General features: G+C 71.8%; 52 protein-coding genes and 1 pseudogene. 38 read left to right on the top strand and 15 right to left on the bottom strand.

The annotated features are described in order from the left end of the window. From dacB to folE, 6 genes are all read left to right on the top strand, one after another. Positions 1-1,289 (top strand): D-alanyl-D-alanine carboxypeptidase/D-alanyl-D-alanine endopeptidase (dacB, locus tag H0488_RS04420; RefSeq protein WP_183098072.1); only part of this gene is annotated, 1,289 nt, incomplete at its 5' end. A 94-nt stretch (positions 1,290-1,383) separates the two neighbouring features. Beyond that, positions 1,384-2,433, top strand: a complete 1,050-nt coding sequence (locus tag H0488_RS04415) for an Rv3626c family coenzyme F420 biosynthesis-associated protein (RefSeq protein WP_246371449.1) — start codon at positions 1,384-1,386, stop codon at positions 2,431-2,433. 4 nt (positions 2,434-2,437) lie between these two features. Continuing rightward, positions 2,438-3,415, top strand: a complete 978-nt coding sequence (tilS, locus tag H0488_RS04410; protein WP_183098071.1) for a tRNA lysidine(34) synthetase TilS — start codon at positions 2,438-2,440, stop codon at positions 3,413-3,415. Between the two features lie 206 nt (positions 3,416-3,621). Then, positions 3,622-4,173 (top strand): hypoxanthine phosphoribosyltransferase, encoded by a 552-nt coding sequence (gene hpt, locus H0488_RS04405; protein WP_183098070.1) that lies wholly within the window; start codon positions 3,622-3,624, stop codon positions 4,171-4,173. A gap of 304 nt (positions 4,174-4,477) precedes the next feature. Beyond that, complete coding sequence (gene ftsH / locus H0488_RS04400; RefSeq protein WP_183098069.1) at positions 4,478-6,559, top strand: ATP-dependent zinc metalloprotease FtsH; 2,082 nt, start codon at positions 4,478-4,480, stop codon at positions 6,557-6,559. Between the two features lie 11 nt (positions 6,560-6,570). Next, on the top strand, positions 6,571-7,188 hold the full coding sequence (folE, locus tag H0488_RS04395; RefSeq protein WP_183098068.1) for a GTP cyclohydrolase I FolE: 618 nt from the start codon (positions 6,571-6,573) through the stop codon (positions 7,186-7,188). Between the two features lie 3 nt (positions 7,189-7,191). Here folE and H0488_RS04390 read toward each other — a convergent pair whose 3' ends face one another. Both H0488_RS04390 and H0488_RS04385 read right to left on the bottom strand, forming a co-directional pair. After that, the gene (locus H0488_RS04390; protein ID WP_183098067.1) at positions 7,192-7,401 is read right to left on the bottom strand and encodes a hypothetical protein; all 210 of its coding nucleotides are present in this window, start codon (positions 7,399-7,401) and stop codon (positions 7,192-7,194) included. Further along, on the bottom strand, positions 7,401-8,021 hold the full coding sequence (locus tag H0488_RS04385; protein WP_183098066.1) for a hypothetical protein: 621 nt from the start codon (positions 8,019-8,021) through the stop codon (positions 7,401-7,403). The genes H0488_RS04390 and H0488_RS04385 overlap by 1 nt, the downstream gene beginning before the upstream one ends. Positions 8,022-8,179: 158 nt before the next feature. Between H0488_RS04385 and folP the strand changes: the two genes are divergently transcribed. From folP to H0488_RS04360, 5 genes are read left to right on the top strand one after another with little or no spacing between them, the layout of a single operon-like run. Then, positions 8,180-9,013, top strand: a complete 834-nt coding sequence (gene folP, locus H0488_RS04380; protein WP_183098065.1) for a dihydropteroate synthase — start codon at positions 8,180-8,182, stop codon at positions 9,011-9,013. Next, positions 9,010-9,408, top strand: coding sequence for a dihydroneopterin aldolase (gene folB, locus H0488_RS04375; protein ID WP_183098064.1), 399 nt, complete (start codon positions 9,010-9,012; stop codon positions 9,406-9,408). Before folP ends, folB begins: the two co-directional genes overlap by 4 nt. After that, on the top strand, positions 9,401-9,973 hold the full coding sequence (folK, locus tag H0488_RS04370) for a 2-amino-4-hydroxy-6-hydroxymethyldihydropteridine diphosphokinase (RefSeq protein ID WP_183098063.1): 573 nt from the start codon (positions 9,401-9,403) through the stop codon (positions 9,971-9,973). The genes folB and folK overlap by 8 nt, the downstream gene beginning before the upstream one ends. After that, positions 9,970-10,485, top strand: a complete 516-nt coding sequence (locus H0488_RS04365) for a DUF3180 domain-containing protein (RefSeq protein ID WP_312856213.1) — start codon at positions 9,970-9,972, stop codon at positions 10,483-10,485. Before folK ends, H0488_RS04365 begins: the two co-directional genes overlap by 4 nt. Before the next feature lie 10 nt (positions 10,486-10,495). Continuing rightward, on the top strand, positions 10,496-11,089 hold the full coding sequence (locus tag H0488_RS04360; protein WP_183098062.1) for a hypothetical protein: 594 nt from the start codon (positions 10,496-10,498) through the stop codon (positions 11,087-11,089). A 22-nt stretch (positions 11,090-11,111) separates the two neighbouring features. Here H0488_RS04360 and H0488_RS04355 read toward each other — a convergent pair whose 3' ends face one another. After that, entirely contained in the window at positions 11,112-12,107 is a 996-nt protein-coding gene (locus H0488_RS04355; protein ID WP_246371448.1) for an ABC transporter ATP-binding protein, read from the bottom strand. A gap of 4 nt (positions 12,108-12,111) precedes the next feature. Between H0488_RS04355 and H0488_RS04350 the strand changes: the two genes are divergently transcribed. From H0488_RS04350 to H0488_RS04335, 4 genes are all read left to right on the top strand, one after another. Continuing rightward, positions 12,112-12,831 carry an ABC transporter permease gene (locus H0488_RS04350; protein ID WP_312856212.1) on the top strand — a complete coding sequence of 240 codons (720 nt, stop codon included), beginning with the start codon at positions 12,112-12,114 and terminating at the stop codon, positions 12,829-12,831. Continuing rightward, positions 12,828-13,583 carry an ABC transporter permease gene (locus H0488_RS04345; RefSeq protein WP_183098060.1) on the top strand — a complete coding sequence of 252 codons (756 nt, stop codon included), beginning with the start codon at positions 12,828-12,830 and terminating at the stop codon, positions 13,581-13,583. The genes H0488_RS04350 and H0488_RS04345 overlap by 4 nt, the downstream gene beginning before the upstream one ends. A 62-nt stretch (positions 13,584-13,645) precedes the next feature. Continuing rightward, positions 13,646-14,557: a glycine betaine ABC transporter substrate-binding protein gene (locus H0488_RS04340; protein ID WP_183098059.1), complete on the top strand. Its 912-nt coding sequence runs from the start codon at positions 13,646-13,648 to the stop codon at positions 14,555-14,557. Positions 14,558-14,695: 138 nt separating this feature from the next. Then, a complete protein-coding gene (locus H0488_RS04335) occupies positions 14,696-16,702 on the top strand; it encodes a DUF5050 domain-containing protein (RefSeq protein WP_183098058.1) in 2,007 nt (668 codons plus the stop codon). On the opposite strand, the gene H0488_RS04330 is transcribed toward H0488_RS04335, so the two are convergent. Further along, positions 16,703-17,815, bottom strand: a complete 1,113-nt coding sequence (locus H0488_RS04330; RefSeq protein WP_183098057.1) for a glycosyltransferase family 2 protein — start codon at positions 17,813-17,815, stop codon at positions 16,703-16,705. Positions 17,816-18,046: 231 nt separating this feature from the next. Between H0488_RS04330 and H0488_RS04325 the strand changes: the two genes are divergently transcribed. From H0488_RS04325 to H0488_RS04290, 8 genes are all read left to right on the top strand, one after another. Further along, positions 18,047-19,120, top strand: coding sequence for a Rossmann-like and DUF2520 domain-containing protein (locus H0488_RS04325; protein WP_183098056.1), 1,074 nt, complete (start codon positions 18,047-18,049; stop codon positions 19,118-19,120). Positions 19,121-19,122: 2 nt separating this feature from the next. After that, complete coding sequence (gene panC / locus H0488_RS04320) at positions 19,123-20,055, top strand: pantoate--beta-alanine ligase (RefSeq protein ID WP_183098055.1); 933 nt, start codon at positions 19,123-19,125, stop codon at positions 20,053-20,055. Continuing rightward, positions 20,055-20,477: an aspartate 1-decarboxylase gene (panD, locus tag H0488_RS04315; RefSeq protein WP_183098054.1), complete on the top strand. Its 423-nt coding sequence runs from the start codon at positions 20,055-20,057 to the stop codon at positions 20,475-20,477. The genes panC and panD overlap by 1 nt, the downstream gene beginning before the upstream one ends. 25 nt (positions 20,478-20,502) lie before the next feature. Next, entirely contained in the window at positions 20,503-22,335 is a 1,833-nt protein-coding gene (locus H0488_RS04310) for an L-aspartate oxidase (protein ID WP_183098053.1), read from the top strand. Continuing rightward, positions 22,332-23,249 (top strand): carboxylating nicotinate-nucleotide diphosphorylase, encoded by a 918-nt coding sequence (gene nadC, locus H0488_RS04305; RefSeq protein WP_183098052.1) that lies wholly within the window; start codon positions 22,332-22,334, stop codon positions 23,247-23,249. The genes H0488_RS04310 and nadC overlap by 4 nt, the downstream gene beginning before the upstream one ends. 3 nt (positions 23,250-23,252) lie before the next feature. Further along, the gene (locus H0488_RS04300) at positions 23,253-24,029 is read left to right on the top strand and encodes a type III pantothenate kinase (RefSeq protein ID WP_183098051.1); all 777 of its coding nucleotides are present in this window, start codon (positions 23,253-23,255) and stop codon (positions 24,027-24,029) included. 81 nt (positions 24,030-24,110) lie between these two features. Continuing rightward, positions 24,111-24,434: a histone-like nucleoid-structuring protein Lsr2 gene (locus H0488_RS04295; RefSeq protein WP_183098050.1), complete on the top strand. Its 324-nt coding sequence runs from the start codon at positions 24,111-24,113 to the stop codon at positions 24,432-24,434. Between the two features lie 153 nt (positions 24,435-24,587). Further along, a complete protein-coding gene (locus tag H0488_RS04290) occupies positions 24,588-27,179 on the top strand; it encodes an ATP-dependent Clp protease ATP-binding subunit (RefSeq protein WP_220794183.1) in 2,592 nt (863 codons plus the stop codon). A gap of 62 nt (positions 27,180-27,241) precedes the next feature. Here H0488_RS04290 and H0488_RS04285 read toward each other — a convergent pair whose 3' ends face one another. Continuing rightward, positions 27,242-28,105, bottom strand: a complete 864-nt coding sequence (locus tag H0488_RS04285) for an HhH-GPD family protein (RefSeq protein WP_183098049.1) — start codon at positions 28,103-28,105, stop codon at positions 27,242-27,244. A 68-nt stretch (positions 28,106-28,173) separates the two neighbouring features. Here H0488_RS04285 and H0488_RS04280 point away from each other — a divergent pair, with 68 nt between their 5' ends. Then, positions 28,174-29,001, top strand: coding sequence for a hypothetical protein (locus H0488_RS04280; RefSeq protein ID WP_183098048.1), 828 nt, complete (start codon positions 28,174-28,176; stop codon positions 28,999-29,001). A gap of 259 nt (positions 29,002-29,260) precedes the next feature. Here the strand turns inward: H0488_RS04280 and disA are convergent, their stop codons facing one another. Further along, entirely contained in the window at positions 29,261-30,334 is a 1,074-nt protein-coding gene (gene disA, locus H0488_RS04275; protein ID WP_183098047.1) for a DNA integrity scanning diadenylate cyclase DisA, read from the bottom strand. Between the two features lie 99 nt (positions 30,335-30,433). Beyond that, a complete protein-coding gene (gene radA / locus H0488_RS04270; protein WP_183098046.1) occupies positions 30,434-31,885 on the bottom strand; it encodes a DNA repair protein RadA in 1,452 nt (483 codons plus the stop codon). Between the two features lie 130 nt (positions 31,886-32,015). Between radA and H0488_RS04265 the strand changes: the two genes are divergently transcribed. Then, the gene (locus tag H0488_RS04265; protein ID WP_312856211.1) at positions 32,016-33,059 is read left to right on the top strand and encodes a LacI family DNA-binding transcriptional regulator; all 1,044 of its coding nucleotides are present in this window, start codon (positions 32,016-32,018) and stop codon (positions 33,057-33,059) included. Between the two features lie 40 nt (positions 33,060-33,099). Here H0488_RS04265 and H0488_RS04260 read toward each other — a convergent pair whose 3' ends face one another. The 3 genes from H0488_RS04260 to H0488_RS04250 all read right to left on the bottom strand — a co-directional run bounded on the left by H0488_RS04260 (position 33,100) and on the right by H0488_RS04250 (position 35,342). Further along, the gene (locus H0488_RS04260) at positions 33,100-33,816 is read right to left on the bottom strand and encodes a class I SAM-dependent methyltransferase (RefSeq protein ID WP_183098044.1); all 717 of its coding nucleotides are present in this window, start codon (positions 33,814-33,816) and stop codon (positions 33,100-33,102) included. 4 nt (positions 33,817-33,820) lie between these two features. Further along, positions 33,821-34,459, bottom strand: coding sequence for a VOC family protein (locus H0488_RS04255; RefSeq protein ID WP_183098043.1), 639 nt, complete (start codon positions 34,457-34,459; stop codon positions 33,821-33,823). A 97-nt stretch (positions 34,460-34,556) separates the two neighbouring features. Further along, positions 34,557-35,342 carry a DUF3109 family protein gene (locus H0488_RS04250; RefSeq protein ID WP_183098042.1) on the bottom strand — a complete coding sequence of 262 codons (786 nt, stop codon included), beginning with the start codon at positions 35,340-35,342 and terminating at the stop codon, positions 34,557-34,559. An 80-nt stretch (positions 35,343-35,422) separates the two neighbouring features. On the opposite strand from H0488_RS04250, the gene H0488_RS04245 reads away from it, so the two are divergent. The 7 genes from H0488_RS04245 (at position 35,423) to proC (ending at position 41,377) form a co-directional block, all read left to right on the top strand. Next, positions 35,423-36,361 carry a Ppx/GppA family phosphatase gene (locus tag H0488_RS04245; RefSeq protein ID WP_183098041.1) on the top strand — a complete coding sequence of 313 codons (939 nt, stop codon included), beginning with the start codon at positions 35,423-35,425 and terminating at the stop codon, positions 36,359-36,361. A 1-nt stretch (position 36,362) separates the two neighbouring features. Further along, positions 36,363-37,235, top strand: a complete 873-nt coding sequence (locus tag H0488_RS04240; RefSeq protein ID WP_183098040.1) for a sugar phosphate isomerase/epimerase family protein — start codon at positions 36,363-36,365, stop codon at positions 37,233-37,235. Continuing rightward, entirely contained in the window at positions 37,232-37,840 is a 609-nt protein-coding gene (locus H0488_RS23895) for a TetR/AcrR family transcriptional regulator (protein ID WP_183098039.1), read from the top strand. Before H0488_RS04240 ends, H0488_RS23895 begins: the two co-directional genes overlap by 4 nt. A gap of 227 nt (positions 37,841-38,067) precedes the next feature. Continuing rightward, a complete protein-coding gene (locus H0488_RS04230) occupies positions 38,068-38,793 on the top strand; it encodes an ABC transporter ATP-binding protein (protein WP_183098038.1) in 726 nt (241 codons plus the stop codon). After that, complete coding sequence (locus H0488_RS04225; RefSeq protein ID WP_183098037.1) at positions 38,790-39,527, top strand: ABC transporter permease; 738 nt, start codon at positions 38,790-38,792, stop codon at positions 39,525-39,527. The genes H0488_RS04230 and H0488_RS04225 overlap by 4 nt, the downstream gene beginning before the upstream one ends. Before the next feature lie 67 nt (positions 39,528-39,594). Then, a complete protein-coding gene (locus tag H0488_RS04220) occupies positions 39,595-40,560 on the top strand; it encodes a proline dehydrogenase family protein (RefSeq protein WP_183098036.1) in 966 nt (321 codons plus the stop codon). Between the two features lie 13 nt (positions 40,561-40,573). Continuing rightward, positions 40,574-41,377, top strand: a complete 804-nt coding sequence (proC, locus tag H0488_RS04215; RefSeq protein WP_183098035.1) for a pyrroline-5-carboxylate reductase — start codon at positions 40,574-40,576, stop codon at positions 41,375-41,377. 4 nt (positions 41,378-41,381) lie between these two features. Here the strand turns inward: proC and H0488_RS25225 are convergent. Then, positions 41,382-41,549, bottom strand: a pseudogene (locus H0488_RS25225) (PIN domain-containing protein); the annotation flags it as partial. Between the two features lie 33 nt (positions 41,550-41,582). Continuing rightward, complete coding sequence (locus H0488_RS04210; RefSeq protein ID WP_183098034.1) at positions 41,583-42,302, bottom strand: HAD family hydrolase; 720 nt, start codon at positions 42,300-42,302, stop codon at positions 41,583-41,585. 69 nt (positions 42,303-42,371) lie between these two features. On the opposite strand from H0488_RS04210, the gene abmR reads away from it, so the two are divergent. Continuing rightward, positions 42,372-42,887, top strand: coding sequence for an ATP-binding transcription factor AbmR (gene abmR / locus H0488_RS04205; protein WP_183098033.1), 516 nt, complete (start codon positions 42,372-42,374; stop codon positions 42,885-42,887). Between the two features lie 11 nt (positions 42,888-42,898). Here abmR and H0488_RS04200 read toward each other — a convergent pair whose 3' ends face one another. Beyond that, positions 42,899-43,282, bottom strand: coding sequence for a DUF1304 domain-containing protein (locus H0488_RS04200; protein WP_183098032.1), 384 nt, complete (start codon positions 43,280-43,282; stop codon positions 42,899-42,901). Positions 43,283-43,329: 47 nt separating this feature from the next. On the opposite strand from H0488_RS04200, the gene H0488_RS04195 reads away from it, so the two are divergent. From H0488_RS04195 to H0488_RS04175, 5 genes are all read left to right on the top strand, one after another. Next, positions 43,330-44,526, top strand: coding sequence for an acetoin utilization protein AcuC (locus H0488_RS04195; RefSeq protein ID WP_183098031.1), 1,197 nt, complete (start codon positions 43,330-43,332; stop codon positions 44,524-44,526). A gap of 179 nt (positions 44,527-44,705) precedes the next feature. Further along, positions 44,706-44,918, top strand: coding sequence for a helix-turn-helix domain-containing protein (locus H0488_RS04190; protein ID WP_183098030.1), 213 nt, complete (start codon positions 44,706-44,708; stop codon positions 44,916-44,918). A 207-nt stretch (positions 44,919-45,125) separates the two neighbouring features. Further along, positions 45,126-45,227: a 30S ribosomal protein bS22 gene (locus H0488_RS04185; protein ID WP_008356322.1), complete on the top strand. Its 102-nt coding sequence runs from the start codon at positions 45,126-45,128 to the stop codon at positions 45,225-45,227. Positions 45,228-45,301: 74 nt separating this feature from the next. Then, entirely contained in the window at positions 45,302-46,360 is a 1,059-nt protein-coding gene (locus tag H0488_RS04180) for an NAD-dependent epimerase/dehydratase family protein (protein WP_183098029.1), read from the top strand. Next, on the top strand, positions 46,353-47,576 hold the full coding sequence (locus H0488_RS04175; RefSeq protein WP_183098028.1) for a lysophospholipid acyltransferase family protein: 1,224 nt from the start codon (positions 46,353-46,355) through the stop codon (positions 47,574-47,576). Before H0488_RS04180 ends, H0488_RS04175 begins: the two co-directional genes overlap by 8 nt. Positions 47,577-47,765: 189 nt before the next feature. Here H0488_RS04175 and H0488_RS04170 read toward each other — a convergent pair whose 3' ends face one another. After that, positions 47,766-48,938, bottom strand: a complete 1,173-nt coding sequence (locus H0488_RS04170; RefSeq protein WP_183098027.1) for a DUF5667 domain-containing protein — start codon at positions 48,936-48,938, stop codon at positions 47,766-47,768. Positions 48,939-49,104: 166 nt separating this feature from the next. Beyond that, the coding region (locus H0488_RS04165; RefSeq protein WP_183098026.1) for a sigma-70 family RNA polymerase sigma factor at positions 49,105-49,613 on the bottom strand (509 nt) is incomplete at its 5' end.

Below are 49,613 nucleotides of genomic sequence, written 5' to 3'. Positions count from 1 at the left end.
TACCTCCCGTACGGCGCCCGCGCCCGGTCGCTCCGCCGGCCGACGGTGACGCGCGGCTCGACGCGGCGGCGGTCGACGCCGCGATCGCCGGCTACCTGAGCGACCGCGACCTCGGCCGACACGTGCTCGCCGCCGTGGCTCCGCTCGAGGGCAGCGACGACGGCGTCACCTTCGGTGGCGCGGGAGCGTCGGCCGCGACCCCGGCGTCGACGACGAAGGTCGTCACCTCGGCGGTCGCCCTCTTCCTCCTCGGAGCCGACCACGTCTTCGAGACCCGCACGGTCCTGGAGCGGGGCGGCGCCACGCCGCGGCTGGTGCTGGTCGGCGGCGGCGACCCGTTCCTGCTCAGCAGCCCGCGCTCGCGGTGGGGCACCAACACCGACGCGACCTATGCACCGCCGAAGGCGGACGTTGTGACCCTCGCCCGGCGGACCGCGCAGGCGCTGCGCGCCGACGGCGTACGACGGGTGCGGCTCGGCTACGACGACTCGCTCTTCGGCGGGCCCACCGAGAACCCGCAGTGGCGCGCCGACTACATCCCCGACGACATCGTGTCCCCGATCACCGCACTGTGGGTCGACGAGGGCCGCGACCCGATCGGCTACGGCAGGGTCTCCGACCCGTCGGCGACCGCGGCCCAGGTCTTCGCGAGCGCGCTGGCGAAGGCCGGGATCACTGTGGTCGGGACGCCCGAGCCGACGATCGCCGACGGTGCCCACGAGGTCGCCTCGGTCAGCTCGGCGACGCTGGCGCAGATCGTGCAGCGGGTCCTCGAGGTCAGCGACAACGAGGCCGCCGAGGTGCTGCTGCGCCACGCCGGGCTGGCCGACCAGGGCGACGGCTCGTTCGTCGGGGGCCAGAAGGCGGTGCAGCGGGTGCTGTCGGTCAACGACATCCCCATGGACGGCAGCGTCCTGTACGACGGCAGCGGCCTCTCCCGCGAGAACAAGCTGACCCCGCGGCTCCTGATCGACGTGATCCGCTGGTCCGCCGCCGACGACCAGCCCGACCTGCGGGCCGTGGTCACCGGTCTCCCCGTGGCCGGGTTCACCGGTTCGCTGACCAACCGGTTCGACCAGGGCGCCGCGGCGGGACCGGGTCGGGTCCGGGCCAAGACCGGCACCCTCACCGGGGTCACCTCGCTCGCCGGGATCGCCGTCGACCAGGACGGGACGCTGCTGGTGTTCGCGATGCTCGCCGACCGGGTGCGCCCCGACCGCAGCGGTCTCGCGCAGACGTCGATGGACAACGCCGCGTCCGCGCTCGGCGCCTGCCGCTGTGCCCGCTGACCCCTCGGCGTCCGGCACCTGCAGAGAAGAGCCGGCTCGGCGTCGGGGATCTGCAGAGAAGAGCCGGTTCGGTGGGGCCCGTACGCTTCACCGCATGACGAGAGCCGCGCCGACCGACCCGCAGATGGTCGACTGGGAGCTCGCCATCTCGATCGGGTCGATGCTGGCGGGTGAGGGGCCGACGGTGTCCCGCACCGAGGCGGACGAGGTGGTCGCCGAGCTCCGGGCCGGGGCCAACCGGAGCACCGGGCTGGTGCGTGAGTTCACCGGCCTCGATGCCCCCGACGGCACCGCGCCGGTGCTGGTCGTCGACCGGCCGGGCTGGCTGCGCGCCAACACCGAGGGGTTCAAGGTCGCCACCGAGCCGATGATGCGCAAGCTCGTCGAGAAGCGGGAGCCGAACCGGATCGCGCAGGCGGTCGGGTCCAAGATCACCGGCGCCGAGGTGGGAGGCCTGCTCGGCTTCCTCGCCGGCAAGGTCCTCGGCCAGTTCGACCCGTTCCACGAACCGTCCGGACGGCTGCTCCTGGTGGCGCCCAACATCGTCCACGTCGAGCGCGAGCTCGAGGTCGACCCGTCCGACTTCCGGCTCTGGGTCTGCCTGCACGAGGAGACGCACCGGGTCCAGTTCACCGCGGTGCCCTGGATGCGCGACCACCTGTTCTCCGAGATCGAGGCGATCAGCGACACCATCGAGCCGGGCTCGGTCCTCGAGGGCGGGCTCGAGCGGATCACCGAGGCGATCAGGAGCAGCCGCAACGGCGGCAGCATCGTCGAGATCTTCAGCACGCCGGCCCAGCGCGAGATCCTGGACCGGGTCACCGGCATGATGTCGCTGCTCGAGGGTCACGCCGACGTCGTGATGGACGACGTGGGGCCGCAGGTCATCGGGTCGGTCAAGGAGATCCGCTCCAAGTTCACCAAGCGCCGTCAGGGCATCGGCGCCCTCGACCGGGTCCTCCGCCGGCTGCTGGGCCTCGACGCCAAGATGGCCCAGTACCGCGACGGGGCCCGCTTCGTCCGCGCGGTCGTCGACCGGGTCGGCATGGACGAGTTCAACGCGGTCTGGGCCGAGCCCGCGCACCTGCCGTCGAAGTCCGACCTGACCGACCACGACGCGTGGATCCGGCGCGTGCTGAACTAGCCCGGTGAGCCTGCATCCGGCCGTCGCCGCCGTCCGACGCGGTGTCCGCGGGGCGCTCTCCGCGCTCGAGCCGGGTGACGCCGTCGTCGTCGCCTGCTCCGGCGGCGCCGACTCGCTCGCGCTCGCCTCGGCGACCGTGTTCGAGGGCCGCAAGCTGGGCCTGCGGGTGATCGGCGCCACCGTCGACCACGGGCTGCAGCCGGGCTCGGCCGACCAGGCGGCGCGGGTGGTCGCGCAGCTGGTGGCGCTGGGCGTCGACGAGACCGCGACGGTCCGGGTCGAGGTGCGCGGTGAGGGCCACGGTCCCGAGGCGGCCGCCCGGCAGGCGAGGTACGACGTCCTCGAGCAGCTCCGCGAGCGGGTCGGCGCCGTGCTCGTGCTGCTCGGCCACACCCGCGACGACCAGGCCGAGACCGTGCTCCTCGGTCTGAGCCGAGGCTCCGGTGCCCGGTCGTTGGCCGGCATGCGCCGCCGGTTCGACCACTACGCGCGGCCGCTCCTCGACGTCTCCCGCGCCGACACCGTCACCGCCTGCCAGGTCGAGGGCATCGACGCCTGGGACGACCCGCACAACCAGGATCCCGGCTACGCGCGCGTTCGCGTGCGCCGTGCCGTCCTGCCGGTCCTCGAGGACAACCTCGGTCCCGGCGTCGCGGCGGCCCTCGCCCGGACCGCCGACCAGGTGCGCGACGACGTGGAGGCGCTCGACGCGCTCGCGCGGGCGGCGTATGACGAGCTCCGGGCAGCCGGGGCCGACGGCATCCCGATCCGCCCGCTCTCCGACCACTACCGGGCGGTCGCGTCGCGGGTCCTGCGGCTGGCCGCGCTCGACGCCGGAGCCACCGACAGCGAGCTCTTCCACGTCCACGTCCGAGCCCTGGTCGACCTCGCCGCGGGCCACCTGAGCGGCGAGGTGCAGCTCCCCGGCCACGTCACCGCGTACCGCGAGGGAGGACACCTGCGGTTCCGGCGCACCGCCTAGTTCGCTGCCGGCCCGTCGTGGAAAACCTGGCCGGCGAAGCGGAGGAAGCGAGGAACGAGCGACCGGAGTTTCGACAGCCGGGCTTTCCACGCGCCGGCCGTCTTGTCGCCCGGATGCCTTGCGCCGAGGAAACCTCGACTGCGGGCCGGCAGCGTGGCGGCGGAGCCGACGCGCTCGGCCAAATGTTGTGTGTCATCCTGAGCGCCATGGACTCATCCCAGGTCGAGAAGGACCTCGTCGAGGTGCTGTTCACGGAGAAGCAGATCCTCGACCGGCTCGGCGAGCTGGCGCAGGAGATCGAGCGCGACTACGAGGGCAAGGACCTCGTCATCGTCGGCGTGCTCCGTGGCGCCGTGATGGTGATGGCCGACCTCGCCCGGGCGCTCGGCCGGCACGTCGAGATGGACTGGATGGCGGTGTCGTCGTACGGCTCCGGCACGAAGTCCTCCGGTGTCGTCCGGATCCTCAAGGACCTCGACGCCGACATCAGCGGTCGCCACGTGGTGATCGTCGACGAGATCATCGACACCGGGCTGACCCTGTCCTGGCTGACGTCCAACCTCGGCTCCCGCGGCCCGGCGAGCGTCGAGATCTGCACCCTGCTCCGCAAGCCGGAGGCGCTGCAGATGCCGGTCGACGTGAAGTACGTCGGGTGGGACATCCCCAACGAGTTCGTCGTGGGCTACGGGCTGGATTACCGGGAGAAGTACCGCAATCTGCGCGACATCGGCACCCTCGCTCCCCACGTGTACTCCTGATCGCGCGAGCGTGTCGCGTACGGCGCTTGCCGCACGGGCACTCGCTTCGCTCGGCCCGTGGACGGCGCCCCGTGGCGGCTTCGCCGCCCGCGCGACACGCTGCCGCGCCGCAGTCGACGTCCGCGGGACAACCGGCCGGCCCGGCGTCTTGCGGCGGCTGGGGGCAACGGTCCTGACCACCCTTTGTCCGTTGCCCCTGTCGTCCTACCAGGGGGCTGCGACAATGAACCAATGCGACGGCAGGTAGCGTCGTCAGATCACTTGTGCCCGGGCCGGACCCGGCTCGGTAGGAGCGGATGAGTCAGTGAAGCGCGTGTTCAGGGGTCCTTGGCTGTGGATCGTGGTTGCGGTCCTCGCCGTCCTGCTTGCCCTGGAGTTCCTCGCGCCCGGCGGCGGGTACGACGAGGTGTCGACCTCGCAGATGAGCAAGTACATCGCCGACGGTGACGTCAAGGAGATCACCTTCATCGACGGCGACCAGACCATCGAGGCGACGCTCGACGACGGCACCCGCGACGAGGGCGACCAGGTCCTGGCCCACTACATCCAGGGTCAGCAGGAAGGCATCCTCGCCGCGGTCGACGAGCAGGTCGCCGAGGGCACGATCGACAAGTCGAACTCCGAGAACCCGCAGCCCAGCCTGCTCGGCTCGATCCTCGCCACGCTGCTGCCGTTCGCGCTGATCATCTTGCTGTTCGTGTTCTTGATGAACAACGTCCAGGGCGGCGGCCGGGGCGTGATGCAGTTCGGCAAGTCCAAGGCCAAGATGATCAGCAAGGACATGCCGAAGACCACCTTCGCCGACGTCGCCGGCTGCGACGAGGCGATCGAGGAGCTCGGCGAGATCAAGGAGTTCCTCCAGGAGCCCGCGAAGTTCCAGGCCGTGGGCGCCAAGATCCCCAAGGGCGTGCTGCTCTACGGCCCGCCCGGCACCGGCAAGACGCTGCTCGCCCGCGCGGTCGCGGGTGAGGCCGGCGTGCCGTTCTACTCGATCTCCGGGTCCGACTTCGTCGAGATGTTCGTCGGTGTGGGTGCGTCCCGCGTCCGCGACCTCTTCGAGCAGGCCAAGGAGAACGCCCCGGCCATCGTCTTCATCGACGAGATCGACGCCGTCGGCCGCCACCGCGGCGCCGGCATGGGCGGCGGCCACGACGAGCGCGAGCAGACCCTCAACCAGCTGCTCGTCGAGATGGACGGCTTCGACGTGCGCGGCGGCGTGATCCTGATCGCCGCCACGAACCGGCCCGACGTCCTCGACCCGGCCCTCCTCCGCCCCGGGCGGTTCGATCGCCAGATCGGTGTCGACGCTCCCGACCTGGCCGGCCGCGAGCAGATCCTCGAGGTCCACTCGCGCGGCAAGCCGCTCGGTCCCGACGTCGACCTGATGGGCGTGGCGCGTCGTACGCCCGGCTTCAGCGGCGCCGACCTGGCCAACGTTCTCAACGAGGCCGCGCTGCTCACCGCGCGTAACAACCAGAAGCTGATCCTCGCCTCCGCGCTCGACGAGGCGATCGACCGGGTCATCGCCGGTCCGCAGCGCAACTCCCGCCTGATGTCGGAGAAGGAGAAGCTGATCACCGCCTATCACGAGGGCGGCCACGCCCTCGTCGCGGCGGCGCTGCCGGGCACCGACCCGGTCCACAAGATCACGATCCTGCCGCGCGGCCGGGCACTGGGCTACACGATGGTGCTGCCCGACGAGGACAAGTACTCCCAGACCCGCAGCGAGATGCTCGACAAGCTCGCCTACATGCTGGGCGGCCGGGCTGCGGAGGAGCTGATCTTCCACGACCCCACCACCGGCGCCGGCAACGACATCGAGAAGGCCACCAGCCTGGCCCGCGCGATGGTCACCCAGTACGGCATGACCGAGCGCCTCGGCGCGATCAAGCTCGGTGAGTCCAACGCCGAGCCGTTCCTGGGGCGCGACATCGGCCACCAGCGCAACTACTCCGAGGACGTCGCCGCGATGATCGACGACGAGACCAAGAAGTTCCTCGCGGTCGCCCACCAGGAGGCGTTCGACATCCTCGAGGAGAACCGCGACGTGCTCGACGCACTGGTCCTGGAGCTGCTCGACAAGGAGACCCTCGACAAGGCCGAGGTCGCGAGGATCTTCGAGCCGCTGAGGCGCCGCCCCGAGCGGCCGGCCTGGACCGGTTCGCCGACTCGGGTGCCGTCGACGGTGCCCCCGGTCGAGATCCCCGAGGAGATCCGCAACCGCGCCGCGGCCAACGGCAACGGCCGCAACGGCGCCGAGCCGGAGGGCGAGGACGCGGGCGCCGTGCTCACGCCGCCGGGACCGGGGGGCGACGTGTACGGCGGGCCCCAGGTCGCGCCGCCGTCGAGCGGACCGACGCCTCCGTCGCCGCCCACGGGCATCTGAGGCCGTCCGCGGTGCCCGACCCGATCCACACGCCCGAGCGCGACCCCAGCGAGGTCCCACCGTTCGACCAGGCCCGCGCCGAGGCGGCGGTGCGCGAGCTGCTCATCGCGATCGGTGAGGATCCCGAGCGCGAGGGGCTGCTCGAGACGCCGGCGCGGGTCGCTCGCGCGTACGCCGAGGTCACCGGCGGCCTGCGGAAGCGACCGGAGGACGTGCTCACCACGACCTTCGACCTCGGACACGACGAGATGGTCCTGGTGCGTGACATCGAGCTGTGGTCGATGTGCGAGCACCACCTGGTGCCGTTCACCGGGGTCGCGCACGTCGGCTACATCCCGGCCGAGAGCGGCAAGATCACGGGCCTGTCGAAGCTGGCCCGGCTGGTCGACGTCTACGCCAAGCGTCCGCAGGTGCAGGAGCGGCTGACCACCCAGATCGCCGACGCGCTGATGCGGATCCTCGAAGCGCGCGGCGTGATCGTGGTGATCGAGGCCGAGCACCTCTGCATGACCATGCGCGGGGTGCGCAAGGCCGGTGCCCGCACCATCACCTCGGCGATCCGCGGCACGATGCACAACGCCGCCACTCGCGGTGAGGCGATGAGCCTGATCATGCACGGCACCCGCTGAGGGTCAGGGTCCGCGCTTCTCGTCCACCCGGTCGCTGCCGGAGCTCTCCTCCGTCGGTGGGCTCCCGGGACCGAAGCGATGCTCCGACCACTCCTCCTCGGAGGGCGGCGCGGGCCACGCGTGGCCGCAGAGGCAGCGCGCCGGGTCTGCCGGGTCGGGCAGGTGGGTGCCCGCGCCCTCGGTGTAGCGCGGAGGCACCCACCCGCCCCCCATCAGTCGTCGTACTTCAGGCGGATGGTGCCGGTGGGGTGGAGGTTCACGTGCATCTGGTAGGTCCAGTGCAGCGGGAAGCCGCGGAAGGCCGCTGAGACCCGCCACTTGTCGTAGACCGAGATCCACCAGCCGGCCGTGGTGTCGCCCGTGCGCCGCTGCTGCCAGCAGTCCTCGACGCGGACGTCGTAGCCGATCGAGGAGCTGTAGCCGCAGCGCCAGTTGTTCTTGTAGATCTCCGGGAACCGGGGCCCTTCGACCCAGCAGTAGGTGCCCTTGATCTCCTCCTTCCAGTTCACGTAGTAGAGGCCGCGGGCGACCGCCGACCAGTCCTTGCACCAGAACTCGTTGCCCGCCGCGGTCTGCTGGCGCACCGGGTCCGGCGGGCGGTAGCGGTAGGACGTCCGCAGCGCGACCACCAGCTCGCACGGGCCGGGGTTGTCGCGAGCGGCCCGCTTCTTCACGCAGATGATGTCGGCGAGGCCGTCGTACTTCGTCACCAGGTGCAGGTCGCGGGCTCGCTGCGTGAGGGGCGCTTCGTCACCGGCCCGCGCAGTCGCGGTGCCGGTCGTCGTCAGTGGCAGGAGCACCGACGTGAGGAACAGGATCAAGATGCGTCGCACAGGACCTCCCGAGAGGGTGTTCAGAGTGAAACAGTTCAGAGTGCAACAATGAGAACACCTCGGCCAGGGGATGTCAACGAAGGCTCGGTGGCCTGGGGACAACCGCCGTGGCCGACGGCCGCGGCCGGTCGTCGACGCGGCGGGATAGCCTGCCGCCCATGCTGTCGACGCCGCTCGTGATGGGGGTCGTCAACGTCACTCCGGACTCGTTCTCCGACGGCGGGCTCTTCCTCGACGCCGAGCGCGCGATCGCCCACGGCCGCCGGCTGCTCGCCGACGGGGCCGACATCCTCGACGTCGGCGGCGAGTCGACCCGGCCCGGCGCCACCCGGCCGCTGGTCGCCGACGAGCTCGACCGCGTGGTGCCCGTCATCGAGGCGCTCGCCGCGGGCGGGGCCACGGTGTCGGTCGACACGATGCGGGCCGAGGTCGCAGCCGCGGCGCTGGCCGCGGGTGCGCGGGTCGTCAACGACGTGTCCGGGGGGCTCGCCGACCCCGAGATCCTCGACGTCGTCGCCCGTGCCCAGCAGAGCCGGGCCGTCACCTACGTCGCCATGCACTGGCGCGCCCACAGCGACCGGATGCAGGAGCTCGCGACGTACGACGGACCCGTGGCCGACGTCGTGGCCGACGAGCTGCGCGACCGGGTCGCCGCCATCCGCGCCGCCGGCGTCCCCGAGGACCGGATCGTGCTCGACCCCGGCATCGGCTTCGCCAAGACCGGCGACCAGAACTGGGAGCTCCTCGCCCGGCTGGGCGTCGTCCGGGAGATCGGCTTCCCGGTGCTCGTGGGCGCGAGCCGCAAGCGGTTCCTCGGCGAGCTCCTGGCCGACGACGAGGGTGTGCCGCGTCCGGTCGGCGAACGCGAGCTCGCGCACGCCGCCGTCCTTGCGACCCTGGTGCGTGACGGCGTCTGGGGAGTGCGGGTGCACGACGTGCGCGCCACCCGCGACGTCCTTGCCGCACTGAGCCGACTGGAGAGAGCGCGATGACCGACGAGCTGAGCGTCCTCGGCATCGAGTGCTGGGGGCACCACGGGGTGTTCGAGCACGAACGACGCGACGGGCAGCGGTTCGTGATCGACCTCGCGCTGGGGGTCGACACCGCTCCGGCCGCGGCGTCGGACGACTTGCACGACACCGTCGACTACGGGAGTCTCGTGGACGAGGTGACGGCGGCGGTCGAACGCGATCCGGTCGACCTGATCGAGACCCTCGCAGCTCGGATCGCCGGTGTGTGCCTCTTGGATGCTCGTGTTGAATGGACGCGGGTGACCGTGCACAAGCCGGACGCGCCGATCCAGACGACGTTCGCAGATGTGAAGCTGACGATCACGCGACACCGAACTCCGACATCCCCCGGAAAGGGAGAGGCCGACGATGACTGAGACGCCCAACCCGAACATCATCGATGCCGACACCCTCACCGGTGAGATGCGGCCGATCCGTCGGGTCGTGATCTCGCTCGGGTCGAACCTCGGCGAGAGCTTCGGCAACCTGCAGGGCGCTGTCGACGCGCTCGCCGACACCCCTGACGTGTGGGTCACCGGGGTGTCGCCGGTCTACGAGACCGAGCCGGTCGGCTGCCCACCGGGCTCCCCCAACTTCCTCAACGCCGTCGTGCTGGTCGACACCACGCTGTCCGCGCACCGCCTCCTCGACCGCGCGCTCGCGATCGAGGACGCCTACGACCGCGACCGCGGCCCCGAGGTCAACGCCCCGCGCACCCTCGACGTCGACCTGATCGTGGTCGGCGACCGCCGCAGCGACACCGACAAGCTGCGGCTCCCGCACCCGCTGGCGCAGGACCGCGCCTTCGTGCTGCAGCCCTGGCTCGACCTCGAGCCCGACGCCCAGATCCCCGACGTGGGGGCCGTCTCGGCGCTGCTCGAGAAGGTCGGCACCGAGGGCCTCTCCCGCCGCGACGACCTGGTGCTCGAGTACGACGAGTGAGGGACCGGCCGGACCTGGATCCCACCGGCGACGGTCCTGAGGACCCGGACCCGCCCGCTGGGTCGCTGCGGCCGACGGCGCCCCCGGTGCTCGTCGGCTGGGCCCTGTTCGGCCTGGTGCTCGGCTGGGGCGTGCATCCGTTGAGCGAGCGGCTCGGGAACGTGCCGCCGCTGGTGACCTGGGGTCAGCCGCTGGCGCTGCTGCTGCTGGCGGCGATCCTCGGGTACGTCGCCTGGGCGACCTGGCGCACCGTGCACGTACGACGCGAGCGGCTGCTCGCGCACCAGGCCGTGAACCGGCTGGTGCTGGCCCGGGCGAGCGCGTTCGTGGCCGCGCTGGTCGGTGGCGCCTACCTCGGCTACGGCCTGAGCTGGGTCGGCGACCCGGCCGAGATGGCCGACGACCGGCTCTGGCTCTCGGTCGCGGCCGCGGTGGCCGGCCTGCTGGGCGTGGTGGCCGCGTTGCTGCTCGAGCGAGCGTGTCGCATCAGAAACACCAACAACACGACGTAACCTCAGTCACATGACTCCCACAGCGGGCAACTCCCGTCGTCGTCAGCGGTCTACCCGGGTCGTGGTCGCCGCCCTCCTGCTGCTCGGGGCCGCGGCTGCCGTCGCCGGCACCGCGGTCACCGGCTCCTGGTTGGCCGTCACCGTCGCGGGCGGGCTCGCCGTGCTCCTCGGCGTGGCCGCCACCAAGATCACCCACAGCGAGCTGCTGGCCTCGCGCCGCGAGGCCGCTCGCGACCGGGCCTCCCAGGCGCAGGCGTTCCGTGACCTCGACGGCCGCCGTGCGGCCGAGGGCGTGGAGTTCGCCGCGAACATGCAGGGCCGCATCGCGAAGACCAACGCGACCGTCAGCAGGCTCGAGAACCGCCTCGCCGACGCCGCCCAGGAGCTCGCCGACGCGCGTCGCGGCCTGACCGACGTCGAGGAGCAGCTCGCCTATGCCGAGCGCGAGAACTCGCGGCTCGGTGAGCGTCTCGGAGACGCCGAGGAGCGCGCCACCCAGGCCGTCGTCCGGGTCGCCGAGCTCGAGCTCGAGGTCGACATGCTGACCGCCCAGTGGGAGGCCGCCGAGGCCGCCCTCGTCGCGAAGCAGATCAAGAGCGCCTGACGCGCGAGGGTCCGGGCCGACCTCAGGCCTTCAGCGACTCCCGCAGCGCGCGGTGGACGCCGGCGGGGGTGAGGACGCCGACGAACCGCGGGCCGTCGGTGACGCCGATCATGGCGCGGTCGTCGCGCAGCATGAGCGAGAGCGCCTCCTCCAACGTGCTCCCGACGGTGATGGTCGAGGCGAGCTCGGCCGCCTTGTGGTCACCGACCGGTTCGAGGTGGGCCGGGTCGACCCTGGTCACCGACAACCGGCGCAGGCCGCGCTCGGCGCCGACGAAGGTCGCCACGTCGTCGTCGACGGGATGGGCGAGCAGCGCGGCGGGGGTGTCGTACTGCAGCAGCCGCCCGCCCTCGGCGAACACCGCCACCCGGTCGCCCAGGAGCACCGCCTCGTCGATGTCGTGGGTGACGAGCACGACGGTCTTGTCCAGGTCGCGCTGAAGCCGGCGGAACTCCTCCTGGAGCCGGCCCCGGATCACCGGGTCGACCGCACCGAACGGCTCGTCCATGAGCAGCACCGGCGGGTCGGCCGCGAGGGCGCGGGCCACGCCGACCCGTTGCCGCTGACCGCCGGAGAGCTGGTGGGGATAGCGGTCGCCGTACAGGTCGGGGTCGAGGCCGACCAGCGCCAGCAGCTCGTGCGCGCGCGCCCGAGCACGGGCCTTCGACTCGCCGTAGAGAAGGGGCACGGTCATCACGTTGGCGGTGACCCGCTGGTGCGGGAACAGGCCGACCTGCTGGATGACGTAGCCGATGCCGCGGCGCAGCTGGACCGGGTCGGCGTGGGTGACGTCGCGACCCTCGATCTCGATCAGCCCGGTGCTCGGCTCGACCAGCCGGTTGATCATCTTCAGCGTCGTCGACTTGCCGCACCCTGACGGGCCGACCAGGCAGACCAGCTCGCCCCGCGCCACCTCCAGGTCGAGCTCCCGCACCGCGACCGTGCCGTCGGGGTAGGTCTTGCTGACACCCGAGAGGCGGATCATCGTGCCGTCGCCCGCGGAGGCGGTAGCGTTCATGGGCGTGACACTACTGGGCGCGGGGGTGGCGACGGTGGTGTCAGCCCGGGAGCCGAAGTGCTACTCCCGCGACGTGAACGCCTGGATCTGCGGCGACTACTGGGTCGACCGCCAGGACGAGATCATCGAGGCCACGGCCACCCACCTCCAGATCACGGTGGCCGCCGTGCTGCTCGGACTGGCGATCGCGTTCCCGCTGGCGCTGGTCGCCCGCGGACTGCCGCGGCTGGAGTCCAGCGTGCTGGGCATGAGCACGGCGATCTACACCGTTCCCTCGCTCGCGCTGCTGCCCCTCCTGGTGCCATTGACCGGGCTGACGAAGACGACGGTGGTCATCGGCCTCGGTCTCTACTGCCTGACCATCCTGGTCCGCGCGATCCTCGACGGTCTCCGATCCGTTCCGGACGACATCCGCGAGGCAGCCGTCGGGATCGGCTACGGCTCGGCGCGGCTGCTGCTTCGCGTCGAGCTGCCGCTGGCACTGCCGGTGATGATGGCCGGGCTGCGGGTGGCCACCGTGTCGACGGTCGCGCTGACCACGATCGGCACCGTGGTGTCCGAGGGCGGCCTCGGCTACCTCATCGCCGACGGTCAGAGCACGGAGTTCAACGCCGAGCTGTTCGCCGGCGCGGTGCTCTGCGTCGCGCTGGCGCTCGCGCTGGACCTGCTCCTGGTGCTCGCGCAACGGCTGGCCACTCCCTGGCGGAGGGCGGTCAGCGCATGATCGAGGCGATCGAGTTCCTGCTCGACGGTGAGAGCTGGACCCGCAACAACGGGCTGCTCGAGCAGCTCGTGCAGCAGCTGCTGCTGACCTTCACCGCGCTCGCGTTGGCCGTGGCGGTCGGGCTGCCGATCGCGCTCTGGCTCGGACACCTCGGGCGGGGCGGGCTGCTCGCGATCAACATCTCCAACATCGGCCGCGCGGTGCCGACGTTCGCGCTGCTCGCGGTCCTGGTGCGGCTGGAGTGGCCGGGCAACGATCCGTTCGGGCCCTACGGGCGGGCAGGCCTGGCGACCCTGGTGGCCCTGCTCTTCTTCGCCCTGCCGCCGATCATCACCCAGGCGTACGTCGGCGTGCGGGAGGTGGACGACGGCGTCCGCGAGTCCGCCCGCGGGATGGGCATGTCCGGCGCGCAGCTGTTCTGGCGGGTGGAGCTGCCGCTCGCGCTGCCGCTGGTGGTGTCGGGGGTCCGGCTGGCGTTGGTGCAGGTCTGGGCGACCGCCACGATCGCCTCCCTCGTCGGCGGACCCGGCCTCGGCAACGTCATCCAGCTCGGGTTCGCCAACCTCGACCGCCGCAGCGAGGGCATCGCCGGCGCCATCCTGGTCGCCCTGATCGCGCTGGTCCTCGAGCTGGCCGCGGCCCTGGTGCAACGCGCGGTCAACCCGGTGCCGCGCAGCGCCCGTACGGCGAGCAGCGACCAGATGTCGGTCCTGCCGCCTACAGTGAACACGGCTGGCGACCCCGTCGGCTGAGCGCACCGCTCGCACCACCGGACACGCGTGGCTCCGCCACGGGACACAGAAGGTCATGCACCATGCGCATTCGACGCACCATCACCGCCACCCTGTCCGCCCCGCTCCTCCTCGGCGGTCTCGCCGCGTGCGGTGACGACGACGAGGGCACGCCGGTCACGATCGCCAGCCAGAACTTCCCGGAAGCCGCGCTGGTGACCGCGCTCTACGAGGTCCTGCTCGAGGACAACGGCTACGCCGTCGACACCAAGCTGGTCGACACCCGCGACGCCTACATGGAGGACTTCCCCGAGAAGGTCGACATCGTCCCTGAGTACCTCTCGGCGGTCGGCGAGTTCCTCAACGTCGCGGCCAACGGCGAGGGCGCCGAGCCGATCACGTCCAACGACACCGCCGCGACGCTCGAAGCGGTGGCCCCGGTGGCGGACGAGGCAGGCATCACCCTCCTGGAGCCGTCGGAGGCGAACTCCCAGAACGCCTTCTTCGTCACTCCCGAGTTCGCGGAAACCGAAGGCGTCACCGCGCTGTCCGACCTCGAGGGCCGGACGATCACCCTCGCGGCCGCCCCCGACTGCGAGGGCCGGTCCGACTGCGAGGGCGGCCTGAGCGAGGTCTACGGCATCGACATCGAGGAGATCCTCGCCACCGGGTTCGCATCGCCCGAGACCTACACCGCCGTGAGCGACGGCGAGGCCCAGCTCGGCCTCACCGGCACCATCGAGCCCACTGTCGAGGAGGACGGCTTCGTCCGGCTCGAGGACGACCGCGGCATCCAGCCGGCGCAGAACCTGATCCCGGCCGTGTCCAGCGACTTCCTCGCCGACAACGAAGACGTCGAAGGTCTCCTCGACGACCTGATGGCGGCGCTGGACAACGACACCCTCAACGAGCTGCTCGGCCGGGTCACCCTCGACCGCGAGAAGGCCGAGGACGTCGCCGAGGACTTCCTGGAGCAGGAGGGCCTGCTCGACTGACGCCGGTGCCGACGGGGGTGTGCCGGACGTCACCCGGCGCACCCCCGATCGGATGATGCGGCGCGGGAGCTGGGGTTGCTACGTTCCGAACGCTCGGCTCGGGAGGGCGATCATCCTTCCGCTCCCTGGGGGTTCACCATGCGTCACCCGACCGTTCTCGCCGCCGCCCTGCTGTCCGCCGTTCTCCTGACGCCCGTCGGCTCGGACGCTGCCGGGCCACCTGTTTCCGATCGGCCGCTGGCTGCGGTCACTCCGGGGGTGAACGGGCAGATCGCGTTCGTCAGCACCCGCGACGACAACTTCGAGATCTACGCGATGAACGCCGACGGCAGTGGCCAGACGCCGCTGACCTCCGACGTGAACCCCTACCCGGGTGTTCCCGGGCCGGCGGACCACGACCCGGCGTTCGCCCCGGACGGCACGAGGATCGTCTTCGTCAGCAACCGGAGCGGGAACCAGGACATCTGGGTGATGGACGCGGACGGTTCGGGGCTGGAGCAGCTGACCGACACCTCGGTCGCTGACGCTCAGCCGAGCTTCTCGCCCGACGGTCGCCACATCGTGTTCAGCAGTGGGGGCAACGGGTCGTCGGACATCTACCGGATGCGGGCCGACGGCAGCGGGAAGGTCCGGCTCACGACGAGCGCGGGCGACGACGACAACCCGTCGTACTCACCGGACGGCAAGTCCATCGCCTTCACCAGCAGCCGTGACGGGCAGCGCGAGATCTACCGGATGAGCCCCGACGGCACCGGTCAGACCCGGTTGACCGTCAACAGCAACCTCGACGACGAGGCGTCGTACTCGCCGACCGGCCAGATCGTCTTCGTCAGCACCCGGGACGGCAACAGCGAGATCTACCGGATGACCGGCGACGGGGGCAGCCCGACCCGGCTGACCAACAACGCCGCGATCGACCGGGCGCCGGCGTACTCGCCCGACGGGCTGCAGATCGCGTTCACCACGCATCGCAGCGGCAACGCCGAGGTCTACCGGATGGCGAGCAACGGCACCGGGCTCGTCCGGCTCACCGTCGACGCGGGTGAGGACGTCGACCCGACCTGGGGACCTGCCTACACCGAGTGCCTCGGGCTGCCCGCCACCATCACCGGCACCGATGGCCCCGACAACCTGGTCGGTACACCGGGACCGGACGTGATCGCGGGGCTCGGGGGCGACGACACGCTGCGGGGTCTCGACGGAGCCGACGTCTTCTGCGGAGGAGCAGGAAACGACACCGTGTCGTACGTCAGCCACGAGCTCGACGTCACCGCGAACCTCGGTGGGGGAGCCGGTGACGACGGCTCGGCCGAGGACGGCGCCGCGGGCGCTCGCGACACCATCGCCAGCGACGTCGAGAACCTGACCGGCGGCCACGGAGACGACACACTCATCGGCAACTCGAGGGCCAACATCCTCAACGGTCTCGCGGGCAACGACACGATGGTGGGAGGCTCCGGCGACGACCAGCTGTTCGGCGCGACCGGCCGCGACGTGATCCGGGGTGATGCCGGTGACGACCACATCAGCGGGCACGAGGGCGACGACACGATCACCGGCGGTGAGGGCGACGACAGCCTCGTCGGGTGGGGCGGGGACGACCTCCTCGACGCCGGCGAGGGCATCGACACCCTCGTCGGCAGCGGAGGCGACGATCTGCTGCGCGGACGAGAGGGGGCGGACGAGCTCTTCGGTGGCAGCGGCGATGACATCCTCGCCGGAGGTGAGGGCAACGACCTGCTGATCGGCGACGAGCACAGCGACGTCCTGAACGGTGGACCAGGATCGGCTGACGTCGCGGACTACTCGACACACGGGCACTGGAGCGTGGTCGCGTCGATCGGTGGCGGCGCGGGTGACGACGGGAACCGTTCGGACGGCCCGGTGGGCGAGCGCGACACCATCACCAACAGTGTCGAGAACCTCATCGGCTCCCCGGGCAGGGACACCCTGACCGGCAATGCCGACGACAACGTCATCACCGGGGGGCTCGGCGCAGACACCCTGCTCGGCCTCGGCGGAACCGATCGGCTGATCGCGAACGACGGGGTCAAGGACGTGAAGATCGACTGCGGTGCCGACGCGGACTTCGCGGCGCTGAAGGACTCGATCGACCCGGCTCCGGCCAGCTGCTCCGGGGCCTAGTCAGGACTCGTCGTCCCGGGGGCGCATCGCCTCCGGGGCGACGGTCGCCGGGTCCAGCCCCGGTACGTCGACCCGCACCGACCCGTCGTCGAGGGTGACCCGGGGGAGAGGCGCACCCAGGGTGCGCGCGTAGGAGCTGACCCGCGCGGCGTCCGCGCGCCGGTCCTGCTCGACCAGCCAACCGGTCAGCCGGTGGGCGGGCGGGAGCGTGCTGCCCGTCAGTGACCGCTCGGCGCCCCAGAGCTCCCGGACCCCGGCGACCAGCAGCTCCCACCACTCGTCGGAGCAGAAGGGGATGTGCACGAAGTACTGCCACATGTCGCCGGGCAGCACCCGGTCGCGGAAGACGTCGGTCACCCCGGGAGCGCCGTAGGCCTCGACGGAGGCGAGTGCCATCCGCTTGGTGGTCCAGCGGTCGGTGAGGTCGGCGACGGTGGCCCGCTGCTGCGTGAGCGAGGAGCCGTCGTCGCGGACCCGCCAGTGGTAGACGACCTCCGGCAGGATGCCGATCCGGCCGGCCCGGAGGTAGGCATCGGTCGTGGCCGGCTGGTCCTCGTAGCGGAGCCGCTCCGGCCAGCCCAGGCCGGCGTCGTCCCAGAAGTCGCGGCGGAAGAGCTTGTTCCACGCGAAGACGTCGCCGAGCAGCTCCGGCAGGTCGTCGATGGCGATCGTGCGCCGCTCGGCGTGCAGGCGGTCCATCCACCGCATCCGCGTGCGCTGGTCGCCCTCGAGCCGCACCACGTTGCCGGTCACCAGGGGCGCGTCGCTGTCGCGCGCGCAGAGCACCAGCTGCTCGAGCGCGCGGGGCGGCATCAGGTCGTCGGCGTCGCAGAACCCGAGGAACCGGCCGCGGGCGTGCTGGATCCCCTCGTTGCGGGCGGCGCCGAGCCCGCCGTTCTCGATGTGCACCACCCGGATGCGGGGGTCGCGGGCGGCGTACGCGTCGGCGATCGCCCCGGAGTCGTCGGTGGCGCCGTCGTCGACCACCACCACCTCGAGCTCGGGCAGGTTCTGCGCGAGCAGGCTGTCGAGGCAGGCCGGGAGGTACGCCGCCACGTCGTACGCCGGCACCACCACGCTGACCAGCGGTGCGGGCTTGCGGCGCTTGAACACACCAGAACCGTACTCAGGTCTCACGAGTCACAACGGGTGTCGCCGGCGTGTAGCCCATGTCACTTGCGCGTGACCTGTCGCCGGCATCGCGGTTGCACCTACGCTTGTTGTATCGAATGAGCACACGTCCGGTACCCACACCGGCCCGTCGGTTGTCGAGGAGGTCGCGCCAGCGACCGTCACGAGACACCCGCGGGTGGTCGGAGGGATTGGAACGAAAGGTTCGAACAGATGACGACGTCGCCTGCGCCCCGAGCGCTGAGCATTGGCGTGATCGGCGCCGGCCGGGTCGGCGCCGTGCTGGCTGCCCGCCTCCGCGAGGCCGGCCACCCGGTCACGACCGTCGCCGGCGAGTCCGACGCTTCCCGTGAGCGCGCCGCCACCCTCCTGCCGGGAGTCCCGGTCGAGAAGCCGAGCGCCGTCGCGCGCGGCTGCGACCTGCTCCTGCTGACCGTCCCCGACGACATGCTGCCCAACGTCGTCCGGGTGCTGGCCGACAGTGGCGCGCTGCGCCCCGGCCAGGTCGTCGTGCACACCTCCGGCCGCCACGGCCNCACCTCCGCCCGCCACGGCCTCGCCGTGCTGGCGCCGGCGGCCGCGATCGGCGCCCGGGTGATCGCGCTCCACCCGGCGATGACCTTCACCGGCACGGCCGTCGACCTCGAACGGCTCGACGGCTGCGTCTTCGGCCTCACCGCCGGTCCCGCCGAGCGCGAGCTCGCCGAGCAGCTCGTCACCGAGCTGGGCGGACGCGCGACCTGGGTGCCCGAGGAGATGCGCACGCTCTACCACGCCGGTCTCGCGCACGGCGCCAACCACCTGGTCACCCTGGTGACCGAGGCGATGGGCCTGCTGGCCGCGGCCGGCTCCGACGACCCCGCCGGCACGCTGCGTCCGCTGCTGGAGGCCGCGCTCGACAACGCCCTTGCCCACGGCGACGCCGCGCTCACCGGCCCGATCGTGCGCGGTGACGTGAAGACCGTGGCCGCCCACCTCGACGAGATCCGGGCGAACCGGCCCGACACGCTGCCGTCGTACGTCGCGATGGCGCGGGCCACCCTCGACAGCGCGGTCACCGACGGCCGGGTGCTGCCGATCCGCGCCGCCCGGATCGCAGACCTGCTCGACGGAGCCGGGTCTCGTGACGGGTCTCGTGACGGTCGCCAGAGCGACCTCCTCGACCTCCAAGATCGCCAGAGCGACCTCCTCGACCTCCAAGATCGCCAGAGCGACCTCCTCGACCTCCAAGCTCGCCAGAGCGACCTCCTCGGCCAGCGGTCGAGGCGTTCGGCTCAGGAGCGCTGATCGTGGCCACGGCCCCGTCGGTGGTTGTCGTCGCGCGCACGCGCGCCGACCTGCTCACCGAGCCCGCCGACCGGCGGCCCGCCGGACCGGTGGTGCTGGTGCCCACGATGGGTGCCCTGCACGAGGGCCACGCGAGCCTGATCCGCGTCGCCCGCGAGCGCGCCGGCGACGGGGGCACGGTGGTCGTGTCGATCTTCGTGAACCCGCTCCAATTCGGGCCGAACGAGGACCTCGACCGCTATCCGCGCACGTTCGACGAGGACCTCGCCGTCTGCGGCCGGGAGGGCGCGGCCGTCGTGTTCGCCCCGACCGTCGACGAGATGTATCCCGGGGAACCCCAGGTCACCGTCGAGCCCGGCCCGCTCGCCGAGATCCTCGAGGGACGCACCCGGCCCGGCCACTTCCGCGGGGTCCTGACCGTGGTCGCCAAGCTGTTCGGCCTGGTCCGCCCGGACGTCGCCGTCTTCGGCGAGAAGGACTACCAGCAGCTGGTGCTGATCCGACAGCTGGTCGCCGACCTCTGCATCAGCGGCAGCCGGGGCGCGCTGGAGATCATCGGCGCCCCGACGGACCGGGAGGCCGACGGCCTCGCCCGGTCGAGCCGCAACCGCTACCTCGACGACGAGCAGCGCCGGCAGGCCACCACCTTGAGCCGGGTGCTCTACGCGGTGCGTCGCGAGGCGGCGTACGGCGTGGAGGCGGCCATGGCCGCGGCCCGTGCCGAGCTCCGGATGGCCGGCAACCTCGACCTCGACTACCTCGAGATCCGGTCGCCGGACCTCACCGAGCTGCCCCGCGACCCGGCGGCGATCCCGCCCGGCACACCCGCCCGCGCGCTGATCGCGGCGCGGGTCGGCAGCACCCGCCTGATCGACAACCTGGGACTCACCATCGGAGTGCCCGCCACCGACCCGCCCAGCGAGGGGAGCAGCTGATGTTGCGCACCATGATGAAGTCGAAGATCCACCGTGCCACGGTGACCCAGGCCGACCTGCACTACGTCGGCTCGGTCACCGTCGACGAGGACCTGCTCGACGCCGCCGACCTGCTGCCCGGAGAGCTGGTGCACATCGTCGACATCACCAACGGCGCCCGGCTCGAGACCTACACGATCGCGGGCGAGCGCGGCTCCGGCGTGATCGGGATCAACGGCGCCGCGGCCCGGCTGGTCCACCCCGGCGACCTGGTCATCCTGATCGCCTACGGCCAGATGACGACCGAGGAGGCCAAGGCCTACCAGCCGCACGTCGTGTTCGTCGACGCCGACAACGCGATCATGGGCACCAGCGCCGACCCCGCCGACACCTTCGGCGACCCAGCCCTGCGACGCGGTGACCTGACCGCTGCCGGTGTCTGACCCGGCGACTCGGTAGCGTGCACGGATGCCAGGATCTCGAGACGGTCGCAGAGCGACCTCCTCGATCGACGAGGGGGACGGTCGCAGAGCGACCTCCTCGATCGACGGGAGCGACGGTCGCAGAGCGACCTCCTCGATCGACGAGGGGGACGGTCGCGGTGACGAGACGGCGCCCGCCGCGACCCGCCGCCTCCCCGGCCGCCTGACCGCTCCCGCTCCCGGCTGGACCACCCGCGCCGACGTCGTGATCATCGGCTCCGGCGTCGCCGGGCTGACCGCGGCGCTGCGGCTCCGCGAGCAGGTCGACAAGGTGCTCGTGGTGACCAAGACGGTGCTCAACGCCGGGTCGACCCAGTGGGCGCAGGGCGGCATCGCGGCCGCGCTCGGGCCCGAGGACACCCCCGAGGAGCACGAGGTCGACACCCTCGTCGCCGGAGCCGGCGCGTGCGACCGCGACGCGGTCCGCGCGCTGGTCACCGAGGGGCCGGACGCCGTACGCGAGCTGATCGCGCTCGGCACCAACTTCGACCACGACGACGACGGCGCGCTGTCGCTGACCCGCGAGGGTGGCCACCACCGCGACCGGATCGCCCACGCCGGCGGCGACGCCACCGGTGCCGAGATCCAGCGCGCGCTGATCGCGGCCATCGAGGCCGCACCCGACATCGAGGTGATCCAGCACGCGCTCGCCGTCGACCTCCTCCTCGACGCCGACGGCGGCGTGTCGGGCGTGACCCTGCACGTGATCGGCGAGGGCGTGCGCGACGGCGTCGGCGCCGTCCACTGCCGGGCCGTGGTGCTCGCGAGCGGCGGCCTGGGCCAGGTCTTCTCGCAGACCACCAATCCCGCGGTGTCCACCGGCGACGGCATGGCGATCGCCCTGCGCGCGGGTGCGACCCTGCGCGACCTCGAGTTCGTGCAGTTCCACCCGACGGTGATGTACCTCGGACCCGACTCCCGCGGCCAGCAGCCGCTGATCTCCGAGGCGGTGCGGGGGGAGGGTGCGTTCCTCGTCGACGCCCTGCCGGAGGAGGGCGGGCGCCGGTTCATGGAGGGCGTGCACGAGCTCGCCGACCTGGCGCCGCGCGACGTCGTCGCCAAGGCGATCATGAAGCGGATGCTCGAGACCGGTCGACCGCACATGTGGCTCGACGCCCGGCACCTCGGCGCGGCGTTCTGGGAGCGGCGGTTCCCGACCATCCTCGCCACCACCCGCTCCCACGGCGTCGACCCGGTCACCGAGCTGATCCCCGTCGCCCCGGCCTGCCACTACGTCTCGGGCGGCGTGCTCACCGACCTCGACGGTCGCACCGACGTGCCCGGCCTCTACGCCACCGGCGAGGTCGCCTGCTCCGGCGTCCACGGCGCCAACCGGCTCGCGTCCAACTCGCTGCTCGAGGGCCTGGTCTTCTCGCGGCGGATCGCCGCGGTGCTCCCCGGCGAGCTGCGGCCGTGGTCCGACCCGGTGGCCGACGGGCGCACCGCCGGTCTGGTGTCGGGAGCGGTCCAGGGGGACCTGCAGGAGACGATGACCTCGCGGGTCGGCGTGCTCCGGTCGGCCGACGGCCTCGCCGAGGCGACGGCACTGCTCGACAAGCTGGCCGGCGAGGCCGCCGAGCAGGTCGACCAGACCTCCTGGGAGACCACCAACCTGATCACGATCAGCGCCGCGCTCGCCGACGCCGCCGCGTTGCGCGAGGAGACCCGCGGGTCGCACTGGCGCGACGACTTCCCCGAGCGCGACGACGACCGCTGGGCCGGCCACTTCGACGTCGCGATGACCGATGGCGTGACGACGGTGACGTTCCACCCTGCGCCGGCCACCGACACCGACCTCCCGGGGCCGGGGTCGGCATGAGCATCACCCGGACGCCGTACGACGACCTGCCGCGCGCGCTCGTCGACGAGATCGCGTCGGCCGGCCTCGACCCGCAGGCGGTCTACGCCCACGTCGCGCTCGCCTTCGACGAGGACCTCCCCGGCGGTGCCGACGACGTGACCAGCGCGGCCATGCCGTCGATGGGCCACGCCGTCGCCGACTTCGTCGCCCGCGAGTCAGGCGTCGTGGCCGGACTGGCCGTCGCCGAGCTCGCGTTCCGCTACGCCCTGGACCAGGAGGTCGAGATCAGCGGGCGGGTCGCCGACGGCACCCGGGTGCAGCCCGGCGACGACGTGCTGACCGTCGCCGGCCCGGTCAAGGGCGTGCTGACGGCCGAGCGCACCGCCCTCAACTTCGCGTCCCACCTGTCGGGTGTCGCGACCGCGACCGCGGCCTGGGTCGATGCGATCGAGGGGACGGGCGCCCGGGTGCTCGACACCCGCAAGACCCTGCCCGGTTGGCGGGCGCTGCAGAAGTACGCCGTCCGCTGCGGCGGGGGCGTCAACCACCGGTTCAGCCTGGTCGACCGGGCCATGGTCAAGGACAACCACGCCGTGGCGGCGGGCGGCGTGGTCGCCGCCTACCAGGCGGTCGTGGCGGCGAACCCGGGCCTGCGGGTCGAGGTCGAGGTGATGGACCTCGACGAGCTGCGGGCAGTCCTCGGCGCCGGCTGCACCGAGGTGCTGCTCGACAACATGAGCACCGACGACATGCGCGAGGCGGTGGCGATCAACGAACGGGCCGGACGTCCTGCCGTGCTCGAGGCCTCCGGCGGACTGACCCTCGACCGGGCCAAGGAGGTCGCGGCGACCGGCGTCGACTTCATCTCGGTCGGGGCGCTGACCCACTCGGTCGACGTGTTCGACATCGGCCTGGACTTCAGGGCGGGATGAACCATGACGCTGCTGGCCGCCGACATCGGCAACGCGCACACCGTGCTCGGGATGATCCGGGACGGCGAGGTCGGCTCGCACTGGCGGGTCGCGACCGAGGAGCACCGCACCGCCGACGACTGGGCGGTCCTGCTGCGCGGCCTGCTCGGTGACGAGATCTCCGACATCACCGGAATATCGGTGTGCGCGACCGTGCCGGCGGTCCTGAATTCCTGGCGTGAGATGTTGAGCCGCCATTTCGGCGATATCGATCATGTGGTGGTCGAGCCCGGAGTGCGCACCGGCGTGCCCATTCTCGTCGACAATCCCCGAGAGGTCGGCACCGACCGGATCATCAATGCGCTCGCCGCCGCCAGTGATTTCGGCGGCCCCGCGATCGTCGTCGACTTCGGCGGCACCGCGACCACGTTCGACGTGGTCGACGTCGAGGGCCGGTACGTCGGCGGCGCGATCACTCCCGGGATCGAGATCTCGCTCGAGGCGCTGGGCAGGCGCGGCGCCCAGCTGCGGATGGTGGAGCTGATGCGCCCGCGCGGCGTGATCGGCAAGAACACCGTGGAGGCCCTGCAGTCCGGGATGCTCTTCGGCGTGGCCAGCCAGGTCGAGGGGATGGTCGAGCGGATCACCGCGGCGCTCGGGGTCGAGCCCGCCGACGTACGGGTGATCGCCACCGGCTATCTCGCGCCGCTGGTCATCGACGAGTGCCGGTGCTTCACCGACCATTCACCGTGGTTGACGCTCCGTGGACTCGAGATGGTCTTCCACCGCAACGTGAAGTGAATACCGACTAATGCGGTAATCTTTGATTTGTCGACCGGTTATCGGTCGGCTCATTGAAATGCAGAAGGAAAGGCTCCACCAATGGCGCAGCGAGTCAATATCGTGCTTGTCGACGACATCGACGGCACGGACGCAAGTGAAACCGTCGCATTCGGCCTCGACGGCACCTCCTACGAGATCGACCTGAACGAGAAGAACGCCGCCCAGCTCCGCGACGCGCTGGCGTCCTACGTCGGCCACGCCCGCAAGGTCGGCGGTCGCCGTACCCGCGCCAAGTCAGCGCCCGCGGCCGGTGGTGCCTCCGCCAAGGAGATCCGCGACTGGGCCCGCTCCAACGGTCACACCGTCCCTGACCGGGGCCGGATCCCCGCCGACGTGCGCGCTGCGTTCGAAGCGGCGAACTGACGAGGCGCAGCGCCTGGCCCTCCTAGTCCGGACGGGCCAGGCACCTCGGTCTGTTCGCTCTGAGCAGACGACATTTGCGGCTCCCACGGAACGCGTAGGCTGTTGACCGGGTTGTACCCGTCGTACGCCCCGTGACGTGTGGAGGAGCAAGAGATGTTCGAGCGGTTCACTGACCGAGCCCGCCGGGTGGTCGTGCTGGCCCAGGAAGAGGCCCGCATGCTCTCCCACAACTACATCGGCACCGAGCACATCCTGCTCGGGCTCATCCACGAGGGTGAGGGCGTCGCCGCCAAGGCGCTGGAGTCGCTCGACATCTCGCTGGAGGCCGTGCGCGCCCAGGTCGAGGAGATCATCGGTCAGGGCCAGCAGGCGCCGAGCGGCCACATCCCGTTCACGCCGCGCGCCAAGAAGGTGCTCGAGCTTTCCCTGCGCGAGGCGCTGCAGCTCGGCCACTCCTACATCGGCACCGAGCACATCCTGCTCGGCCTGATCCGGGAGGGTGAGGGCGTCGCCGCCCAGGTGCTGCAGAAGCTCGGCGCCGACCTCAACCGGGTCCGCCAGCAGGTCATCCAGCTGCTCTCCGGCTTCCAGGGCAAGGAGTCCGGCTCCACCGCCTCCGCGACCGGCACGGGCAGCGGCGACGCTCCGTCGTCCTCGCTGGTGCTCGACCAGTTCGGCCGCAACCTCACCCAGGACGCGCGCGAGGGCAAGCTCGACCCGGTGATCGGCCGCGAGCAGGAGATCGAGCGGGTCATGCAGATCCTGTCCCGCCGCACGAAGAACAACCCGGTCCTCATCGGCGAGCCCGGCGTCGGCAAGACGACGATCGTCGAGGGCCTGGCCCAGGACATCGTCAAGGGCAACGTCCCCGAGACGCTCAAGGACAAGCAGATCTACACCCTCGACCTGGGTGCCCTGGTCGCGGGCAGCCGCTACCGCGGTGACTTCGAGGAGCGCCTCAAGAAGGTGCTCAAGGAGATCCGCACCCGCGGCGACATCGTGCTGTTCATCGACGAGATCCACACCCTGGTCGGCGCCGGCGCGGCCGAGGGCGCGATCGACGCGGCCAGCATCCTCAAGCCGATGCTGGCCCGCGGCGAGCTGCAGACCATCGGCGCGACCACCCTCGACGAGTACCGCAAGTACCTCGAGAAGGACGCCGCGCTCGAGCGCCGCTTCCAGCCGATCCAGGTCGCCGAGCCGTCGATCGCCCACACGATCGAGATGCTCAAGGGCCTGCGTGACCGCTACGAGGCGCACCACCGGGTGACGATCACCGACGAGGCGCTGGTCTCCGCGGCGACGCTCGCGGACCGCTACATCTCCGACCGGTTCCTCCCCGACAAGGCGATCGACCTCATCGACGAGGCCGGCTCGCGGCTGCGCATCCGCCGGATGACCGCACCCGCCGACCTGCGCGAGTACGACGACAAGATCTCCGACGTCCGGCAGCGCAAGGAGGCGGCGATCGACGGCCAGGACTTCGAGGCCGCTGCTCGACTGCGCGACGAGGAGAAGCAGCTCATCCTGCGCAAGGCCGAGCGCGAGAAGCAGTGGCGCGCGGGCGACATGGACGAGGTCGCGGAGGTCGACGAGGAGCTGATCGCCGAGGTGCTGGCGGTCGCGACCGGCATCCCGATCGTGAAGCTCTCCGAGGAGGAGTCGACCCGACTGCTCAAGATGGAGGACGAGCTCCACAAGCGGGTCATCGGCCAGGAGGAGGCCGTCAAGGCCCTGAGCCGCGCGATCCGGCGTACCCGTGCCGGCCTGAAGGACCCGAAGCGTCCCGGCGGCTCGTTCATCTTCGCCGGCCCGTCCGGTGTCGGTAAGACGTGGCTGTCCAAGACCCTCGCCGAGTTCCTCTTCGGCGACGAGGACGCGCTGATCCAGCTCGACATGAGCGAGTTCAGCGAGAAGCACACGGTGTCGCGGCTCTTCGGCTCGCCTCCGGGCTACGTCGGCTACGAAGAGGGTGGCCAGCTCACCGAGAAGGTGCGCCGCAAGCCGTTCTCCGTGGTGCTGTTCGACGAGGTCGAGAAGGCGCACCCGGACATCTTCAACAGCCTGCTGCAGATCCTGGAGGAGGGTCGGCTCACCGACTCGCAGGGCCGGGTCGTCGACTTCAAGAACACCGTCATCATCATGACGACCAACCTCGGCACCCGCGACATCTCCAAGGGCGTCAACCTCGGCTTCAACCAGAGCGGTGACGCGGCCGGCTCCTACGAGCGGATGAAGGGCAAGGTGTCGGAGGAGCTCAAGCAGCACTTCCGGCCCGAGTTCCTCAACCGTGTCGACGAGATCATCGTCTTCCCGCCGCTCAGCCAGGAGCAGATCGTCGCAATGGTCGACAACATGATCTCCTCGGTGGAGCTGCGGATGCGCGACCGCGACATGCGGATCGAGCTCACCCAGGCGGCGAAGAACCTGCTCGCCGAGCGGGGCTTCGACCCGGTGCTGGGCGCCCGGCCGCTGCGCCGCACGATCCAGCGCGAGATCGAGGACGTGCTCGCCGAGAAGATGCTGTACGGCGAGGTCGGCCCCGGTCAGATCGTGCTCGTCGACGTCGACGGCGAGGGTCCCACCGCGACCTTCACCTTCGAGGGCCAGAAGGTCAGCGAGCTGCCCGACATGCCGCCGCTGGAGACGATCTCGGAGGCCGCGGCCGAGGGTGGCCTCGACGGACCGGCCGCTCCGCTCGGCGGCGACGGCCCGACCGACGTGCCGCGCACCGCGACCGAGTAGTTCCCCTGCATCGACCCGGCTTCAACTTGGAGCCGGGTCGATGTGTTTTTGGTCGGTCCGGGTCAGGGCAAGGCGTAGCGGTCGCCGTCGGCGACGACCAGACCGTCGGCGAGCAGGGAGGTCAGGCAGCGCTCGCGCTGCACCTCGTCGTCCCACACCGCGTCGAGGCGGGCCTTGGGGACGGATCCCGGGGTGTCGCGGAGCACGGCGAGCAGCCGGCCCCGGCACTGGCGGTCGGTGCCGGCGTAGGACTGCACGGGGCGGGGTGGTCCGTCGTACGCCGGGCGGCCGGCGCCGTGCCACGCGCAGCGGTCGACGACCGGGCAGGTGTCGCACTTGGGGCGGTCCGCGGTGCACACCAGGGCGCCGAGCTCCATCACCGCGACCGACCAGGTGGCGGCGGTCGGCGGGTCGTCAGGCAGCAGCGCCTCGGCGACGGCGCGCTCGGGCTTGGTGACCGATCGTGCGGGGAACTCCACGCCCGAGACGGCCCGGCCCAGCACTCGCCGGACGTTGGTGTCGAGCACCACCTGGCGCTGGCCGTAGGCGAAGGCCGCCACCGCAGCGGCGGTGTAGTCGCCGACACCGGGGAGGGCGCGGAGCGCGTCGTACGCATCGGGTACGACGCCAGCGTGGTCGGTCACGATCGCCGCCGCGGCCGCGTGCAGGCGCAGTGCGCGTCGGGGGTAGCCGAGCCGGCCCCAGGCTCGGACCGCCTCTCCGCTCGGCTCGGCCGCGAGGTCGCCGGGCGTCGGCCATCGCTCCAGCCACGCCTCGTGGACGGGGAGCACCCGTGACACCGGGGTCTGCTGCAGCATGAACTCCGAGACCAGCACCGACCACGCCGACGCGGACGGGCGTCGCCACGGCAGGTCGCGCGCGTTGGCGTCGTACCACTGCAGGATCGGGTCGACCAGGCTGGACATCACGCCGATTGTGCCTGTGCCCGCCGCGCCTCCGCGGATCGGGGCGGGCGCCTGCCTAACCTCGGACCATGCCGCCGCTGACCCGTGGCCCGCTGCCGGCGGGTACCTACTGGCGGCGCCGGATCTTCGTCCTGGCGCTCGCCGCGACCCTGGTGTTCGTGTTCGCCAATTGGCTCGGTGGCGGCAGCGACGCGTCGGACGACGAGGTGCCGGCCGCACGACAGGCCGGGGGCGAGGTCGAGGCGTCGCAGACGGTCACCGTCGAGCGCACGCCGAAGGGCCGCAAGAGCCGGCGCAACCAGGGTCCGCAGACCCCGAGGATCGATCCCGCGCTGACCGTCGCACCGGACGGCAACTGCGAGCCGGCCGACGTCCGCGTGACGCCGGTCGTCACCAGCGCGGTCGCCGGCCAGCCGGTCACGATCGGGCTCAGCCTGCAGACGGTGCTGGCCGACGCGTGCTACTTCCGGGTCGGCCCCGACAAGGTCACCGTCAAGATCACCAAGGGCGGCCGTGAGATCTGGACGTCGCGTGAGTGCGCGGACCCGGTGCCCGAGCAGTCCGTGGTCGTACGACGGGTGGTGGCGACCGTCGTACCGATGACCTGGGACGCGCGCGAGTCGGACGCGGAGTGCACCAACCGCCGGTCGTGGCTGCTGGGCGGCGACTTCACGGTGGCCGCTGCCGCGCTCGGTGGCGAGCCGGCCGACTCCGACTTCGAGCTCGTGTCGCCGACCCCCGAGACCTCCACCACCACGCCGAACCCGCGCCGGGACCGGAAGGGCAAGCAGCGGGACCGCGACGGGCTGGAAGGGGAGTCGGCGCAGGAAGAGGCGCAGGGCGACCAGACCGAGCAGCAGCCCTCGGACCGGTCGACGGACGAGCCGCGCCGGTAGCGGTCGGCGGTCGGCGGTCGGCGGTCGATCGTCCTCGTCGGGGACTCAGGGTTTCGAGACGCGCGGTCGCTCCTGCTCGCAGGCTCGCAGCAGCGCGCGCCCTCAACCTCTTCGGTCGACGCCGACAGCTCGTTCCTCGCTGCCGGCCGGCCTCAGGGTTTCGAGACGCGCGGTCGCTCCTGCTCGCAGGCTCGCAGCAGCGCGCGCCCTCAACCTCTTCGGTCGACGCCGACAGCTCGTTCCTCGCTGCCGGCTGGCCTCAGACGTATCTCTCGAGGATCGTCGACTCGGCCAGGCGGGAGAGGCCCTCGCGCACGCTCCGGGCCCGCAGCTCGCCGACGCCCTCGACGGCCTGCAGGTCGTCGATGCCGGCGGACAGCAGCTTCTGCAGGGTGCCGAAGTGGTCGACCAGTCCTTCGACGACACCGGCGGGAAGGCGCGGCACCTTGGTCAGCAGCCGGTAGCCGCGCGGCGCGACCGCGCCGTCGAGGTGCTCACCCACGCCGATGCCGAGCACGCGGGCCACCGACGCCGGGTCGACCAGGTCGGTGGCGGAGAGCCCCTCCAGCTTGCCGAGCAGCTCGTCGGGCTCGCGGCTGCGGCGCCGGGACGGCACGTAGTCGCGGATGACCAGCTCGCGCTCGACGTCGACGCCCGTGATCAGCTCCTCGAGCTGGAGGGCGAGCAGCCGGCCGTCGGTGCCGAGCTCGAGCACGTAGTCCTCGATCTCACGGGCGATCCGGGTGACCATCTCCAGCCGCTGGGCGACCACCGCGACGTCGCGGACGGTCACCAGGTCCTCGATCTCCAGCGCCGACAGGGTCGCGGACACCTCGTCGAGGCGCAGCTTGTAGCGCTCGAGGGTGGCCAGCGCCTGGTTGGCGCGGGAGAGGATCTGGCCCGAGTCCTCGAGCACGTGGCGGGTCTCGCCGACGTACGCCGCGATGATCTGCATCGACTGCGAGACCGAGATGACCGGGAAGCCGGTCTGCTTGGCGACCCGGTCAGCGGTGCGGTGACGGGTGCCGGTCTCCTCCGACGGGATGGTGTGGTCGGGCATCAGGTGCACGGCCGCGCGGATGATCCGGGTGATGTCGCGGTCGATGATGATGCCGCCGTCCATCTTGGCGAGCTCGCGCAGGCCGGTGGCGGTGAAGGGGACGTCGAGCGTGAACCCGCCGGTCGAGATCGACTCGACGCTCTTGTCGTAGCCGAGGACGATCAGCGCACCGGTGCGGCCGCGCAGGATCCGCTCGAGCCCGTCGCGAAGGCCGGTGCCGGGCGCGATCGAGGCCAGTGTCTCGCGAAGCCGCGGATCTCCGCGCTCAACCACGTCGAACTCCCGTCGTAGGCCAACCGGCCGAAAACCCCTGCCCGGGTCGTCACCCGGTCGATCGCAACCCTAAGGCCTGTGCCACCGGGACGCCGGAGGTTATCCGCCCTCGACGACCTTGAGCCCCCGGTCGAGGTGCAGGAGGCGCAGCGCGGTGCGGACGTCCGGTGCTTCGACGACCCGCATCCCCTCCACGGCGCGGAACTGTCCGGGTGACCCGGGCTCGGCCGGCACCACCGCCAGCTCGAAGCCCAGCCGGGCGGCTTCGGCGAGCCGCTGCTGCACGTCGCGCACCCGCCGCAGCTCACCGGAGAGCCCGATCTCGCCCATCGCGACCACGCCGGTCGGCGTCGGGTTGAGGAAGTGGGACGACGCCAGCGAGATCGCGAGCGCGAGGNACGCCAGCGAGACCGCGAGCGCGAGGCCGGCGGCCGGCTCGGTCAGCTTGGCGCCGCCGACGGTCGAGGCGAACACGTCGCGCTGGCCGAGCCCGATGCCGCAGTGCTGCTGCAGCACGGCGAGCACCATGGCGAGGCGGGAGCCGTCGAGGCCGGAGGTCGTGCGGCGCGGACGATCCTGCGATGCCGCCGCGACCAGGGACTGCACCTCGGCCAGCAGCGGGCGCCGGCCCTCCATGGTCACCGCCACGCAGGTGCCGGCGACGCTGCCGTGGTGGCGCTCGACGAAGATCCCGGTGGGATCGGTGAGGGCGGTGATGCCGTCGGCGCCGAGGTCGAAGCAGCCGACCTCGTCGACCGGCCCGAACCGGTTCTTGATGGCGCGCACCATGCGGAAGCGGCTGCCGGACTCGCCCTCGAAGTGGAGGACGACGTCGACGATGTGCTCGAGGACGCGGGGGCCGGCGATCGAGCCGTCCTTGGTGACGTGGCCGACCAGCACGACCGTGATGTCGCGGGTCTTGGCGACCCGCACCAACGCCGCGGCGACCTCCTTGACCTGGGTCACGCCGCCCGGCACCCCGTCGACACCCGCGGCGCCGATGGTCTGCACCGAGTCGACGACGACCAGACGTGGCCGGACCTCCTCGATGTGGGTGAGCACGGCGCCCAGGTCGGTCTCGGCGGCGAGGTAGAGCTCGTCGTGGACGGCGTGGGTGCGGTCGGCGCGAAGCCGCACCTGGGCTGCGGACTCCTCGCCGGTGATGTAGAGGGTGCGCTGCTGGCGGGCGGCCGTGCGGGCCGCGACCTCCAGGAGCAGCGTGGACTTGCCGACGCCGGGTTCGCCGGCGAGCAGGACAGCCGCGCCCGGCACCAGGCCGCCGCCGAGCACCCGGTCGAGCTCGGGGACGCCGGAGGGGTGGTGCACGGCGTGCTCGGCCGACACCTGGCCGATCGGGACCGCCGGAGTGGTGACCGGGGCCGCGGACGTGCGCCCCGTCGGAGCCGCGCCGACCTCGGCGACCGAGCCCCACGCCTGGCACTCGCCGCACCGACCGACCCACTTGGTGGTCGCCCAGCCGCACTCGGTGCAGCGGTAGGACGAGCGCTGGCCCGATCGTTGGGTGCCGATGGTGCGCGCGGTCGAGGCCATGGGGGTGACGTTAGGCGACCCCCCCGACAGTCCGCGGCAGGGTGGTGCGTGTCCTCGGAGACGCCGCGCGGTCCCGCCGCGCCGCCCGCCGTATTCTCGTCACACCACCGGCCCCGAGGAGGTTGACGGCGTGTCTGACCACACACCACAGCTGCCACCGACCCTCGCCGATGTCGCCGAGCGGGCGGGGGTTTCGCGGCAGACGGTCTCCAACGCGATCAACAACCCCGACCTGCTGCGACCGGAGACGCTGGTGCGGGTCCAGGAGGCGATCCGCGACCTCGGCTACCTGCCCAACCGTGCGGCGCGCCACCTCCGCACCCGGGCGTCGTACCTGGTCGGGCTGCGGATGTCGGCCGCGCAGGAGTTCACCGCCAACGCGGCCATGGACCGGTTCGTGCACGCGCTGGTCGAGGCGTCGCGGGAGGCGGGCTACCACGTGCTGCTGTTCTCGGGCGGGCCCGGCAAGCCGGAGACGACGCCTGCCGACCTCGTCCGGGGGTACGACGACCTCCTCCGCTCCACCACGGTCGACGCCTTCATCGTGACCGACACCTACCTCGGCAACCCGCAGACCCGGTGGCTGAGCGAGCGCCGCGCGCCGTTCGTCGCGTTCGGGCGCCCGTGGGCCGACCCGGACGCCACCCACCCGTGGGTCGACGTCGACGGTGCCGCCGGCGTCGCGCTGGCCACCGAGCACCTGATCGAGCGCGGCCACGAACGGATCGCGTGGCTCGGCTGGTCCGGGACGTCGTTCATCGGCGCGGACCGGCGGTGCGGGTGGGAGCGAGCGATGGCCGCCGCCGGTCGCTCGACCGACGGCCTCGCGGTGAGCGTCGCGGACTCGGTCGAGGCAGGCCGCGACGCCAGCGCCGGGCTGCTCGACACCGTCCACCCCACCGGCTTCGTGTGTGCCTCCGACACGCTCGCGGTCGGCGTGCTCCACACGCTCGCCGACCGCGGTCTCCGCCCGGGGCGCGACATCGCGGTGGTGGGTTTCGACGACTCGCAGGTGGCCCAGGTCGTCCCCTACGGGCTGACCTCGGTGCGACAACCCCTCGAGCAGGTGGCGGTGGCCCTGGTCCGGGCCCTCGAGGCGCTGCTGGCGCGGGAGCCGTACGACGCCCAGGGCGTGCTGCTCGCTCCGACGCTGGCCGTGCGGGGCTCGTCGTAGGGCTCGGGCAGGGTTTCGGCAGGTTCGGGCTGCGTGCGGCTCAGAAGTCCTTGGACCACAGGTTGACGGCGTAGTCGACCTCGAGCCCGTCGTGGTGACGCAGGATCTCGTCGGCCACCTCGGGCTTGAACTCGATCCGGACCACCGCCTCCAGGTCGGCCCGGCTCGCGAACCGCCAGCCCATGTCGACCGGGGTACGCGTCCAGCCGCGCTGTGCCCAGAACCGCTCGATCTCCGCAGGGGAGGGGAGGTGCGGGAAGCCGCGGCGGAACCAGGAGCCGAACGTCGACCGCGACCCGTCGTTGTCGATGATCAGCGCGGTGCCGCCGCGCCGTACCACCCGGTCGAGCTCGGCCAGCCCGGGGTCGCAGCCGGGACCGAAGAAGTAGGCCCACCGGGCGTGCACCACGTCGACGCTCGCGTCGGGCAGCGGGATCGCCTGGGCCGTGCCGGTCCGCACGTCGATCGGCGCCTGGTCCGCGGGGCCGCGCTGGGTCCGTCGCCGGGCCAGTCGCACCAGCCCGGGGTGCGGCTCGACGCCGATCACCGTCGCTGCGGTCTCGGCGAACCGTGGCAGGTGGAAGCCGGACCCGCAGCCGAGGTCGAGCACGGTGCGACCACGCCACGACGTGCGGGCCGCCATCGCGGCCCACAGCCGGCCGTCGGGGTCGGCGGCGTGGTTCTCGGTCTCGTAGGTGGCCGGGTGCTGCCAGATGTTGGGGCTGGGTACGGCGCCCGACGCCGGCCGGTCCCGCAACGGATCAGATCCGGACGATGCCGTTCGCCGTCTGCACCTGCGCGGCGAGGATGCCCGGCGTGCCGTGCGGGGCGACCCACTCGACCTTGACGTCCTCGAGCGGCGCCTCGACGCTCTCGCCGAGCCACTCGCTCACCCGCTGGGGGTCGCCGGCGATCTCGATGCCCGCGAGCGAGGTCGAGCCGTCGGCACCGGCGGAGGGGTGCAGCTCGGCCGGCACCTCCCACTGGATGAAGAACGGGAGCTGCGGGTCGGCGATCAGGCCGTGGATGCCGATCTGCTTCCACCGGAGCTCGGTGCCGTCGGGACGGTGCCGGCTGCCGACGACGGCCGCGCGACCGAGCCGCTCCTCGACCGGCGCGATGTCGGGGACCGAGACCACCCAGCCGAGCCAGCCGCCGCCGAGAGCGGAGCGCGCCCGCACGGCCTGGCCGAACGGCGCCTTGTCGGAGGCGGGGTGGTCGAGCACCTCGACCACCTCCAGGTAGGTCGAGTCGGCGAGCGGAAGAACCATGTTGCGCGTGCCGAACCGGGGATGCACACCCCCGTCGACGAACTCGCAGCCCAAGGCGGCCCCCAGGCGGGCCGCGGTGCCCGCCAGACCATCCGGGCCGGCGGCGTACGACAGGTGATCCAGGCGCATGTCAGACATTCTCAGCCTGTGTCGATCGCCACCCGGCGGCGGGGTCAGGTTCTCTTGATATCGAGAGGCCGCCGTCCGCGAGGAACGAGCGGGCGGGTCAGCCGCGATCAGCCGGGTGCAGCGCGAGCGCCGAGCGCGAGCGCAGGTGCGCCTCGCAGTGGCGGACCAGCTCGTCGTACGCCGGACGGCCCATCAGCGCGACCAGCTCGGGCTCGTTGGTGACGTAGACCGGCTCGACCGCGACGTGGGCCTCGGTGTTGCCGGAGCAGTACCAGTCCAGGTCGTGCCCGCCGGCGCCCCAGCCGCGCCGGTCGTACTCGGTGATCGTGACCTCGGTGTACGCCGAGCCGTCCTGGCGCTCGACCTCGCGGTAGAGACGGCGGATCGGCAGCTGCCAGCACACGTCCGGCTTGGTCTCGAGCGGGTTGCGGCCCTGCTGCAGCGCCAGCCCGTGCAAGGCGCAGCCCGCTCCGCCCGGACCCTCCGACGGAGCGAAGTCGGCGCGGTTGTGGAAGACGCAGCCGCGCTGGCCGTCGACCTCGAGCGCCCGGGTCTTCCGCTCGCCGTCCTCGTCCTTCTCGACCCAGTCGCTGCGCTTGACCTTGCCGCTGGGGCGGCGGGGGTGGAACTGCCACTGGTCCGGCGTGAGCTGGTCGACGTACGCCGCGACCCGCTCCTCGTCGTCCTTGTCGCTGAAGTGCGCGCCCAACGTGCAGCAGCCGGTGTCGGGGGAGTCGGCGTAGATGCCCTGGCAGCCCTGGCCGAAGATGCAGGTGAAGGACGACGTGAGCCAGGTGAGGTCGCACCGCATGACCTCGGTCTCGTCGGCCGGGTTGGCGAACTCGACGAACGCGCGGGGGAAGTCCAGGTCGACCTCGGGCATCCGCACAACCTACTCGGCGGGCGGGCGAGACCGCGCACCGTCGCCGGAGATGCGCTCGGGCCAGGCGATACGGTGGTGTCATGCGGCTGGGCGTGCTCGACATCGGCTCGAACACCGGACACCTGCTGGTGGTCGACGCCCATGACGGCGCCGCCCCGCTGCCGGCGTTCTCCCTCAAGCAGCCGCTGCGGCTCGCCGAGCACCTCGACGAGAGCGGCGCGGTCTCGCAGACCGGCATCGACGCACTCACGGCGTTCACGGCCGAGGCGCTCGTGGTCGCGGAGGAGAAGGGCTGCGAGGCGATGCTCTCGTTCGCCACCTCCGCGGTGCGCGACTCCGCCAACAGCGACGCCGTGCTCGCCCACGTCCGCGCCAGCACGGGCGTGGCGATCGAGGTGCTGTCGGGCGAGGACGAGGCCCGGCTGACCTTCCTCGCGGTGCGCCGCTGGTTCGGCTGGTCGGCCGGCAAGCTGACCGTCTTCGACATCGGCGGCGGCTCGCTCGAGATCGCGACCGGAGCCGACGAGCGGCCCGACGTCGCGCAGTCGCTGCCCCTGGGTGCGGCGCGGCTGGCGTCGACGTACTTCTCCGAGCCGGTCGACGACGCCGGGCTCAAGCGGATCCGGCGGTCCATCCGCGCCGACATGGCCAAGGACGCCGGCCAGGTGCTGCGCACCGGTACGACGCACCGCGCCGCTGCGACGTCGAAGACCTTCCGCTCGCTCGCGCGGATCTGCGGTGCCGCGCCGTCGACCGTCGGCCCGTTGGTGCCGCGGTCGCTGGCGCTGGCGGACCTGCGCGCGTGGATCCCCAAGCTCGTGGGGATGTCCCAGGAGGAGCTCGCGGAGCTGCCCGGCGTCTCGCCGAGCCGCACCCACCAGATCGTGCCCGGCGCGCTGGTCGCGGAGGCGTGCATGGACATCTTCGACCTGGCCGAGCTGGAGATCTGCCCGTGGGCGCTGCGCGAGGGCGTCATCCTCGAGCGCATCGACAAGCTCGGCGTGACCGACGAGGTCTGACGTGACGAGGTCTGACGCAGCGCGGTCAGCGCGTCCCCGGATCGGGTTGTCGACCTCGTCGGTCTACCCGGAGTCGACGGCGCAGGGGTTCGCGTGGGCCGCCGAGCTCGGCTACGAGGCCGTCGAGGTGATGGTCGGGATCGACGCGGTCTCGCAGCAGACCACCGACGTGCTGCAGCTGATGGACCACCACGCGATCCCGATCTGCGCGATCCACGCACCGTGCCTGCTGTTCACGCAGGCGGTCTGGGGGCTCGAGCCGTGGGGCAAGCTCCAGCGCTCGGCCGAGATGGCGCAGGCGGTGGGCGCCGAGGTGGTCGTCGTGCACCCGCCGTTCCGATGGCAGCGCGAGTACGCCCGCGACTTCGTCAACGGCATCGCCGCGCTGGAGGAGTCGACCGGCGTGTCGTTCGCGGTCGAGAACATGTATCCCTGGCGGGCGTCGAAGCGGCGGCTGGAGATGTACCTCCCGGGCTGGGACCCGTCCGGCGAGACCTACGCCAACACCACGATCGACCTGTCCCACGCCGCGATCGCCCACGACGACCCGATCGAGATGGCCGACCGGCTCGGGTCGCGGCTCCGCCACATCCACCTCACCGACGGCTCCGGCTCCGCCAAGGACGAGCACCTGGTGCCCGGGCGGGGGGCGATGGGGGCCGCGGACTTCCTGCACCACCTCGTCGACACGGGGTTCGCCGGCGAGGTCGTGCTCGAGATCAACACCCGCCGGTGCACGACCCGCGCCGAGCGCGAGGCCGACCTCCGGGCGTCGCTGGAGTTCGCGCGCGAGCACCTGGCTGCGCGCCCGGCGGGGTCGGCCCGGCGTACTCCTGAGGACGAGACGGCCGGGGAGACGATCGCCGGCTCGTGAGCACCAATCCCCGCCGCGGTCGCCGACCCGGCCGACCCGACACCAAAGCGGCGATCCTCGCCGCCGCTCGCGAGCGCTTCGCCGCGACCGGCTTCGGGGGTACGACGATCCGCGCGATCGCCGCCGCGGCCGGCGTCGACGCCGCGCTCGTCCACCACTACTTCGGCTCCAAGGACGACCTGTTCGTCGCCGCCCTCGAGCTGCCCGTGGACCCGCGGGCCGTCATCGGCGCCGCGGTCGCCGGTCCTGCCGAGGAGGCCGCGGAGAAGCTGCTCCGCACCTTCCTCTCGGTCTGGGACGACCCCGGCTTCCAGCCGGCCCTGCTCGCGACCGTGCGTCGGATCCTCGAGCCCGGTGGCGACAAGCTGATCCGGGAGGGCTTCCTGCCCGTCGTGCTCGTGCCCGTCGGGGAGCAGCTCGGCATCGACGACCCCGAGCTGCGGATGCCGCTGGTCGCGAGCCAGGTGATCGGCCTGATCCTCGCCCGCTACGTCGTCCGGCTCGAGCCGATCGCCTCCCTCGACCCCGACCGGCTGGTCGCGATCTACGCCCCCACGATCCAGCGCTACCTCACCGGGTCGCTGCCGGGCCCGTCGCGGCTGTAACACGTTGTTCGCGGTTGCTCAGGGGCCGTCGCGGCTGTAACACGTTGTTCGCCGCTCCTCCGGGGCCGTCGCGGCTGTAACACGCTGTACGCCGTACTGGGAGACCGTTCGCGTCGCTGGGAGACCGGTGCAACGCCCCGCAACCGACGTCGCCGCCCCGGAAGATCGGCGAACAACGTGTTACATCCCCCTTGCGCAGCCGCCCCGCGCCGAGCATTATTCATCGCATGATGAAAAACGCGGCGGAGAACGCGGTGGAGGTGGCGGGCCTGACCGTCGTACGCGGTCGGCGTGAGGTGCTGCACGGCCTCGACTTCACGATCCCGGTGGGCCAGGTGACCGGCCTGCTCGGACCGTCCGGCTGCGGCAAGTCGACCCTGATGCGGGTCCTGGTGGGCGTCCAGGCCGGCGTCACGGGCACGGTCACGGTCTTCGGCGAGGCCGCCGGCGCGAAGTCGCTGCGGCACCGGATCGGCTACGTCACCCAGGACCCCAGCGTGTACGACGACCTCAGCATCACCGAGAACCTCGCGTTCTTCGCGCGCGTGCTCGGTCTCGACCGGGCGGAGGCGACCCGTTGCATCGAGGCGGTCGATCTCGTCGACCATGCCGACGACGTCGTCGCCCAGCTCAGCGGCGGCCAGCGGTCACGTGCCAGCCTCGCCGTCGCGCTGCTCGGCAACCCGAGCCTGCTGGTGCTCGACGAGCCGACGGTCGGCCTCGACCCGGTGCTGAGGGAGGACCTCTGGAACAAGTTCCACGAGCTCGCCGCAGCCGGCGTCGCCGTCCTCGTCTCGAGCCACGTCATGGACGAGGCGGAGCGCTGCGACCGGCTGCTCCTCATGCGCGACGGCGTCTTCCTCGCCGACGGGACCCCCACCGAGATCAAGCAGCAGGCCGGCGCCCCGGACATCGAGCACGCGTTCCTCTCGATCGTGAGGGGCGCGGCATGAACCCCCGCATCACGGCAGCGATCGCCGCGCGCGTGCTCACCCAGCTCCGGCGCGACCACCGCACGCTCGCCATCATGCTCGTGCTCCCGTGCCTGCTGATCAGCCTGCTGTGGTGGATGTTCGACGACCTGCCGGGCAACAGCTTCGACCGGGTCGGGCCGGCGCTGCTGGCGATGTTCCCGTTCATCGTGATGTTCCTGGTGACCAGCGTGACGACGCTCCGCGAGCGCTCCGGCGGCACGCTGGAGCGGCTGCTGGCGATGCCGATGGGCAAGCTCGACTTCCTCTTCGGCTACGCGATCGCGTTCGGCCTGGTCGCCGCCGTCCAGTCGGCCCTCGCGGTCGGGATCAGCGTCGGGCTGCTCGACCTCACCATCGTCGGCCCGGTCTGGCTGCTGACCGTGGTCGCGGTCGCCGACGCGGTGCTCGGGAGCGCGCTCGGCCTGTTCGTCAGCGCCTTCGCCCGCACCGAGTTCCAGGCGGTCCAGTTCATGCCGGCGATCGTGATCCCGCAGATCCTGCTGTGCGGACTGTTCGTGCCGCGGCCCGCGCTGCCCGGCCTGCTCGAGGCGATCAGCGACGTGCTCCCGCTGTCCTACGCCGTCGACGCCATGCAGCACCTCACCCGCTCGACGAGCACGGGCGAGGTCTGGGGCGACCTCGCGGTCGTCGCGGCGTACGCCGTCGCCGGGCTGGCCCTCGGCGCCGGCACCCTGCGCAGGCGCAGCCAGTGACCAGCTGCTGAGCAGCCAGTGACTCCCGAAGCGGCATCCGCGCGACGATCGTCGTACCGTTGTTCGCATGCGTCCCCTGCGTGACTCACTGCTCCTCCTCTCGCGCAGCCAGTCCGTGAAGCGGCTGATCACGACCCTCCCGGTCTCGGCGGCCGTCGTGCGTTCCTACGTGCCCGGCGAGCGCACCGAGGATGCCGTCGAGGCGTCGGCCGCGCTGGCCGGTGAGGGCATCAGCGTCACCCTCGACTACCTGGGCGAGGACACCACCGACGTCGAGCAGGCGGAGGCGACCGTCGCGGCCTACCTCGACCTGCTCAAGCAGCTCGCGGCGAAGGGCCTGGCCCGGCGGGCCGAGGTCAGCGTCAAGCTCACGGCGATCGGGCTCGCGCTCGACGACGCCGACGCGCCGGGTGGTGGGCGCAAGATCGCGCTCGAGAACGCCCGCGCCATCTGTCGCGCCGCCCGCAACGCCGGCACCACGGTCACCCTCGACATGGAGGACCACACCACCACCGACCTGACGCTGGCGATCCTGCGCGACCTGCGCAAGGACTTCCCCGAGACCGGCGCCGTGCTGCAGGCCTACCTCTACCGCACCGAGGCCGACTGCCGTGCGCTCGCGTACGCCGGCAGCCGGGTCCGGCTCTGCAAGGGCGCCTACGACGAGCCGTCCGAGGTCGCCTACACCGACCCCGACGAGGTCGACCGGGCCTACGTGCGCTGCCTGAAGATCCTGCTGGGCCACACCAGTGCCGAGGGCGACTGCTACCCGATGATCGCCACCCACGACCCGCGCCTGGTGGAGATCGCCTCCTCGCTCGCGAGCCGCTACGGCCGCGCGCAGGGCAGCTACGAGTTCCAGATGCTCTACGGCATCCGCCCGACCGAGCAGCGCCGGCTCGCCGCAGCGGGCGAGACGGTGCGGGTCTACGTGCCCTACGGCACCGAGTGGTACGGCTACCTCATGAGAAGGCTCGCCGAGCGCCCGCGCAACCTGTCATTCTTCGTGACGTCCCTGATCAAGAAGAGCTGAGCTGAGCACACCTATGAAGCAGACCGCGGTCATCGGCGCCGGAGTCATGGGCGAGACCCTGCTGTCCGGCCTGGTCCGCGCGGGGCGCCGGGTCGACCAGCTCCTGGTCGGCGAGAAGCGTGAGGCGCGCGCTGCCGAGCTCGTGGAGCGGTACGGCGTCGCGGTCGTCTCCAACATCGACGCGGCTGCCAAGGCCGACACCGTCGCGCTCGTCGTGAAGCCGCAGGACATGGCGGAGGTGCTCGACGAGATCGCCGGCGCGCTGCGACCCGGCCAGCTGCTGGTCTCGCTCGCGGCCGGCATCACCACCGCGTTCATCGAGTCGCGCGTGCCCGAAGGTGTCGCCGTCGTACGCGTCATGCCGAACACGCCCGCGCTCGTCGACGAGGGCATGTCGGCGATCTCGGCCGGCTCCCACTGCGACGAGGAGCACCTCGCCGAGGCCGAGGCGCTGATGGCGTCGGTCGGCAAGGTGGTCCGGGTCCCGGAGAAGCAGCAGGACGCGGTGACCGCGATCAGCGGGTCCGGCCCGGCCTACATCTTCTTCGTCGTCGAGTCGATGATCGAGGCCGGCGTGCACCTCGGCCTGCCGCGCGCGACCGCGCACGAGCTCGTCGTGCAGACCCTGGTCGGCTCGGCCCACATGCTCCGCGAGACCAACGAGCACCCGACGGTGCTGCGCGAGCAGGTGACCTCCCCGGGAGGCACCACTGCTGCCGCGCTGCGCGAGCTGGAGATCCACAAGGTCCGGGCAGCGTTCCTCGCGGCGCTCGAGGCCGCGCGGGACCGATCCCGCGAGCTCGCCAGCGGCTCCTAGGGCGTCACCACTCGTCGACCCGAAGGTCCTGCACTCGCGAGAACTTCCGGACGTCTCCGGTGACCAGCGTGAGGTCGCGGGAGCGGGCGGCGGCGGCGGCGATCAAGAGGTCGTACCCGCCGATCGGCGTGCCGCGGGCGCCCAGCTCGGCGCGGATCTGGCCGGCGTGCCAGGCAGCCTCGGCATATCTACAAGAAGTAGATCCTCACCAACCGAGCTCGGCCAGCGAACGGATCCGGTCGACCCCCTCGACCTCGTCGGCTCGATAGCGACCGCCGCGGTCGATCAGCACGCCGGCCATCCCGGCAGCCCGAGCGCCGGCCACGTCGTGCCGCAGCGAGTCGCCGATCATCACGCACGCGTCCGGAGCGACGCGAAGGCGGTCGCAGACCTCGCGGAACGCGCGCGGATCGGGTTTGGCGGCGGTCAGTGAGGACGAGGCGAAGACCGGCACGCCGTAAGACGCGAGCCCGGTGCGCCGCACCTTCGTCTCCTGGATGCTCTGCTCGCCGTTGGTGAGGATGCCGACCGCGAGGCCGGCGTCGAGCGCCTGCTCGAGGGCGGCGGCCGCGTCCGCGAACGCGGACCAGGACGCGCGGTAGCAGGCGAGGTAGCCCGCGAACGTGTCGTCGGCGACGGCGTCGTCTGCGAGGTCCCAGCCGGGGAGGAACGCCCGGATCCGGGCCCGCCGTTGGTCGACGTGCGAGATCTCGCCGCGCTGGAAACGCTCGTGGTGGAACGCCTCGAGCGTGAACCACTGCTCGACGTGGTCCTCGAGCATGCCGTCGAGCTCCAGGCTCGCGAGCCATGCGCGGACGCCGCGGTCGGCTGCGCCGCGGTGGTCGAACAGGGTGTCGTCGAGGTCGAACAGCACCCCGGCGACGGGCCTCCCGAGCCAGGTCGCGGTGCTGGATCGAGGGGCCATGGGCGCCATCCTGCCAGTCACCTCCGACACCGATCCACGCGGCTTGTGCAAGGATGCAATATTGATTACATGAGTACAGATGAGATTCGCGGCTGGTTCGCCGGCCGTCTGCCTGAGGGCCTCTTCGAGGAGCTCGTCGAGGTCACCGTCGACCGGGAGGAGATCACGGTGATCGGCCGGATCCCGGCCCCCGAGGTCGCCGCCGACACGTCCGACGCGGAGCGTGCCGCCACCGTCGAGGGCCGGATCGCGGAGTTCCGCGAGCGCACCCGGGGCGACCGGATGAAGGTCGCCCGCGAGGCCGAGCGGCGCTTCGACCGCAAGGTGTCGTGGGGCGTCGAGTGCGACGAGACCCGCGCCCTGTTCACCCACATCGCGGCCCCGGTGATGACCCGGCTCCGCCAGCCCGAGCGCCGGGTGCTCGACCTGCTCGTCGCCGGCGGTGTCGCCCGCAGCCGCAGCGACGCGCTCGGCTGGTGCGTCCGCCTGGTTCAGCAGCACGCCGACGACTGGCTGACCGAGCTGCGCGACTCCCTCGTCCAGGTGGAGGAGGTACGCCGCCGCGGTCCCGATGCGGCGAGCTGAGTGCTCCCGGGCTAGGCGATCCCGAGCACCACGGCGACCACGGCGAGCAGCGGCACGACGCCCTGCTTGAGCGCGGCCGAGGCGTGCGCGGGACTGGACAGGAGCAGCACGATCGCCGCGGCGGCCATCGAGCCGGTGCCTGCGAGCACGAGCGCGGGACCCACGTCCTCGGCGTCGGCGACGGTCAGCGCGATCCCGACGCCGGCGAGGACCGCGAGGAAGAGGTTGTAGAAGCCCTGGTTGAACGCCAGCTCCTTCGTGGCCTCGGCCTCCTCGGCGGAGGTGCCGAAGACCGCGCGGGTGCTCGGCCGGGTCCAGGCCAGCGACTCCATGAAGAAGATGTAGACGTGGAGCGCGGCGGCGAGCCCCGCGAGGACGAGTCCGACCGTCAGCATGGCGGCAGCGTCCCACAGCGAATCCCGCAGCGGTACGTTTGCTGGCCATGACGACGTCGTCTCCATCGTGCGAGGGCCGCGCCAGCGTGGTGTTCGACCCCTCGCTGACCGAGTACGACTTCGGCCCCGACCACCCGATGGCCCCGCTCCGGGTCGACCTCACGATGCGGCTGGCCGAGGAGTGCGGCGTGCTCGCCGGCCTCGAGCAGGTCGTCGCGCCGATGGCGAGCGACGACCTGCTCGCGACGGTGCACGAGCCGCAGCTGATCGAGGCCGTGCAGCGGATGAGTGCGAAGCCGGGGCCGGGTGAGGAGCTGCGCGGGCTCGGCACCGACGACAACCCGGTGTTCCGCGGGATGCACCACGCCTCGGCGCACATCGTCGGCGCGAGTCACGAGGCGTTCCGCAAGGTGTGGACCGGCGAGAGCATCCACAGCGCCAACATCACCGGCGGCCTCCACCACGCCATGCCGGACCGCGCGAGCGGCTTCTGCATCTACAACGACGTCGCGATCGGCATCCGGTGGCTGCTCGACAACGGCGCCGAGCGCGTCGCCTACGTCGACGTCGACGTCCACCACGGCGACGGGGTCGAGGCGATCTTCTACGACGACCCGCGGGTGCTGACGATCTCGCTGCACGAGTCGGGGCGGTTCCTCTTCCCCGGCACCGGCTTCGCCACCGACACCGGCGGCCCCGACGCCGAGGGCACGGCGGTGAACGTCGCCCTGCCGCCCGGCACCAGCGACCCGGGCTGGCTGCGCGCCTTCCACGCGGTCGTGCCGCCGCTGGTGCGTGAGTTCGCGCCCGACGTACTCGTCACCCAGCACGGCTGCGACTCCCACGCCGACGACCCGCTGGCCCACCTGATGCTGAGCGTCGACGGCCAGCGCGCCGCCTACCTCGCGCTCCACGACCTGGCCCACGAGGCCGCCGGCGGCCGGTGGGTCGCCACCGGCGGGGGCGGCTACTCGGTGATCCGCGTCGTCCCCCGCGCGTGGACCCACCTGCTGGCCGCCGTCTCGGGGCGTCCGCTCGACCAGATGCTCGCGGTCCCGGAGGCGTGGCGCGAGTACACCCTGGAGCGGTACGGCGCCGACGCGCCTCGTCGGATGACCGACGGCGGGCCGGCCGACTACCGCCGCTGGGAGGAGGGCTACGACCCCGCGGCGTGGCTCGACCGGGCGGTGCAGGAGACCCGCGTGGCCGTCTTCCCGCTGCACGGCCTCGATCCGTACCCCTGATTCTCGCGTGGCTCCGGCGCCCCGACCAGGCAAAACGCAAGCCGACACGCCGAGTTCACAAAAGTTGCAGAGGTGAATCTCTTCCCCACGAGTCACTTCTGGCTCTATTCTCACGCGTAGGCGTCCGCAGTTCACAGCTGGGGAAGGCGGTGACGGGCGCGCAGAAAGAGTGGTTGGCCATGGCAACGTCTGCGGAGCGACCCGAGTCCCGACCGGACCCCAAGTTCCTCACCATCGCCGAAGTGGCGACCATGATGCGCGTCTCGAAGATGACCGTCTACCGCCTGGTGCACAGCGGAGAGCTCCCCGCCGTCCGCGTGGGCCGCTCGTTCCGGGTGCCCGAGGGCGACGTCGACGAGTACCTCAGGAAGTCCTTCTACAACGCGGGGTGAGCCGTCCCGGTGGTTTCGAGGCTCGGCCGCGGGCGGCCTCGCACCTCAACCGCCGGGGGCGCACCGTGATGGGACGTTCCTCTCATCGTTACTCCTGATTCTCCAACCGCTCTTCGCGGCCGATAGGCTGTGCCCGTCGTCCGGCCACCGTCGGTACGGCGGTAGTCGAATGCCGGGCCCCGGGTCCGGTGTGTTGGAGAGGTCCACGTGGGTTCAGTCATCAAGAAGCGGCGCAAGCGTATGGCGAAGAAGAAGCACCGCAAGCTTCTGAAGAAGACGCGGGTGCAGCGCCGCAAGCTCGGCAAGTGACCCACGCCCCGCTCGGGGCACTCTGAGTCGTTCGCCAAGCCTTCGCAATTGCTGGGGAGTCGGGAGTCGTTGGGATGAGCGGTCGTACCGTACTGGTCACGGGTGTTTCGCGTGACCTCGGCCGCTCCTGCGCCCGCTCGCTGGCGAGCGACCCCTCTGTCGACCGGGTGATCGGCGTCGACGTGATGCCGCCGCGCGGCGACATCGGCGACGTCCAGTTCGTCCGCGCCGACATCCGCAACCCGGTGATCGCCAAGGTGATCGCCCGCGAGGACGTCGACACGGTCGTCCACATGAGCGTCATCGCCACCCCCGGCTCCGCCGGCGCGCGCGGCACGATGAAGGAGCTCAACGTCATCGGCACGATGCAGCTGCTCGCTGCGTGCCAGAAGGCCGAGTCGCTGCGCCAGCTGGTCGTGAAGTCGACGACCACCGTCTACGGCGCCAGCAACCGCGACCCGGCGATGTTCACCGAGGACCTCGAGCCGCGCCGACCCGCGCGCACCGGCTACTCCAAGGACGTCGCCGAGGTCGAGGCCTACGTCCGCGGCTTCGCGCGCCGCCGCCCCGACGTCACCGTCACGACGCTGCGGTGCGCCAACGTGATCGGTCCGCGCGTCGTCAGCCCGGTCACGTCGTACTTCCGGCTGCCGGTGATCCCGACGGTGCTGGGCTTCGACCCGCGGCTGCAGTTCCTCCACGAGCACGACCTCAACCGGGTGCTCCGGCACGCCGTCGGCGCCGGTATCCACGGGACCTTCAACATCGCCGGTGACGGGGTGCTCATGCTGTCGCAGGCGCTGCGCCGCCTGCAGCGCCCCGGCGTCCCGCTGCCCGGCATCGCCTTCGGTGGCCTGGGCTCCGCGTTGCGCTCCGCGCGCACCGCCGACCTCTCGCCCGAGCTGGTCCAGTTCCTGACCTACGGTCGGGGCGTCGACACCAGCCGGATGCGCGCCGAGCTCGGGTTCGAGCCGCGCTACTCCACCGCGGAGGCGTTCGACGAGTTCGCCTCGACCCTGCCGCCGACCGGCGGCCGCACCGAACGGTTGCTCGCCGCTGTCGCCGAGCGTCTGCCCGAGGTCAACGACGACCGCCCGCCAGCTCTGACGCTCGCCGGAGGTAGTGATGGGTGACGCCGAGATCATCCCGATCGGCACGCGAGGCCGACCCGGTCGCGGCACGGGCACCCGCCCGTCCGCCGCTGCCCGCAACCTGGCGCCGAAGTCCCGCTCGGGTGCCGCCAAGCAGACCGAGCCGACCGGTCCCACCGAGGATGCTCCGGCGACCGCCGAGCAGCCGCGCGCCGACCAGCCCGGCCGTCCGCCCGCGGCGGAGAAGCCTGCGGCCGAGTCCGTCATCCCGATGCTGGGTGACGACATCATCCCGCTGGCCACGGCGGAGACGACGCCGACGCTGACCCAGCGGCTCGCGGTCACCGAGCGCGAGGCGCCGGGCGGGATCCCTGTCGGCGACCTGCTGTCGGCGTTCCAGGTGGCTGCCCGCGAGGTGTTCGGCGAGCAGTGGGAGTCGCAGCTCGCCCACTTCCTCGCGTTCCTGCGTCGGCGACTCACCGGCGACTACGTCGTCGACGAATTCGGCTTCGACCCCGAGATCACCGAGAAGTTCTTCCTGGCAGCGATCCGGCCGATCGCGCAGAAGTGGTTCCGGATCGAGGTCCGCGGTGCGGAGAACATCCCGGCCGAGGGTGGCGCGCTGATCGTCTCCAACCACTCCGGCACGGTCCCGGTCGACGCGCTGATGACGATGGCGTCGGTCCACGACCACACCGACCGCTACCTCCGCGCGCTGGGCGCCGACCTGGTCTTCCGGTTGCCGTTCGTCGGTGCCGTCGCCCGCAAGGGGGGCGCCACGCTCGCGTGCGCCGAGGACGCCGAGCGGATGCTGGCCGGCGGAGAGCTCGTCGGTGTGTGGCCGGAGGGGTTCAAGGGCATCGGCAAGCCCTACTCGCAGCGCTACAAGCTGCAGCGGTTCGGTCGCGGCGGCTTCGTGTCCGCGGCGCTGCGCACCCAGGTGCCGATCATCCCGCTGTCGGTCGTCGGCGCCGAGGAGATCTACCCCCTCGTCGGCAACGTCCCGGCCCTCGCGCGGCTGCTCGGCGTGCCCTACATCCCGATCACGCCGCTCTTCCCCTGGCTCGGCCCGCTCGGCATGCTCCCGTTGCCCTCGAAGTGGCTGCTGGAGTTCGGCGAGCCGATCCGCACCGACGAGTACGACGAGGGCGCCGCCGAGGACCCGATGCTGGTCTTCAACGTGACCGACCAGGTCCGCGAGACGATCCAGCAGACCCTCTACACCCTGCTCATGCAGCGCCAATCGGTCTTCAAATAGAACTGGCCGAGCGTGTCGCAGACGGTGCGGCATCGCCCTGACCTTCGCAAGCTCGGCCAGGGGACGCCGCACCGTGCGGCTTCGCCGCCGTGCGCCACGCTGCCGGCCCGCAGTTGACGCGGTCAGGGGTTACGGCTGGTTGGCGGCAAGACAGGCGCCGCCGGACCGCATGGGCGCGATCGCCAGGATCTAGTTCCCCAAGATTCCGTCGACGAGGCCGTCGACGCCGCCGACGACACCGTCGATGGTCTCGTTGACCGCCTCGTCGCCGTGACCGTTGCCCGCGGCCTCGAGGCCGCGCTTGATCTTGTCGCCGAACTCCTCGAGCGGGTTGTCGGGCTCGTCGTCGGGTTCGGTGATCGGCTCGGTGACCGGGTCGGTGACCGGCTCGGTGTCCGGGTCGGTCACCGAGCCGTCGTCGGATCGCGGCTCGTCGCCGGTCGTGGGCGGCACGTCGGGCTCGTTCTTCGCGATGTTCTCGACCTGAGCGAGGAAGTCGGGCGGCACGACCACCGACTGCGGGGTGCGCTCGCCGGTGACGAGGGTGTAGGGCAGGGAGATCGGTGCCGTGGCGAACCCGGGGAGCTCCGTGACAGCCCCGTCGCCGCAGGTCGGGCACGCCTGGAAGGCGGCCGAGTCGGCGTTGGCCACCGTCTGCGCGGCGGTGATCAGGGCGGCGCGAGCGTCGCTCGGGACCACGTCGCCGAGCGCGGTCAGCTCGGTCATCGACTGCGAGGTGAACGTCCGCAGGTCGGCGATGGCGTCGCGGTCGCCGGTCGCGGCGTAGTCGTCGAGGGCCAGCTCGGTCGCCTGCTGCGACTGGTCGCTGAAGTCCTGCAGGGTCTCGGCCACGATTGCGGCGTCGGCGCCCTGGGCCGTGAGCTGCTCGGCCTCCTGCAGCCGCTGTGCGGCGTGATCGAGGAGGGCCTGCGCCTTCGCGGCGTCGTCGGCCTGGAGGTTGGTCTCGGCGTTCTCGATCGCGCGCTTGACCGGGTAGAGGACGTCGCCGGGGAGTGCTCCCTGGGACGCCATCGCCATCGAGCCGGAGGCCGCGACGATCGCGAAGCCGCCGAGGACGGTGGCCAGGCGGCGCTCGCGGGCGCCCTGACGCTGCTTGGGGGTGAGCCGGAGGCGGGTGGCGTCGTCGACCGCCGGACGGGCCTGGCGGGCCGCCTCGACCATCAGCTGGCTGCGCAGGTCGGAGACGAACTCGGCGCGGGCGGCGACGGGCGGCAGGGAGCGCATCGAGCCCACGAGCTCGAGGAGGTCGGCGTACTGCGCCGCCTCACGCTCCGGCGCAGGGGCCGACAGCAGCGCGTCGAACTCGTCGGCGCGGCGCCTGCTCACGAACGCCCCAGTCATGCCTGCCATCCTCGGTCGGTCGGGTCTGTCAATAGCTGGTCCCACTCGGTGAACGACGGCGCGGGAGCGTTGGTTACGCGCCGTCCGGTGTGACCTGCATCCTCCGTCCGGGCTACGCGGCGGTAGTCCGGTCGGGCCATGCCGGCGAGGGTGTCGAGGGCGGGGCTCATCGCAACCCCTCCGGCATCAGCTTCGCGAGGTTGCGGACGCCGCGGAGCTGGAGCTGCTTGATGGCACCTTCGCTGCGCCCGAGGACCTGCGCGGTCTCGGCGATGCTCATCCCCTGGAGGAACCGCATGACCAGGCAGTCCTTCTGCTCGTTCGGCAGCTCGGTGAGCGCCTCGAGCAGGATCTCGTTGGTCAGGCTCGCGAGTACGGCGGACTCGGGGCCCTCCGTGGTGTCGTCGTGCTGACCCATGTCCTCGGTGGTCATCTCGAGGCGGGTCCGCCCGGCCTTGAAGTGGTCGGTCGCGAGGTTGCGCGCGATGGTCATCAGCCAGGCGCCGAAGTCCTTGCCCTGCCAGCGGAACGACGCCATGTTGCGCAGCGCGCGGAAGAAGGTCTCCGACGTCAGGTCCTCGGCCACCACGACCGAGCGGGTGCGGTAGTAGAGGAACCGGTAGACCGAGGCCTGGTAGTGGTCGTAGAGGAGGCCGAACGCGGCGGCGACGCCGA

Origin of the sequence: Nocardioides pelophilus (assembly GCF_014180685.1) — a bacterium.
GTDB lineage: Bacteria > Actinomycetota > Actinomycetes > Propionibacteriales > Nocardioidaceae > Nocardioides > Nocardioides pelophilus.
This window is presented reverse-complemented; position numbering and strand designations above follow the sequence as displayed.

Excerpts from the sequence above, each read along its gene's own strand:
- H0488_RS04415 (WP_246371449.1), top strand. The coding sequence starts at position 1,384 with ATGACGAGAGCCGCGCCGACCGACCCGCAGATGGTCGACTGGGAGCTC.
- hpt (WP_183098070.1), top strand. The coding sequence starts at position 3,622 with ATGGACTCATCCCAGGTCGAGAAGGACCTCGTCGAGGTGCTGTTCACG.
- H0488_RS04390 (WP_183098067.1), bottom strand. The coding sequence starts at position 7,401 with ATGGGGGGCGGGTGGGTGCCTCCGCGCTACACCGAGGGCGCGGGCACC.
- folP (WP_183098065.1), top strand. The coding sequence starts at position 8,180 with ATGCTGTCGACGCCGCTCGTGATGGGGGTCGTCAACGTCACTCCGGAC.
- folB (WP_183098064.1), top strand. The coding sequence starts at position 9,010 with ATGACCGACGAGCTGAGCGTCCTCGGCATCGAGTGCTGGGGGCACCAC.
- folK (WP_183098063.1), top strand. The coding sequence starts at position 9,401 with ATGACTGAGACGCCCAACCCGAACATCATCGATGCCGACACCCTCACC.
- H0488_RS04360 (WP_183098062.1), top strand. The coding sequence starts at position 10,496 with ATGACTCCCACAGCGGGCAACTCCCGTCGTCGTCAGCGGTCTACCCGG.
- H0488_RS04355 (WP_246371448.1), bottom strand. The coding sequence starts at position 12,107 with ATGAACGCTACCGCCTCCGCGGGCGACGGCACGATGATCCGCCTCTCG.
- H0488_RS04345 (WP_183098060.1), top strand. The coding sequence starts at position 12,828 with ATGATCGAGGCGATCGAGTTCCTGCTCGACGGTGAGAGCTGGACCCGC.
- H0488_RS04340 (WP_183098059.1), top strand. The coding sequence starts at position 13,646 with ATGCGCATTCGACGCACCATCACCGCCACCCTGTCCGCCCCGCTCCTC.
- H0488_RS04335 (WP_183098058.1), top strand. The coding sequence starts at position 14,696 with ATGCGTCACCCGACCGTTCTCGCCGCCGCCCTGCTGTCCGCCGTTCTC.
- panD (WP_183098054.1), top strand. The coding sequence starts at position 20,055 with ATGTTGCGCACCATGATGAAGTCGAAGATCCACCGTGCCACGGTGACC.
- H0488_RS04310 (WP_183098053.1), top strand. The coding sequence starts at position 20,503 with ATGCCAGGATCTCGAGACGGTCGCAGAGCGACCTCCTCGATCGACGAG.
- nadC (WP_183098052.1), top strand. The coding sequence starts at position 22,332 with ATGAGCATCACCCGGACGCCGTACGACGACCTGCCGCGCGCGCTCGTC.
- H0488_RS04300 (WP_183098051.1), top strand. The coding sequence starts at position 23,253 with ATGACGCTGCTGGCCGCCGACATCGGCAACGCGCACACCGTGCTCGGG.
- H0488_RS04295 (WP_183098050.1), top strand. The coding sequence starts at position 24,111 with ATGGCGCAGCGAGTCAATATCGTGCTTGTCGACGACATCGACGGCACG.
- H0488_RS04290 (WP_220794183.1), top strand. The coding sequence starts at position 24,588 with ATGTTCGAGCGGTTCACTGACCGAGCCCGCCGGGTGGTCGTGCTGGCC.
- H0488_RS04285 (WP_183098049.1), bottom strand. The coding sequence starts at position 28,105 with ATGTCCAGCCTGGTCGACCCGATCCTGCAGTGGTACGACGCCAACGCG.
- H0488_RS04280 (WP_183098048.1), top strand. The coding sequence starts at position 28,174 with ATGCCGCCGCTGACCCGTGGCCCGCTGCCGGCGGGTACCTACTGGCGG.
- H0488_RS04255 (WP_183098043.1), bottom strand. The coding sequence starts at position 34,459 with ATGCGCCTGGATCACCTGTCGTACGCCGCCGGCCCGGATGGTCTGGCG.
- H0488_RS04250 (WP_183098042.1), bottom strand. The coding sequence starts at position 35,342 with ATGCCCGAGGTCGACCTGGACTTCCCCCGCGCGTTCGTCGAGTTCGCC.
- H0488_RS04245 (WP_183098041.1), top strand. The coding sequence starts at position 35,423 with ATGCGGCTGGGCGTGCTCGACATCGGCTCGAACACCGGACACCTGCTG.
- H0488_RS04230 (WP_183098038.1), top strand. The coding sequence starts at position 38,068 with ATGATGAAAAACGCGGCGGAGAACGCGGTGGAGGTGGCGGGCCTGACC.
- H0488_RS04225 (WP_183098037.1), top strand. The coding sequence starts at position 38,790 with ATGAACCCCCGCATCACGGCAGCGATCGCCGCGCGCGTGCTCACCCAG.
- H0488_RS04220 (WP_183098036.1), top strand. The coding sequence starts at position 39,595 with ATGCGTCCCCTGCGTGACTCACTGCTCCTCCTCTCGCGCAGCCAGTCC.
- proC (WP_183098035.1), top strand. The coding sequence starts at position 40,574 with ATGAAGCAGACCGCGGTCATCGGCGCCGGAGTCATGGGCGAGACCCTG.
- H0488_RS04210 (WP_183098034.1), bottom strand. The coding sequence starts at position 42,302 with ATGGCCCCTCGATCCAGCACCGCGACCTGGCTCGGGAGGCCCGTCGCC.
- abmR (WP_183098033.1), top strand. The coding sequence starts at position 42,372 with ATGAGTACAGATGAGATTCGCGGCTGGTTCGCCGGCCGTCTGCCTGAG.
- H0488_RS04200 (WP_183098032.1), bottom strand. The coding sequence starts at position 43,282 with ATGCTGACGGTCGGACTCGTCCTCGCGGGGCTCGCCGCCGCGCTCCAC.
- H0488_RS04195 (WP_183098031.1), top strand. The coding sequence starts at position 43,330 with ATGACGACGTCGTCTCCATCGTGCGAGGGCCGCGCCAGCGTGGTGTTC.
- H0488_RS04190 (WP_183098030.1), top strand. The coding sequence starts at position 44,706 with ATGGCAACGTCTGCGGAGCGACCCGAGTCCCGACCGGACCCCAAGTTC.
- H0488_RS04180 (WP_183098029.1), top strand. The coding sequence starts at position 45,302 with ATGAGCGGTCGTACCGTACTGGTCACGGGTGTTTCGCGTGACCTCGGC.
- H0488_RS04175 (WP_183098028.1), top strand. The coding sequence starts at position 46,353 with ATGGGTGACGCCGAGATCATCCCGATCGGCACGCGAGGCCGACCCGGT.
- H0488_RS04170 (WP_183098027.1), bottom strand. The coding sequence starts at position 48,938 with ATGACTGGGGCGTTCGTGAGCAGGCGCCGCGCCGACGAGTTCGACGCG.